The sequence below is a fragment of the Ancylobacter dichloromethanicus genome (genome assembly GCF_018390645.1).
GTDB lineage: Bacteria > Pseudomonadota > Alphaproteobacteria > Rhizobiales > Xanthobacteraceae > Ancylobacter > Ancylobacter dichloromethanicus.
On sequence record NZ_JAHBGC010000016.1, the window covers coordinates 57,429 to 113,187 of the forward strand.

The following is a 55,759-nucleotide window of genomic DNA, read 5'->3' on the forward strand; positions in this document are numbered from 1 at the left end:
ACACGCGCCTCACCACCCGCCATTTCACCCGCCCGCCACAGAAGGGCGAGCAATTGTCGCTGTTCGGAGAAGACAGATGAACGGGTCGATCATGGAGGCTGGGGAGGGCAGGATGGATGCGGACGAAAAGCCGGCGGGCGGGATGCAGGGCGGTGCCGGCGCCGCCATCGGGCGGGAGCGGGGGGAGGCCGGGCCGCGCGAGCCCGCTTCCACCGGACGTGCCATGCCGCCGCTGCGCCTGTCGCTGGTCACGCTGGGTGTGGCGGATCTGCAGCGGGCGGTGACCTTCTATGAGGCGCTCGGGCTGAAACGGCGGGTCAAGGAGGCGGCCGGCGCCGCTTTCTTCGATGCCGGCGGCGCGGTGCTCTCGCTCTATCCGCGCCACGAGCTTGCCGCGGATGCCGGGGTGCTGCCGGGCCGCGCCGGGGCATTCGGCGGCATTGCCCTCGCCTGCAACAGGGCGAGCCGGGCGGAGGTCGACACCACGCTGATCCGCGCCGTGGCGGCAGGCGGGCGGGCGCTGCGCCCGGCGCAGCCGACCTTCTGGGGTGGCTATTCCGGCTATGTCGCCGACCCCGACGGCCACCCCTGGGAGATCGCGCACAATCCCGGCTTTCCGTTCGATGCGGCGGGCCGCATCGTCCTGCCGGAGTGAGCGGCGCCGGGGCCGGCCGGCAGCGACATGCCGTCGCAGGCGTGGACATGGGAACACCGGCAGGCACCCTTGAGGCGCCCGCCGTTTGTGGGCGTCAGTTGCCGCCAAGCAGCGGCGCCAGTTCCTTGTCGAGCTGCTCCGGACTCAGCGCGCCGGCCACCTTCTTGCCGTTGATGAAGAAGGTGGGCGTTGAATCGATACCGAAATCGGTGGCGCCACGCTTGGCGACCTCGTCGATCTCGCCGGCCAGCTTGGTGTCGTTCAGGCAGGCGTTGAACTGTTCCTCGGTCATGCCGCTCTGCTTGGCGATGGCCAGCAGCGCCTGCGCGGGATTATTGCTGAAGGCCCAGTTCTTCTGGGTTTCGAACAGCGTGCCGGTCATCGGGTAGTACTTTCCCTCGCCGGCGCAGCGCGCCAGCATGAACGCCGCCTTGGCGACGATATCGAGCGGAAATTCGCGCAGGATGAAGCGCACCTTGCCGGTGTCGATGTACTTCTCCTTGAGCACCGGAAAGGTGGTCTCGTGGAAATGCGCGCAGTGGCCGCAAGTCATCGAGGCGTATTCGACGATGGTCACCGGCGCGTCCGCCTTGCCGAGCACCTGGTCCGGCAGGGCGCCCGGTTCCATCAGCTTGGCGGTGTCGACCGTCTGCGCCTCGGCCGGGCCCGTCAGCGCGGTGCCGAAGGTGGAGAAGGCGGCGACGGCGAGGGCAAGAGTGCCGATACCTTCGAGGAAGCGACGGCGGTCGATCATTGTCGGTCTCCAGAAGAAGGCCGGACGTTCCCGCCGGCTTCGAATGCCATGTCAGCTTATCGGTGATCCCCGTCCTTTCGGTCGCGGGACAACCTAGCGCCTACAGCCCCCGCGCCAACATGGCAACGGTACGCCCGATGGCCCTGCCTCACCGCTGCGTGAAGCCGGGACCTTTGCCGCGCCTTTCACGCGCCACCAGCGCCCCGAGCCGGGCGAGGGAGGCGGCAAGGGCATCGTCGTCGAACACGCCGGCGCTGGCCGCCAGCCGCTTCTCGGCCGCGCCGCGTTCCGCCGCGTCGGGCTCGACGAAGCGGAAGCGCGGGCGCGGGCGCGGCACCGGTCCCTGGCGCAGCGCCAGCCGGCCGATGCAGCGCCAGCCGAAATACCGGTTCACCCGCTCGATCACGATCGGCGCGTCGTGCTGCAATTCGATGGCAAACCCGCCTTCGACCCGGACGTGCAGCACGCCGGGCTCCCCACTGTCCGGTCGCGAGGGCCAGGCGAGCCGGGTCGGCACCGCCCGCGCCGCCAGCGTCTCACCGACGATGTCGGCCCAGCGGGTGACAATCTCCACCGAGGCGAGGCCGCGCCGGCGGCAGCTCTCGGCGATGGTGCCGTCGATCAGGTCGGCGAGCGGGCGGGGTCGGGAACGGAGAGCCATCTTCATCTCGTCTTGCCCGGCAGGGCCGAAGCGGCCACGGTGCGGGCGTCGTGTCAGAGGATCGCATGCCCGCCGCCACCAATCCAGCCACTGCCCCTGCCGCGCCTTCGCCGCCCGATCCGACGGCGCTGCTCGCCTGGTATGACCGTCATCGTCGCCACCTGCCCTGGCGCGCGGCGCCCGGCACGCGGCAGGACCCGTACCGGGTGTTCCTGTCCGAGATCATGCTGCAGCAGACCACGGTGGTGACGGTCCGGCCGTATTACGAGGCGTTCCTGCGGCGCTGGCCGGATGTAACGGCGCTCGCGCGCGCGCCGCTGGAGGAGGTGCTCTCGGCCTGGGCCGGGCTCGGCTATTATGCCCGCGCGCGCAACCTGCACGCCTGCGCCAGGGCGGTCACGGAGCGCCATGGCGGGCACTTCCCCGAGGGCGAGGCGGAGCTTCTGGCCCTGCCCGGCATCGGCCCCTACACGGCGGCGGCGATCGCCGCCATCGCCTTCGAGCGCCGCGCCGCGCCGGTCGACGGCAATTGGGAGCGGGTGCTGGCGCGGCTTTTCGCCGTGGAGGAAGCGCTGCCCAAGGCGCGCGCGCAGTTCCGGGGGCTGGCGCTTACCCTGCTGCCACCGGCGCGGTATGGCGATTTCGCCCAGGCGTTGATGGACCTCGGCGCCACGCTCTGCACACCGCGCAAGCCCGCCTGCGCGCTCTGCCCCTGGGAGCGTGCCTGCGCCGCCCGCGCCGAGGACAACCCGGAGCGCTACCCGCTCAAGGCGGCGAAGGCGGCGCGGCCGACCCGCCAGGGCGTGGCCTTCCTCGTCATACGGGCGGATGGCGCGGTGCTGGTGCGCACGCGCGCCGCCAGAGGGTTGCTCGGGGGCATGAGCGAGGTGCCCTCGACGCCATGGCAGCCGGGCGGTATCGCCAACCCGGCCGCGCATGCTCCGCTCGCCGCCTCATGGACGGCGCTCAACGCGCCGGTGACGCATGTGTTCAGCCATTTCGCGCTGGAACTTCAGCTCTGGCGGGCGGAACTGCCGGCCAGCGCCGTCGCCCCGGCCGGGCATCGCTGGGTGCTTCCAGGAGAGTTCGACGCCGAGGCGTTTCCCAGCGTCATGCGCAAGGTGCTGGCCCATGCCGGATAGGCTGCCGGATGGACTCCGCCTGGCGCGAATGAACCTTCCAGCTCTCGGATCGTTGTTCCTGCAAGCCGCGAGTGTGCGGATCAACAGGAGAAGACGATCATGGGCAGCACGATGGACAAGGCCAAGGGCATGGGCAACGAGGCCATGGGCAATGTGAAGCAGGGCGTCGGCAAGATGACCGATTCCGAGCGTCTCAAGGCCGAAGGCAAGGCCCAGGAACTCAAGGGCGAGGGCCAGCAGGCCAAGGGCGAGATCAAGGACGCGGTGAAGAAGGCCGGCAATCTCTGAGCCAGCCGCTCTGCGCCGTTTGCGCCAACATAATCAAGGCCGCCCCATCCGGGCGGCCTTTTTCGTGCAGCCTTTTCCCGGCCGCCTCATTCACGGGGCGGCTTCCACGAAGCGCAATTCCGCGATGGCTCAGGCGAACGGAGGCGATTGCGCGCTCACTCCGCCGCCATCGCCATTTCCGTGCGCACCACGGCCCGCAGCGAGTCGATGGGGCGCAAGCCCTCGCCGGTGGCAATGTGCCAGTAGGTCCAGCCATTGCACGCCTCGATGCCCTGGGCGAGGGCGCCAGCGCGGTGGATCGAGCCGATCTGGCCGAGGCCCGGCGCGGTCTCCAGCGAGAGCGTGCCGTCGGCCCGCACCATGGCGCGCATCTTCGCCTTGGCATCGGTAAGCATTGTGCCGGGCGTGACGAGGCCACGCTCCACCAGCGAATTGAAGGCGATGCGCGGCGCCTCGCGTGCTGTCGGCGCGGTGGCGAGGGCGAGGTCGGGCAGCGGTTCGACCGCGTCGATTCGCGCCTGTGCGGCGTCGGCATAGGCGGCGTCGCGCTCGACGCCGATGAAGTGCCGGCCCAGCCGCTTGGCCACCGCCGCCGTGGTGCCGGAGCCGAGGAAGGGGTCGAGCACCACGTCGCCGGGCTTGGAGGCCGAGAGGATGACCCGCGCCAGCAGCGCCTCCGGCTTCTGCGTCGGGTGCACCTTGTGGCCGGCTTCGTCCTTGAGCCGCTCCTGGCCCGAGCAGATCGGGAACAGCCAGTCGGAGCGCATCTGCACATCCTCGTTGGCCGCCTTCATCGCCTCGTAATTGAAGGTGTATCCCTTGGCCTCGGGCTGGCGCGCCGCCCAGATCAGCGTCTCATGCGCATTGGTGAAGCGCCGGCCGCGGAAATTCGGCATCGGGTTGGTCTTGCGCCAGACGATGTCGTTGAGAATCCAGAAATCGAGGTCCTGCAGCAGGGCGCCGACGCGGAAGATGTTGTGATAGGAGCCGATCACCCACAGCGTGCCGGTGGGCTTCAGCACCCGCCGCACCGCCAGCAGCCAGGCGCGGGTGAAGGCGTCGTAGGATTGGAAGCTGTCGAACTTGTCCCAGGCGTCGTCCACCGCGTCGACCCGGCTGTCGTCGGGGCGCTTCAGTTCGCCCTGGAGCTGAAGATTATAGGGCGGATCGGCGAAGACGAGATCCACCGACGCGGCGGGAAGCCGCGACAGGGCGGCGACGCAATCGCCGCGCAGGATGGTGTCGAGGGGCAAATCGGCAGCAGGGCCAGCGGAACGGGCAATGCCGGATCGGGGAGCCCTTTGGGCCTCCCCGTTGCGAACGACCTTCATGAACGCTCTACCCTACTCGTACAGGACGCAACGGAACTCGTGTATCCACAATCTCCGCCGGACAGGGTAAAGACCGGGTAAAGCGATGCCGCCAAAACCACATTCGACAACACCAACCCTGGCGCCCGCCGCGCGGACGGACCCGGCAGGCCTTCCGCGCTGGCATGGCGACGGCCTGCTGGCGCGCTCGCTGCGCTTTACCGCGACGGTGATGGCGCCGATGATCGCCGGCCTGCTGCTGCACCAGAACTACTGGGTCGGCTACGCGCTTCTCACCTGCATTCTCGGCTTCATGCTGGACACCGGCGGCCGGGCGCTTCCCCGCGCCGCGCTATTCGCCATGGCCGGCCTGGTGGTGGTGGCCGGGGCCATGCTCGGCGCCGGCGTGGCGGGCCATGTCTGGCTCACCGGTTGGGCGCTGGTGGGCACCGCCGCCCTCTATGCGCTGGTCGAGGCGGTGCATCCCAGCGCCGCCTTCGCCGCGCGCTTCTTCTGCCTCGCCACCGCCATCGCCGCGCTCGACGTACCCTTCCAGCCGGCCGATATACTCGTGGTGGCGGCGTTCGCCGCCTATGCCTGGCTGATCTCGGTCGGGTGGGACATGGCGAGCGGCCTGTGGCGCCCGCCCAACGGGCCGACGCTCGCCGCCATCGTCGCGCATCTGCGGGCGACCCAGCGCGAGCGGCTGCTCTTCGCCGGCATCGTGGCGGTCGCGGTGGCGGCGTCGTTTCTGGTCGGCCGGCTGCTCGGCCTGCCGCACCCGCACTGGGCGGTGTTCGCGGTGGTGATCGTGCTGCGCGACGACACCCAGTTCAGCCGCCGCATGATCGTCGACCTGGTGCTGGGCACGGTGCTCGGCGCCGGCGCCGCCTTCCTCTATGGGGCAGCCGTTACCTCGCCGGCCGGGCTGATGGCCGGCATCACCCTTGCCGCGCTGGTGCGCTGGCCGGGCCAGCAACTGCACGGCGCGCTGGGCATGGCGGCGATGGCGGCCTTCGTCATCCTGCTGCTCCAGCTGGTCGGCACGCTGATCGCGGTGCCGATGCACGCGGCCGCCGACCGGGTGGTCGATGTGGCGTTGGGCTGCGCCTTCTCGCTGGCGGCGCTGGTCGCCAATGCCCGCCTGCGCAAGGGATTGGGTTGGGAGACCGCGTGAGCCGCACCGGCGCGGCCGGCGGATGGGGCGGCTGCGGCTGAACGACCATGCCTGGCGGCGGTGGTGCGCTCGAATCGCAACATGTCGTGGATCGAGGCCGCCGCGCCACTTGAACTTGTGGCTGCCGGGCGGCATCCTAGAGGCATGAAATTCACCCGCCTGCGTCTCACCGGCTTCAAGACCTTCGTCGAGCCGACGGAAATGCTGATCGAGCCCGGCCTCACCGGCGTCGTGGGCCCGAATGGCTGCGGCAAGTCGAACCTTGTCGAGGCGATGCGCTGGGTGATGGGCGAGAGCTCCTACAAGGCGATGCGCGCCGAGGGCATGGACGACGTCATTTTTGGCGGCTCCACCACCCGCCCGGCGCGCAACACCGCCGAAGTGGTGCTGGTGGTCGACAATGCCGACCGTTCCGCTCCCGCCGTCTTCAACGATGCCGATCTTCTGGAGATCTCCCGCCGCATCGAGCGCGAATCCGGGTCCGCCTACCGCATCAACGGGCGCGAGGCGCGCGCGCGCGACGTGCAGATCCTGTTCGCGGATGCCTCCTCCGGCTCGCGCTCGCCCTCCATGGTGCGCCAGGGCCAGATCGGCGAGATCGTCGGCGCCAAGCCGACCGCGCGCCGCCGCCTGTTGGAGGAAGCCGCCGGCGTGGCCGGGCTGCACGCCCGCCGCCATGAGGCGGAGATGCGGCTGCGCGCAGCCGAGACCAACCTCACGCGGTTGGAAGACGTGATCGGCCAGATCGGCGGCCAGCTCGACGCGCTGCGCCGGCAGTCCCGGCAGGCCTCGCGCTACCGGGTGCTCTCCGCCGACATCCGCAAGGCCGAGGCGGCGCTGCTTTGGCTGCGCTGGCTCGAGGCCGAGGGCGGGCTTGGCGAGGCGAGCCGGGCGCACGACCTCGCCGTGCGCGAAGTCGCGGCCCGGACGCTGCAGCAGGGCGAAGCAGCACGCGCTGCAGCCGTCGCGGCCCACGGAATCCCCGCTTTGCGCGAGGCCGACGCGGCCGCCGCCGCCGCCCTGCAGCGCCTTGGCCTCGCACGCGGCGAGCTCGACCGCGAGGAAGCCCGCGCCGGCGCCCGCCGCGAGGAGCTCGATCGCCGGCTGCTGCAGCTCGGCGGCGACGTGGAGCGCGAGCGATCGCTCGCAAAAGACGCCGGCGAAATGCTGGAGCGTCTCGCCGGCGAGGCCGAGGAACTGACGGTCGCGCAGGAGCAGGCCGCCCAGCTGGAGGACGAGGCGCTCGCCGCTCGCGAGGACGCGGCAGCGACGCTCGCCGATTCCGAACGCGCCTTCGCCGACGCCACCGCCGCCAATGCCGAGGCCGGCGCCCGGCGCGGGGCGCTGGAGCGTGCCCTGCGCGAGGCGGGAGAGCGCCTGTCGCGGCTCGATCGTGACGTGGAACTGCTTTCCGGCCAGAAGCGGCAGCTGGAAGCCAATGTCGACGCCGCAAGGCTCGACGAGCGCCGCGTCACGGCGGATGTGGCGCAGGACGCCTTCGTCGCCGCCGAGGCGGCGGCGCACGACGCCGAGAACGCCCATGCCGGCGCCCGCGCCGCGCTCGACCAGGCGCGCCGTCCGCTGGCCGAGGCGGAACGGGCGTCCCAGCGGCTGGACACCGAGGCGCGCACCCTCGCCAAGCTGCTCGATGTCGGCACACCGCGGCGCTGGTCGCCGGTGCTCGATTTCATCGAGGTGGAGCGCGGCTACGAGACCGCGCTGGGCGCCGCGCTGGGCGATGATCTCGACGCACCCGCCGATGCCGCCGCGCCGGTGCACTGGTCGCTGATGGCCGCCGCGGGCGACGCGCCGCTGCCGGACGGGGCCGAGCCGCTCGCCGCCCATGTGGTCGCGCCCAAGGTGCTGGCCCGCCGCCTGGCCCAGATCGGCGTGGTGCCGCGCAGCGAAGGGCCGCGCCTCGCCGCGCAGCTCAGGAGCGGCCAGCGCCTCGTCTCCCGCGAAGGCGACCTGTGGCGCTGGGACGGGCTGGTGGCCGCCGCCGATGCGCCCACCGCCGCCGCCCGCCGGCTGGCCGAGCGCAACCGGCTCGCCGATATCGAGACCCAGCTCGAAGGTGCCCGCACCGAAGTGTTACGTCACCGGCGGGCGCTGGAAGGAGCCGAAGCCGAACTCCGCGCGGCCGGCGCCCGCGAGAATGCCGCCCGCGAGGCGCGCCGCGCCGCGCTGCGCACAATGGAGGCGGCCCGCGACGACCTCGCCCGCGCCGAGCGCGCCGCCGCCGAACAATCCGCACGTCTCGCCGCGCTCGGGGCCAATCTCGCGCGTCTGCAGGAAGAGCGCGAACTGGCGGCGGTCCGGCTGGAGGAGGCCCACGAGGCGGTCGCCGACCAGCCGCCGGCGGCCGAAGGCGATGCGCAGCTGGCGGAAATCCGCGCCCGCGTCGCGCAGGACCGCGCCGTGCTGGCCGAGACCCGCGTGCGCGCCGATGCGCTGGTGCGCGAGCGCGATCAGCGGATGCGCCGGCTCTCCACCATTGCCGCCGAGCGGGCGTCGTGGGAAGCGCGCGCCGGCGGCACCGGCGAACGGGTGGCGGCGCTGGAGGCGCGCCTCGCCGAGGCGGCCACCGAGCGCGCGGATCTGGAGGACGCGCCGGTGCGCTTCGCCGCCCGCCGCCGGGCGCTGCTCGATGAAGTCGCCCGCGCGGAAGCCGCGCGGCGCGAGGCGGGCGACAGGCTGGCGAACGCCGAATCGCTGCAATCGGAGGGCGACAGGCTCGCCCGCGCCACGCTCGACGCCCTGGCCGCCGCCCGCGAGGAAAGCGCCCGTGCCGAGGCGCGGGTGGAGGCGGCTCGCCAGCGCCGCGAGGATCTGGCGCGCGAGATGGCCGATGTGCTTGACGGTCCGCCCGAGACCGCCCGCGAGATCGCCGGCTTCACCCCCGACACGCCGCTCCCCGTCCTGGCCGAGCTGGACGTCGAACTCGGCCGCCTCAAGGCCGACCGCGAGCGGCTCGGCGCGGTGAACCTGCGTGCGGAGGAGGAACTGGTCGAGATAGAGACCCAGCAGAGGGGGCTGACCGGCGAGCGCGACGATCTCACCGAGGCGATCAAGCGCCTGCGCCACGGTATCTACGGGCTTAACCGCGAGGCGCGCGAACGGCTGCAGGCCAGCTTCAATGTTGTCGACAGCCATTTCCGCCAGCTCTTCACCACGCTGTTCGGCGGCGGCGAGGCGCAACTAGTGCTGACCGATTCGGACGATCCGCTTGAGGCGGGCCTCGACATCATCGCCAAGCCGCCGGGCAAGAAGCCGCAATCGCTCTCGCTGCTGTCGGGTGGCGAGCAGGCGCTGACCGCCATGGCGCTGATCTTCGCGGTTTTCCTCACCAATCCGGCGCCGATATGCGTGCTGGACGAAGTGGACGCGCCGCTCGACGACGCCAATGTCGAGCGCTTCTGTAACCTGCTCGACGAGATGTGCCGCCTCACCGAGACGCGCTTCGTCACCATCACCCACAACCCGATCACCATGAGCCGGATGAACCGTCTGTTCGGCGTCACCATGGCCGAGCGTGGCGTGTCGAAGCTGGTTTCGGTCGATCTCGCCACCGCCGAGCGCTGGCGCGAGGCGGGCTGAACCGCCGCGGCCGCCCTGCGCCTCTGCCGGCCCTGGCTTGCGTCTTGCCCTGCCGGAGACCGGTGGCGTCGGTCCGGGGCGTTTGCCGTATTTCGATTGACACGCTGGCATGCCAAAAACATCGCCGACAGCTTCCCTTGGTGCCGGAAGCGATCGAGACGCCTGCGACAGAGCGTCCTGACTTTATTTTTATCCTGCTATTACAATGACTTAAAAGATGTGTTCACATCCTTGACACCCCTCGGAGCGAACACTATGGTGCGCCCGTCTTCGGGGTCGGGAAATCCTTCTCCGGTCAGGCTTGAGTGCAGGTGATGGACGACCGAGACAAGACGGACGGCCATGACGGCTCGGCTCGGCCGGATGTTTCCGACGCCGAGCTTTCCGGCAGGTTACGCGGGCTGGGAAGTGCGCTGGACAAGGTGCAGGCCGAGCGGCGAGCCGAGGAAAAGACGTCCGCCGTTCAGGATCGGACGTCGTCTTCGGCTGGCATGACGCTCGCTTTCCGGCTGGGAAGCGAGTTCGTCGCGGGCGTGCTGGTGGGGGCCGGCCTCGGCTGGGCCATTGATCGTTTCTTCGGCATCGCGCCGTGGGGAATGATCGTGTTCATGCTGCTGGGCTTTGGCGCCGGCATCGTGAACATGATGCGCGCGGCAGGGGAAACCGGCCGCAGGAGCCCGCCCAAGGGCGGGGCATGACGAATTCGGTGCCGCCCCTGGGGTGGTGCCTGAGAGGCAGGCGGCGTCGCTCCGGCGGCGCCTTGAGATGGGGGCGGGCGCCGGCGGCGCCGCGTGTTGAGGGCAGCGACCGGCGATGGCCAGCGGCAGTGTGATCGATCCGATCCATCAGTTCCAGATCATCAAGATCGTGGAATTGGGGCAGCCTGGCGGCGTCGAGCTCGCCTTCACCAATTCCGCCGCCTTCATGTTCGGCATCGTGGCGCTGGTGTTCTTCTTCCTCACCTTCGCCACCCGTGGCCGCACCCTGGTGCCCGGGCGCCTGCAGTCGATGGCCGAGCTTTCCTACGAGTTCGTCGCCTCCACCGTGCGCGGCTCGGCGGGCAATGAGGGGATGAAGTTCTTCCCCCTGGTCTTCTCGCTCTTCATCTTCGTGCTGACCGCCAACATGGTGGGCATGATCCCCTACGCCTTCACCGTCACCAGCCATCTGATCGTGACCGCCGCGCTGGCGCTTCTCGTCATCCTGACGGTCATCATCTACGGCTTCGTGCGCCACGGCACCCACTTCCTGCACCTGTTCGTGCCCTCCGGCGTGCCGGCGTTCCTGCTGCCCTTCATGGTCGTGATCGAGGTCATCTCGTTCCTCTCGCGTCCCATCAGCCTTTCGCTGCGTCTCTTCGCCAACATGCTGGCCGGCCACATCGCGATGAAGGTGTTTGCCGGCTTCATCGTGATGATGACCGCCTCGGGCGTCGTCGGCTGGTTCGGCGCGGTGTTGCCGCTGGCCATGGTGGTGGCGCTCACCGCGCTCGAATTCCTGGTCGCCGCCCTGCAGGCCTATGTGTTTGCGGTGCTGACCTGCATCTATCTCAACGACGCGCTGCACCCCGGTCACTGACCGGCGCGTCGCGGGAACCTCATCCAGCCATCCAACCAATCTGACTATTCCAACAGGAGAAGATCATGGAAGCGGAAGCCGCCAAGTTCCTCGGCGCCGGTCTCGCCACGCTCGGCATGGGCCTCGCCGCCATCGGCGTGGGCACCATTTTCGGCAACTTCCTCTCGGGCGCCCTGCGCAACCCGTCGGCGGCTGACGGCCAGTTCGCCCGCGCCTTCATCGGCGCGGCGCTTGCGGAAGGTCTCGGCATCTTCTCGCTGGTCGTCGCCCTCGTCCTGCTCTTCGTGGTCTGATGTCTCGCCCGGCGCCGGGGCCCCCGTGTGGGTTTCCGGTGCCGGGATGAGCCGACGTTCGCATTGATCGAGGAAGCCTGAACCATGTCCGAGACCCACGGTCCGGCCGGTATCATCGTCATCGCCCAGGCGGCGACGCCCGGCACTTTGCCGGCCGAAAGCGGTGTGGAGATTGCCGTGCCCCCAGGAGAAGCACACGGTGGCGGCTTCCCGCCCTTCGACGTCCATACCTTTCCCTCGCAGCTCCTCTGGCTGGTGATCGCGTTCGCCGCGCTCTACCTGCTGATGAGCCGCATCGCCCTGCCGCGCATCGCCAACATCCTCGAAGAGCGGCACGACCGCATCGCCGACGATATCGAGGAAGCCGGCAAGCTGAAGGCGGAGAGCGAGGCGGCGGCGCTGGCCTATGAGAAGGCGCTCGCCAGCGCCCGCAACAAGGCTCACGGCATCGCCACCGAAACCCGCGACACTCTCGCGGCGGAAGCCGAGACGCGGCGCAAGTCGCTGGAAGCTGACCTCAACGTCAAGCTGGCGGCGGCGGAAGTGCAGATCGCCGCCACCAAGACGGCGGCCATGGCCAATGTCCGCGGCATCGCGGTCGAGGCGGCTGGCGCCATCGTCGACACCCTGATCGGCACCACGCCCGCGCCAGGCGCGGTCGAGGAGGCGGTCGACACCGCCATCAAGGGCTGAGGAGCGCACGATGGGTAGTGATACTTTCTGGGTCGCCGTCGCCTTTGTGATCTTCGTCGTCCTGCTGGCCAAGGCGGGCGCCTTCTCCGGCATCGCCTCGAAGCTTGATTCGCGCGGCGACCGCATCCGCCAGGAACTGGAGGAAGCGCGCCGGCTGAAGGAAGAGGCGCAGAAGCTGGTCGCCGAGTACAAGCGCCGTCAGAGAGAGGCCGAGGAAGAGGCGGAGGCGATCGTTACCACGGCCCGCGCCGAAGCCGAGCGCCTCGCGGCCGAAGCCAAGCAGAAGCTGGAAGACCTCATCGTCCGTCGCACCAAGATGGCGGAACAGAAGATCGCCCAGGCGGAGGCGCAGGCGCTCGCCGAGGTGAAGGCCGCGGCCGCCGACGCGGCGGTGAAGGCCTCCGAAGTCCTGCTGACCGCCCAGCTTGTCGGCGGCACCGCCGACCGGGTGCTCGACGCGGCAGTCGCCGAGGTCAAGTCGAAGCTCAACTGAGCCGGCCGATTAGCACGAGTGCAAGAGCCCGGCTTCGCGCCGGGCTTTTTCTTGTGTTATCAGAGGTGTTTAATTACCATACAACTAACTCGGGAGTGATGCATGGCCGAGTTCCGGGCGTATGACAACGGGGGGCGCAACGAGAGCCCATCCGGTGAAAGCCGTGCCTCTAGATGTTTGTTTTTACGAATTTCTTCACGCGCACCGGAACCCTCTTCGCTCGAAAATGCTCTAGGCGCGCACCCACCGGCGCACATGAGGCATGTGCATTGATGGGCGTGGCATTCACGCCAGCTCCTCGGGGCGTAACGGCCGCTGGCACGCCGCCGACACATGCGTCGAGGCCATGTTCTTGGCGCAGCGCCTCGGCCAGCCGACGATCAGCGGGCGTGCCGTCTGCGGTCGCCGAGAAGGGCGGCAAGACTACCCTTGTGCGCCTTCCCGCCTCTCGGCGGTGCAGCCGAGCCTTCGGCGACCATGTGCGGCCCGCCCCGTGCCATCACACACGACCTTGCCCGCCTCAACTGGTCCAGCGGCGCGGGCGGTAGAAGGTGTGCTCGCCGATGCGGTCGAGCTTGCGCATCTCGCGGATCCAGTTCGGGCGCACGGAACGGGCGTGATAGTGGGTCGCGCGCCCGACCTTGTCGTCCCAGACCCGCCCATCGAGCATGTCGGCGGCAATCTCCCTGGCCTGCTTCCACAGCTTCGGCTCGGTCACCACGTCGCGGATGTTGTCGCAGGCGAAGGTGAACTGGCAGGCGAGGCGGCGATGCGCGTTCTGGTAGACGGCGCGGCAGATGTCGGCGGGGTAATAGCCGGAGAAGACGCGGTTCATCACCACCTGCGCTACGGCGATCTGGCCCCGCTTGGGCTCGCCCCGGCTCTCGAAATAGACGGCTTCCGCTAGGCACTTCTCGGCCCGGTCGCGCCGCTTGCCGGCCAGCCCCAGCCGCTCGGCCGGGGAGGGGCCGCTGGTGACACGCCGCAGGTCGCTGTCCTCGGACTTGGCGGCGTCGGTGGTGCCGCTGCCCTCGGCGAGGTCTGGCGTGCTCATGTGCAGGAAGGGCTGAGGCGGCAGCGCGGTCTCGTCGAGTCCGAAAATGAAGGCGCTCTGCCGGTAGAGCGGCAGGGAGGGGTCGAGCGCATAGGAGGCCGGGACCGGCGTGTCTTCGCCGTCCGGTGCGTCGTCGGCCGCGGCGAGGTCGATCGCCGGACCCTTCTGTTCGAGTTGGGCCGGATCGCCGGTCGGGTCGCCCGCCGGCACGGAATAAAGGCCATTGGTCTCGGCGCTGGCGATGTCGACGGCGTCGTCGTCCTCGAGGGGATCGGTGCCGGCGCCGGCAAAAGGCGTCGCGCCGTCGCCGGTCCCCACGCTCGTCGCCATGCCGGTGGCGAGGCTGGCCGGCGTGGTCGTGCCGGCGCCGGCGAGGCTCGGCGGCGTGGGATGGCCGGAGACGGCAAGCGGGTCGGCGTCGAGCGGGGCTTTCACTGTGCGCGCGAGCCGGTCGGTCTTGGTGTCGCGGTTGATGTCGATCGCCAGCGCGGCCTGCGGTGGGGCCGCGATCTCGGAATTGGCCAGCAGGGCGGAGCGTGAGGGCCAGGAGAAGGTGGAGGCCTCGAGCAGGCGCACCGGTTCGCCCAGGATGGAGATGCGGACCCGTTCGGCGACACCGGGCTGGTGCGCCAGCCGGCTCAGCATGTCCTGGAAACCGATGGTCGAGCCGCCGGCGAAGAAGAGGACCAGCGCCGCAGCGCCGGTCTTTCCCATCTTTCGAACGCGCGTCGAGACCCGCATGTTCACCCGCCGCCTACGCAACACAACAGAACCCCCGCCGCGTGGCCCCTGCATCACAGGCAAGAGGTCCACGCTCCGGCGCTATAGTTGTCGCGCATTAACCTTGCCCGAGCGTTAATGCCCTACCGGCAGCGACGGGGGGCTCGTCAGATCGGCCGCGGCGCGGCGGCGCGGCGCAGGCGGTCGGCGATCGCCTCGCCGAGATCATGGCGCGGCAGCGGCACCACGGCGATGGCCACTGCGCCGCCGGCATCGAGTTCGCGCAGGAAGGCGAAGAGACGGGCGGCGGCCTCGACCAGATCGCCGGTGGGGCTGAGGTCGCGCACATCCGCCGCGTGTTCGAAGCCCGGCGGCTGTGCGCCGGCGAAAGTCAGCAGCGCCTCGCCCGGTCTCACTTCGGCTGCCTCGAGCCGTACCGGGGCAGACGGCGCGTAATGCGAGGCCAGCATGCCGGGCGCCAGCGGGACGGGCTCCAGGCCGGGCCCTCCGGTAGACCGGGCGTCGGGATCGGCCAGAGAGGCACCGAGTGCCGCCTCGATCACCTCGCGCGGCAGCCCGCCAGGGCGTAGCAGCACCGGAACGGTGCCGGTGCAATCGAGAATGGTGGATTCCACCCCGACCGCGCAGGGCCCGGCGTCGAGGATCAGGTCGATGCGCCCCTTGAGGTCGGCGAGCACATGGGCCGCCGTGGTGGGCGAGACGTGGCCCGAGCGGTTGGCGCTGGGCGCGGCAATGGGCCGCCCGGCGGCCTTCAGCACCGCCTGCGCCACCGGATGCGCCGGCACGCGAAGGGCGACACTGGCGAGGCCGGCGCGGGCGAGGTCGCAGGTGGCGCCCTCAAGCGCGGGCACGACCAGGGTCAAGGGCCCGGGCCAGAAGCGGGCGGCGAGCGCCTCGGCCGCCGGGGTGAGGACGCCGACACGGCGTGCGGCCTCAAGGTCCGGCACATGGGCGATAAGCGGGTTGAAGCTCGGCCGACCCTTGGCGGCGTAGAGGTCGGCCACGGCGCGCGGCTCGGTGGCATCGCAGGCGAGGCCATAGACGGTTTCGGTCGGCAGTGCCACGAGACCGCCGGCGGCCAGTATGCGCGCGGCCTCCGCGATGCCGGCGGCGTCCGCTTCCAGCAGCCGCGTCGTCCGCGTTGTCGATGCCGGCATTCCGCTCGTCGTCACGCGCGCATCTCCTGCTTGCATCTCCGGCCCAGGCGCGCTCGGATAGGCCGTCCCGCCTTGCGGGTCAACGGCGCGGGCCGCATCGGCTCCGGCAGGTGCGGCAAAAAACGGTGGCGCCCCGTCTGGCCCCGCCCGGCGACGTGGCATATCGTCCACCACTCGCCGGGCCGGGAACGCCGCCGCCCATGCCGGCCAAAAAGCCGCCTGAGGACTGCCAAAGGAACGCCATGACCACCCTTCTGATCGCGCATGACGCCTGTCTCGAACACCTCACCCCTTCCGGTCACCCCGAGCGCCCGGACCGGGTGCGGGTGCTCAACCGGGTGTTCGAGGGCGAACAGTTCGCCACGCTGGCGCGCGAGCAGGCGCCGGTGGCGGGGCGCGAGGATATCGTGCGCGTGCATCCCGAGGATTTCGTCGCCGCGCTGGAAGAGGCGATGCCGGAGGAGGGCATGGTACGGATCGACGGCGACACGGTGATGTCGCCGGGCACCGGCGAGGCGATCTGGCGCGGGGTCGGCGGCGCGGTGCTCGGCGTCGACGAGGTGCTGTCCGGCAAGGTGGACAATGCCTTCGTTTCCATGCGCCCGCCCGGCCACCATGCCGAGACGCGCACGCCGATGGGCTTCTGCCTGTTCAACAATGTCGCCATCGCCGCCCGCCACGCCCAGAAGGTGCACGGCATCGGCCGCGTCGCCATCGTCGATTTCGACGTGCATCACGGCAATGGCACGCAGGAAATCTTCTTCTCGGACCCGAGCGTGATGTACGCTTCCACCCACCAGATGCCGCTTTTTCCCGGCACCGGCGCCGTGGGTGAGCGCGGCACCACCGACAACATCGTCAACGCGCCGCTGCGCTCGGGCGACGATGGCGCGCATTTTCGCGCCGCGTTCGAAAGCCGCATCCTGCCGCGGCTGGAGGCGTTCGGGCCGGAACTGCTGATTATCTCCGCCGGTTTCGACGCCCATACGCGCGATCCGCTCGGCAACATCAACCTGCTGGAAGAAGACTATACCTGGGTCACGAAGAAGCTGATGGACCTCGCCGACAAGCATGCCGGCGGCAGGATCGTCTCGGTGCTGGAAGGCGGCTACGACCTCGAAGGGCTGGCGCGCTCCGCCTCCGCCCATGTCATGGCGCTGATGCGCGGCTGATGGCGAGGGGGTGAGCGCCGCCGCCTGAGCCTGTATAAGGGGCGCGACTCATTGAGGAGAACGCGATGACCGACGGGCCGGACGTGAACGCGCTGAGCTTCGAGAAGGCGCTCGCCGAGCTGGAGACCATCGTCGCCAAGCTTGAGGGCGGCAATGTCCCGCTCGAGGAATCGATCGCGCTCTATGCGCGCGGCGAGGCGCTCAAGGCCCGCTGCGACGCGCTGCTTAAGGACGCCGAGGCGCGGGTCGAGAAGATCACGCTCAGTGCCGACGGCCGCCCCGCCGGCACCCAGCCGCTCGACGGGGAGTAGCTGGGCCACTGCCTGCCTCAGCCCGCAAGGAGGCGGCTGCGGCATTCGCGATTGAACACCCGCAGCGTCGAGGCGGGGTGGCGGGCCAGCGCCGCCGGCGGTCGCACCGGCCGGCCAACCAGCTCGCCGGTACAGTTCGGGCAGACATTTTTCAGCAGCCCGCCGGAACAGTCGGTGCAGAAGGTGCACTCGAAGCTGCAGATCAGCGCTTGGCGCGAGTCCGGCGGCAGGTCGCGGTCGCAGCACTCGCAGTTGGGCCGAAGCTCCAGCATGGCACCCTCGCTCAGTACACGCCCGGGATCAGCCGCGCCGTCCGGGCGCTGTAGGCACGGTATTCGTCGCCGAAGGTGTCGAGCATCATCCTCTCCTCGCGCCCGATGCGGAAGGCGTAGAGGATGCCGAAGCCGATGAAGCCGGCCGGGCCGACGATCCAGTTCGGGATCAGGATGAACTGCGCCAGCGCCCACAGGAAGAAGGCCGAATACATCGGGTGGCGCACATGGCGGTACACGCCGCCGGTGATCAGCTTGTGAGCGTCCTTGATCTCCAGCGTCACCGACCAGTTCTTGCCGAGGTCGCGGTGGGTGCGGCGGAACAGCCAGAGCGCGAAGATGAAGGTGAGCGTGCCGAGCGCGAACTGCACCGGCGAATAGGGGTAGTTGGCGGCGTCGAAGACCCGCGAGGTCGCCCAGAACAGCGGGACGATGCCGAGGCCGAGGGTGGAGCAGGACAGCAGGACGAGTTCGCGCAGCCGGTCGCGCGCGTCGACCACCCGCTCACGCTTTACCTTGCGTTCGAAGGGCAGGCGGATGACGTACCAGCCGATGCAGCCGGCGGCCCACACGATCTTGGCGGCGACGAGAAGGTTCATGAAGCGTCCGTTGGTTCAGGCGATCAGGGAGCCATCCGCCGCGAAGCGGCCGACCGGACCCTGCGGGCGGGAGGAAAGATCGGGGAAGGACAGCGGGCCGAGGGCGAACATGAAATAGTCGTAGGGCGCCTTCTGCTCGTTCGCCAGCAGGAACTGGTAGTGCAGGCGCATGGCGTGCCAGCGCAGCCGTCTCAGCTTGGCGTGGGTGAGCATTTCCTTGATGTTGGCGTTGCGCAGCAGGGGTTGGCTGGGCTCCGGCTGGTCGAAGCCGGCGCGGCGCAGCGTCACCGGGTGGAACTTGTAGAAATTGATGGCGTCGTGCCGGGCCTGATACTCGACCCAGGTCAGGCGAGGTGACGCCGCGATCCGTGCGGCCTGGCGGCGCACCTTGCCGCCCTTGCCGTGCAGGGCGAGCTTGGGAATGGTGGCACCGCAGGTGAGCAGGTTCACGCGCGTCGGGCCATCCGCCAGCGCGGGGTCGCGGTCCAGCGCGCGCTCGATGACGCCGAGCATCAGCGTCGCGCCGAGGCTGTGGCCGACGAGGATGATCTCGTCGTGAGCGCCCGCATGGACCACCTCGAGCAGCACGTCGGCAAAGCGGTCGAGCCGGGCGTCGAGTTCCGGCGTGCGGTCGTGCAGGTAGTCGCGCGCCAGGTCCCAGTCGTCGAGCGCCTGATGCAGGCGCCAGTCGCGTCCGGGCCGGTGGAACAGGCCGAAAAAGGTGGCGACGCCGGCGGCGAGGGCGGGAATCCAGACGATCGACGCCGGCAGCAACTGGCTGGCGCCCCACGCCACCAGCCCGCCCACCAGCAGGCCGGCACCGAGGAACAGCGCCGCAATGAGATAGGGAAAGAAGAAGAAGGCACCGTAGCGCGGGCTGGCGCGGAAATAGCCGCGCGCCGCGCCGCCGCGCAGGAAGTCCCACAGCCCGCCGAAGCCGCGCCACAGGCGGATCGGGTCGGGCCGCGAGTCCAGCGCGCCGATGATGTCTTCCCAGCGCAGGATCCGGTAGTCGGTGCGGGTGGACCAGTTGGGGCCGCGTGCCTCGACATCCCAGCGGGCGTAGGGCTGCGCGCCGTCGTCGAGCCGGGGCGTTACCGCCACTTCCACCGACCACAGCCGGCCGAACCGCTCCGCCTGGTTGGCAAAGCGCCCATGGTGGTAGTCCATGTCGGTCGGGTCGTGGCCGGGAAAGAACAGCATAAGCCGCCGCCACGTCCGGCGGCTGGCCTCCTCGGACATAGACCCCTGGGACACAGACCCCTGGGACACAGACCCGTCGCGGTCAGACCCGATGCGGGCGTTCTCGCCGCCGGCGGACGCCTGCGGGCGGTCTGGGGTCTCCGCCGCGGTTGCGACTCGTGCTTCCATCCCGCGTATTTAATGGAAGCCGCGCCGCGAGGCCAACGTTGGATCATCGTCTGCGCGCGGTCTCCACATGCGGTTGCGCCGCGATGGGCACAGGAGTCGCGCGGGCGTGCGTTGCGCGCCCTGCCGCCATTGTGTATGCCGTTAACCTTCGCCCGGAGATGTTCCGCCCTGCGCGCATCCCCGGCGAATGTGTTTTCGGAGCCGTTCTTGACCCGTCCTTCGACGCCGCTACTCGACACGATCCGCGCACCCGCCGATCTGCGTCTCCTCGCCGAGGAGCAACTGCCGCAGATCGCGGCGGAACTGCGTGAGGAGATGATCGACGCGGTGTCGGTGACGGGCGGCCACCTCGGCGCCGGTCTCGGGGTGGTCGAGCTGACCGTCGCGCTCCACCATGTCTTCGACACGCCCAATGACCGCCTGATCTGGGATGTCGGCCACCAGTGCTACCCGCACAAGATACTCACCGGCCGGCGCGAGCGCATCCGCACGCTGCGCCAGGGCGGCGGGCTCTCCGGCTTCACCAACCGGACCGAGAGCGAGTACGACCCGTTCGGCGCCGGCCATTCCTCGACCTCGATCTCGGCCGGGCTCGGCATGGCGGTGGCGCGCGATCTCGAAGGCGCCCAGCGCAATGTGGTGTGCGTGATCGGCGATGGCGCCATGTCCGCCGGCATGGCCTATGAGGCGATGAACAATGCCGGCGCGATGGATTCGCGCCTCATCGTCATCCTCAACGACAACGACATGTCGATCGCCCCGCCGGTCGGCGCCATGTCGGCCTATCTGGCGCGGCTGCTGTCGGGGCGCACCTATCGCTCGCTGCGGGAGACCGCCAAGCAACTCGCCGGCAACCTGCCGAAATTCTTCGGCCGGCAGGCGGCGCGGGCGGAGGAGTTCGCGCGCGGCTTCTGGACCGGCGGCACGCTGTTCGAGGAGCTCGGCTTCTACTATGTCGGGCCGATCGACGGGCACAATCTCTCCCATCTGCTGCCCGTGCTGCGCAATGTGCGCGACGCCGAGACTGGGCCGGTGCTGGTCCATGTCGTGACCCAGAAGGGCAAGGGCTATCCGCCCGCCGAGGCCTCCGCCGACAAGTATCACGGCGTGCAGCGCTTCGACGTCGCCACTGGCGCGCAGAAGAAGGCGGTGTCCAACGCGCCGACTTTCACGCGCGTGTTCGCCGACAGCCTGATCGAGGAAGCGCGCCACGACGACCGCATCGTCGCCATCAACGCCGCCATGCCGGCCGGCACCGGGCTCGACCTGTTCGGCGAGGTCTTTCCCGAACGGAGCTTCGATGTCGGCATTGCCGAGCAGCACGCCGTGACCTTCGCCGCCGGGCTGGCGACCGAGGGCTACAAGCCGTTCTGCGCCATTTATTCGACCTTCCTGCAGCGCGGCTATGACCAGATCGTCCATGACGTGGCGATCCAGCGCCTGCCGGTGCGCTTCGCCATCGACCGCGCCGGTCTGGTGGGGGCGGACGGGGCGACCCATGTCGGCGCCTTCGACGTGCCGATGCTGGCCGCGCTGCCGGGCATGGTGGTGATGGCGGCCGCCGACGAGGCGGAACTGATGCACATGGTGGCCACCGCCGCCGCCTATGACGAGGGGCCGATCGCCTTCCGCTACCCGCGCGGCGAGGGCGTGGGTGTCGAGCGACCCGCGCGCGGGACCCCGCTGGAGATCGGCCGCGGGCGCGTGGTGCGCGAGGGCTCGAAGCTCGCGCTGCTCTCGCTCGGCACCCGACTGGCCGCCTGCCTTGCCGCCGCCGACCAACTGGCCGGCTTCGGCCTGTCGACCACGGTGGCGGATGCGCGCTTCGCCAAGCCGATCGACCGGGAACTGGTGCTGCGCCTCGCCCGCGAGCATGAGGTGCTGGTGATAGTGGAGGAAGGCGCGGTCGGCGGCTTCGGCAGCCACGTGCTGACCCTGCTGGCCGAGGCGGGGGCGCTCGACCGCGGCCTCAAGGTGCGCACCTTGGCGCTGCCGGACCGATTCATCGAGCAGGATTCCCCGGCCGGCCAGATGCGCGAGGCCGGGCTCGACGCCGAAGGCATCGTGCGCGGCGTGTTCAATGCGCTCGGACGCGAGGAAGAGGCCGCGCTTGCGCTGCTGCGCGGCTGAGCGCGGCCGGATTCGACCATGAATCCAGACCCTTCCATCCCCGGCCCGACGCCCGCCAGGCGCGACCGCGCCGACCGGGTGCTGGTCGAACGCGGCTTGTTCGAGAGCCGCGCCCGCGCCCAGGCCGCCATTGAAGCCGGTCTCGTCAGTGTCGACGGCAAGCGGGTTGCCAAGCCTTCCGAGACGATTTCCGCGACCGCCGCGATCGAGGCGCGCGAGGCTTATGAGTGGGTTTCGCGGGCCGGGCTCAAGCTGGAGGCGGCGCTGGAGGCGGCGGGTCTCTCGGTGCAGGGCGCCGAGGCGCTCGACGTCGGCGCCTCCACCGGCGGGTTTACCGAGGTTCTGCTGGCGCGTGGCGCCGCCCGGGTCCATGCGGTCGATGTCGGGCATGGGCAGCTCCATGAACGGGTGCGGGCGGATGAGCGGGTGATCTCGCTGGAGGGGACCGACATACGCTCCCTCGCCCCCGGCACTGTGCCGCCGGCCGACATCATCACGGTCGACGTGTCGTTCATCTCGCTGCAGAAGTTGCTGCCGACGCTGCTGCTTCATCAAGCTGCCGAAGGCCATATCGTGGTGCTGGTGAAGCCGCAGTTCGAGGTCGGGCGCGACAAGCTGTCGAAGGGCGGCATCGTCAGGGACGCGGGCGCCCGCGCGGAAGCGGCGGCGAACATCGCGGCCCTGCTGGAACAGTTCGGCTGGCGGGTGACGCACCGCCTCGCCTCGCCGATTCTCGGTGGCGACGGCAATGAGGAATTTCTGCTCGTGGCGGCACGGTTATCGACGGCGCGGCCGGTGGGGGCACAATCCGCGACGGCGCGGGCGGAGTGACGCCGCCCGCGCCTTTCGAGGACCTCTCGCGGCAGCGATCAGGCGCGGCGCGTCTGGCCGCTACCGACCAGCATCCCGGCGACCTTTTCCGAGACATAGCCGAGAGCGGCGCCGACGATCAGCGACAGCACGACGGTCACCAGCGGGTTGGCCGGGCTCGGAACGGTGAGGTTGGCGAGACCGTCGGTGACCAGCAGCGAATAGCCCGCCATGGCGGCGAAGCCATAGACCATCGCCGGAATGGCGGCGAAGGCCGGGAGGTGGCCGAGCAGGATCATTACCAGCACGCCGACGCCGACACAGATGCCGGCCCAGACGGGCAGGCCGAGCGCCTCGCCGAGACCGCCGCGGCTGACCGCGAGCAGCGTCAGCCACGCCATGACGGCGCCGGCGATGTTGGCCAGGATGGTGGCCTTAAGCCCGGACTCCTTGCCACCGCAGTGGAAGAAGCAGGCCCAGGCGATGAAGGCGACCCAGATTTGCAGGCCGCCGGCCAGCGGTCCCAGAAACAGCCAGGTGGCGACGCCCCCCAGGACGCCGACACTGATGGCAAGAGCCGAAACAAGCGACATTCTTTCCCCCTTTTCGAGCGCTAAGAGACTTATTATTATGTGCGAATGCTAAGTAAACATGGCTGTCCATTTGAAAAAGAGGAATCAGCCGCGAGTACATTATCTCAGTTTCTTTACGTGAGCATGTGTATCTGGAGTGTTTGATACGATGTCGGGCATTATTTTCTCTCAAATACATAATATCCCATGGCGCATGACAGGATTAGCAGGCAAATGAGCGTCACCCGGCTCGACATCGCCCGGCTCGGCCATCGCGGCGACGGCATTGCCGACACGCCGGAAGGACCCGTCTTCGTGCCACTGACGCTGCCCGGCGAGGTGGTGGAGGTGGAACGCGCGCACGACCGCGCCCGGCTGCTCGCCGTCATTCACCCGAGCGGCGAGCGGGTGGAGCCGATCTGCCCGCATTTCGGCCCCTGTGGAGGCTGCGCGCTGCAGCACTGGGCGCCCGCCCCCTATGAGGCGTGGAAGCGCGGCCTGGTGGCCGAGGCGCTGGGGCGGGCCGGCCTCGCCACCGAGATCGCCCCGCTGATGCCGGCGCATGGCGAGGGCCGCCGCCGGGCGGTGTTCCATGCCCGCGGCACCGGGGGCAGCGCGCCGAAGGGGCGCGACACGCTGGCCGTCGGCTTCGCCGGCCGGCGCAGCCACGCCGTGGTGGCGATCGACGCCTGCCCGATTCTGGCGCCCGGGCTCGATGGCGCGCTGAAGGCCGCCTGGGCGGTGGCGCAGGAACTGGCGCCGCTGGCCAAGCCGCTCGACATCCAGGTCACCGCGACCGAGACCGGCCTCGACATGGACGTGCGCGGCAGCGGACCCTTGAAGCCGAGCCGCGTCGTCGCGCTGGCGCAGATCGCCGGCGAGCACCGGCTGGCGCGCCTTACCCGCCATGGCGAGCTGGTGCTCCAGCGCGAACCGCCGATGTTGACCATGGGCCGCGCGCGGGTGGCGCTGCCGCCCGGCTCGTTCCTTCAGGCGACGGCGGCGGGCGAGGCGGCGCTGGCGCGGCTGGTGATGGAGGCGGTGGAGGGCACGCGGGGCGCGGCGCGGGTGGTCGACCTGTTCTCCGGCGTCGGCACCTTCGCGCTGCGGCTGGCCGAGCGGGTGCGGGTGGCGGCCTATGAATCCTCAGTGCCGGCCATCGAGGCGCTCAACAAGGCGGTGCGGGGCGCGACGGGGCTCAAGCCGGTGACGGGCGAGGTGCGCGACCTGTTCCGCCGGCCCTTGCTGGCGCAGGAGATGAAGGGGGTGGATGTCGCCGTGTTCGATCCGCCGCGCCAGGGCGCGGAGGCGCAGGCGCGGCAACTGGCGGCGAGCGCGGTACCGCTGGTGATCGGCGTCTCCTGCGACCCGGTCACCTTCGCCCGCGACGCGCAGATATTGATCGGGGCCGGCTACCGGCTGGAGCGCGTCACGCCGGTCGACCAGTTCCTCTATTCCTCGCATGTCGAGCTGGTCGGGGTGTTCCGCCGCTGAGTACGGCTCCCCTGTCATGCCGGCCGGAGCGACGCCGGCGTGAGAGCCGGCCGAGCCCTTCTCAATTGCCCCAGCGCTCCATCCACATGCGCTCGCCGATGGAGCAGGAGACGCGCGGCTCGGTGGCGGCGGCGGGGCGGACCAGCGCCGGCTTGGGCGGCACGGTGCCGGCGATCTCCAGCACCAGCTTGGTCTTGATGGCGTCGGCGAACTCATGCGTGCCGCGCACCGGGATGACGAAGGCGCCGGGGCCGCCGATGACGCAGTCCTCGTAATAGATGTCGAGGTCGTCAATATCGAGCATCGAGCCGGTCGCCTGCTTCAGCATCAGCGGCAGGCCGTTGATGGTGACGCCGCGCGCCGTGATGGCGTCGCGCGTCACCTCGACCAGGGGGCCCTGATTGTTGGTGCCGTCGCCGGAAATGTCGATCACCCGCCTGAGGCCGCGGATCGCGTTGCTCTCGATGAGGTCGGCGCTGAAATTCATCGCCGAGGAGATCGAGGTGCGGTAGACCCGCCGCAGCGGCGCGCTGCCGATCGCCCCGGCGAAGGCCCGCGCCTCGTCGGCGGTGCCGATCAGCGTCCAGTCGACGACCAGCTTCTGTTCGTCCGAGCCCGCCCATTCGACATAGGCGATGGCCACCCGGCCATTGGGGCCGAGCCGCAGCGCGTTGAGGAACTCCGGCGAGGTGACGGCCTGCATGTAGCCCTCGCGCTGCAGCGCCAGCTCGTCGAGATCCATCGAATAGGAAACGTCGACCGCCAGCACCAGCTCGACATCGACGATGTCGGCGGCCCGGGCGCTGCCGGGAGCCGTCAGGCTGCACAGTGTCGCGGCCAGGACCATCAAGGCACGCACGCACGCCATCGCGACCTCCGTCGGTGACGGGACCTCGACGTGTCACGAACACGTCACGGTCATGGTGACACGGCGGGCGGGGCGCCAGAAGTCGAAATTGCAGGCAGGCGGGGCGCTTCGATGCCGTTCGCGTGAGCGGCCGCTACCGGGGTAGAGGGGTTGTGCGGGTCACACGTCCAGCGTCTCGGTGCCGGTGATCTCGATGCCGAAGCCGGCGACGCCGACATAGGTGCGGGCGCGGGAGGCCAGCAGGCGGATGGAGGAGATGCCGAGGTCGCGCAGGATCTGCGCGCCGAGGCCGACCTCGCGCCAGTTCTGGTCGCGCATCTTGGCGCTCTCGATCCTCTCCTCGTCGCCCATGGTCGAGGCCGGCACGCCGGTGGTGCCGTCGCGGAGATAGACGAGGACGCCGCGCCCTTCCGCCTTGATGCGCTCCAGCGAGGCGCGGATCGCCTTGCCGCCGGTGAACACGTCGCCGATCGGGTCGGCCCGGTGCAGCCGCACCAGCACGTCGCGGCCATCGCCGATCTTGCCGTGCACGAGCGCGATGTGGTTCACCGGCTCGAACGGCGTGACATAGGAAATGGCGTGCATCTCGCCGACCGCGGTCGGGGCGGCGAATTCGGCGGTGCGGCTGACCAGCTTCTCGCGCAACTGGCGATAGGCGATGAGGTCCGCCACCGAGATGCGGGTGAGCTTGTGGGCGCTGGCGAAGTCGGCGACCTTCGGCCCGCGCATCACCGTGCCGTCGTCGTTCACCAGTTCGCAGATGACGCCGACCGGCTCCAGACCGGCGAGCCGGCACAGGTCCACCGCCGCCTCGGTGTGGCCCGAGCGCATGAGCACGCCGCCCTCGCGGGCGATGAGCGGGAAGATGTGGCCGGGGCGCACGAAATCCACCGCGCCGGCATTGGGGTTGGCGAGCGCGCGCACCGTGGCGGTGCGGTCCTCGGCCGAAATGCCGGTGGTGGTGCCGTGGCGATAGTCCACCGAGATGGTGAAGGCGGTGGCGTGGGGGGCGTCGTTGTCGGTCACCATCGGGTTGAGCCGCAGCCGCTTGGCATGCTCGGCGGTGAGCGGGGTGCAGACGATGCCGGAGGTGTGGCGCACGATGAAGGCGAGCTTCTCCGGCGTGGCGTGGCTGGCGGCGACGATGAGGTCGCCCTCGTTCTCGCGGTCGTCATCATCGGTGACGACGAGCATCTCGCCACGGGCAAAGGCCTCGATCGCCTGCTCGACGCGGGCCTGCAGATTGTCGGTCATGATCATCGCCTCCACGCTCGCGAGCCCGAGGAAATCGTTCGGCGTCACCGCGCCGCCGGTGGCGGCGGCGATGCGCCCGCCCGCTTCCCGCGAGATCCAGGCCGTTTCGTCCTTGCACAGCGCGGTGATGCTGGCCGGCGACAGGCCGACGGCGCGCGCGAAGGCGCTGCGGGTCGTGCCGGTCGTGGTGAGCCAGTCCGCGAGTTTCATGGAGCGACGATAGAACTGAGTTTCTTCGGCCGCAATGAAAATTCGTGGATGTTTCAGTAATACTGAAACACAGCGGCGGCGATCAGCGCGGGAACGGCCAGGCCGGCGGCGTGCCGACCTGCCCGCGCTGGCGCAGGAAATGGTCGGCCAGCACGCAGGCCACCATCGCCTCGCCCACCGGCACGGCGCGGATGCCGACGCAGGGGTCGTGGCGGCCCTTGGTGACGATCTCGGCATCCTCGCCATGGCGCGTCACGGTGCGGCGCGGGGTGAGGATGGAGGAGGTCGGCTTCACCGCGAAGCGGGCGACCACCGGCTGCCCGGTGGAAATGCCGCCGAGCACGCCGCCGGCATGGTTGGCGAGGAAGACCGGGCGGCCGTCATTGCCCATGCGCATCTCGTCGGCATTGTCCTCGCCGGTGAGGGCGGCGCTGGCGAAGCCCTCGCCGATCTCCACCCCCTTGACCGCGTTGATGCTCATCAGCGCGCCCGCCAGGTCCGCATCGAGCTTTCCGTAAATGGGCGCGCCGAGGCCGGGAGGAACGCCTTCCGCCACCACCTCGATCACCGCGCCGACCGAGGAGCCGGACTTGCGGATGGCGTCGAGATAGTCGGCCATCCGCGCGGCCGCCTGCGCGTCCGGGCAGAAGAACGGGTTGCGGCCGATCTCGGCGCTGTCCCAATTGGCGCGGTCGATGGCGATCTCGCCCATCTGCACCAGCGCGCCGGTGATGGTGACGCCCGGCAGCACCTTGGCGGCGATGGCGCCGGCGGCGACGCGCACCGCCGTCTCGCGGGCCGAGGAGCGCCCGCCGCCGCGATGGTCGCGCAGGCCGTATTTCACGTCATAGGCATAGTCGGCATGGCCGGGGCGGTAGCTCTCGGCGATCGCCGAATAATCCTTCGAGCGCTGGTCGACATTTTCGATCAGCAAGGCGATCGGCGCGCCGGTGGAGATGAGCGTGCCGTCCTCCTCGGCGAGGGTGCCGGAGAGGATCTTCACCTCGTCCGGCTCGCGGCGCTGGGTGGTGAAGCGCGACTGGCCGGGGCGCCGCCGGTCGAGCGCGCCCTGCACCTCGTCGAGCCGGAAGCGCAGGCCCGGCGGGCAGCCGTCGATCACGCCGCCAATGGCGGGCCCGTGGCTCTCGCCGAAGGTGGTGACGCGGAAGAGGTGGCCGAAACTGTTGAAGGACATTGCGGTTCCGCCGGCGGCAGGGAGGGGTTGCGGCGCTTCTAGGCGCCTGCGCGACGGGCGTCAAACGCCGGCGGGGGCCGGGCCGGGTCTGCCGCGTCATGGAGAATGGCGGCATTCATGCTACAGCTTGTCGATCCCCGATTGCCAACCCGAGCCAATGCCTCTTTTTGAAATCGCCGTTGTTCTCCTGCTCGTGCTGATCAATGGCGTGCTCGCCATGGCCGAGCTTTCCGTCGTATCCGCCCGTCCGGCCCGCCTGCGCTCCATGGCTGACAGTGGCTCGCGCGGTGCCCGCATGGCGCTGCAACTGGCCGCCGACCCCGGCCGCTTCCTCTCCACTGTGCAGATCGGCATCACCCTGATCGGCATCCTCGCCGGCGCCTTCTCCGGTGCCACGCTCGGCGCCATGCTGGGCGGCTGGCTGGAGGAACAGGGCGTCTCGCGCGGCCTTGCCGGCGGCCTCGGCTATTCGCTGGTGGTGGCGGCGATCACCTATGTCTCGCTGATCATCGGCGAACTGATCCCCAAGCGGCTGGCTTTGCAGAGCCCGGAAAGGCTCGCCAGCCTGGTCGCCCCCGGCATGGTGATGCTGGCGCGCATCGGCGCCCCGGCGGTGTGGCTGCTGGACATTTCCTCGCGCCTGGTGCTGCGCCTGCTGGGCGAGCACGGCAAGGGCGAGGAGAACAACGTCACCGACGAGGAGATCCGCGCCATTGTTGCCGAGGCCGAGACGGCGGGGGTGATCGACCCGGACGAGCGCAAGATGATCGCCGGCGTGATGCGCCTTGCCGACCGCCCGGTGCGGGCGGTGATGACGCCGCGCACCGATGTCGACTGGATCGACCTCACCGACGATCCTGACGCGGTGCGCCAGACCATCCGCGAGACCCGCCACACCCGCATGCCGGCCTGCGAGGGCACGCCGGAGGAGGCGGTCGGCGTGATCGACATCCGCGATCTGCTGGAGGCTTATCTCAACGGCGAGACGCCCGACCCGCGCCGCTTCGTCAAGCCGGCCGCGGTGCTGGTGGAGACGGCTGGCGCGCTCGACGCGATGCGGCTGCTGCGCCTCGCCGAATCGCCGCTGGCGCTGGTGGTCGACGAATATGGCTCGATGGTCGGCATCCTCACCCCCGCCGACCTGCTCGACGCCATCGCCGGCACCGTGGTGCTGGACGAGGCCGGCCAGGCCAAGCCCGACGTGGTGGAGCGGGCGGATGGAAGCTATCTCGTTGCCGGCTCGACCCCGGTGGACGAACTGGCCGAGGTGCTGGGCATCCGGGTGCCGCAGGACGCCGGCTTCCACACCGCCGCCGGGCTGGTGCTGCACGAGTTGAAGTCGCTGCCGGTGGAGGGCGCGGCGTTCGAATCCATGGGCTGGCGCTTCGAGGTGGTCGACATGGACGGGCGGCGGGTCGACAAATTGCTGGTCGCGCGCGCCGTGGTGCCGCGGCGGCGGGCGCCGCTGCTGGGCTGAGGCGCGCGGTCAGCGCAGCGCGGCGGCGTCGACCGAGAGGGCCGGCGCGGGCGCCGGCAGCCCGCCATAGCGGGTGCCGACGCCGACGACGACGGTGACGATGGCGACCGCGAGCGCCGCGGCGATGAGGCCGTATTCGAGGCCGGTGCCGTGGGGCCGGCGTGCGACGGCGGTGCGACGGCGCGACGCCATCGACTGCCCGACCATTTCCCGTTCCACCATTTCGCGCATGGACCTGTCTCTGCTTGAATTCATCCGCATGAGATCTGTCTTTGGACAGATTTTGTTATGGGGACACCTTGCGCCCCACACCTTGACCACGCGTTAAAACAGGCGTCGCCCGCACGTCCTCTTGGCGTGTGGTTAATGTTTGCCGCTGCGGGATGGTTAATACTTTGCGACACGTGCCGCTCTCAGAGGCGGCGCGTGTCAACCGCGCGGCGGCGCGGCCCGTTCAACCGCGTGGCTTGGCGCGTCGGGTCGGCTCGGCCTGTGCCGGGTTCTCCGGCCAGGGGTGGCGGGGATAGCGCCCGCGCATGTCGGCGCGCACATCGCGCCACGAGCCGGCCCAGAAGGCTGGCAGATCGCGGGTGAGCTGGATCGGCCGGTGCGCCGGGGAGAGCAGCGACAGCACCAGCGGCACCCGCCCGCCGGCAATGCTGGGGTGGGTGGTGAGGCCGAACAGCTCCTGCACCCGCACATGCAGCGTCGGCCCACCCTCGGCGGCGTAGTCGATCGGCAGGCGCGAGCCGGTCGGCACCTCGACATGGGTCGGCGCCTCGGTCTCCATCCGCCGGGCGCTTTCCCACGGCAGCAGGGTGGCGAGCGCGCGGCCCAGCCGGTCGGCGTCGAGGGCACTGAGCGCGGTGACATCGCCCAGCGCCGGCGCCAGCCAGTCCTCAACGGTCGCGGTCAGCGTCGCCCAGGACAGGTCCGGCCAGAGTTCCGGCGCGCTGGCGTGGAGGAAGCGGGCGCGGTCCAGCCATTGCCGCTGCGCGTCGGACCAGGCCAGCCGTTCCAGCCCGCGCGCGGCGGCGGCGTGGGCGAGCGCCTGCGCGGTGTCCGGTCCCGGCTTCAGCGGCGCGGTACGCTCGGCCAGCACCAGCGCGCCGAGCCGGCGCAGATGGCGTGCGCGCAGCGCGCCGGAGGCCGGGTCGAAGGCGGTCTCCACGCCTTCCGTGATGGCGGTGCCGAACTCCGCCTCGATCTCGGCCTCGCTCAATTCGGCGGCGAGCAGGATGCGGGCCTCGTCGGCGGTGCCGGTCAATTCGGCGATGGCGAGGAAGCGGGCGCGGGCGAGCGAGGAGGCGGGATCGAGCGCCGCGCCGCGCCCATTGGCCAGCACGAAGCGGCGCCCGTCGCCGCGCCCGCGCGCGATGCGGTCGGGGAAGGCGAGGGCGAGCAGCACGGCGGGGGAGGGCGCATCGCCGCCCGCCCGGGTACCGACCACCTGCCGTTCCGCCTCTCCGGCCCAGCGCTCGGCCAGCCGCTGCGCCTCTTCGGTACGGCGGGAGCGGTCGCGGGAAAAATCCATCATCCGGTGGGTGAGGTCGAGCGCGTCGCCGCCGAGCCCGCGCTCGGAGACGAGGGCGGCGATGCGGGCGGCGTCCTCCCCGGCGCCGCGCCGCGCGCCCTCGATCACCATGCGGGCGAGGCGCGGCTCCAGCGGCAGCCGGGCCATGGCGCGGCCGTGCTCGCTCACCTGCCCGTCGGCATCGAGCGCGCCGAGGGCGGCCAGCAGGGCCTTCGCCTCCTTCACCGCCGGGGCGGGGGGCGGATCGAGAAAGGCCATGGTCGCGGGATCGCGCACGCCCCAGACCGCGAGGTCGAGCATCAGGCGGGAGAGGTCGGCGGCGAGTATTTCCGGCGTGGCGAAGGCCGGCAGGCTCGCCGTTTCCGGCTCGTGCCACAGGCGCAGGCACACGCCCGGCTCGGTGCGCCCGGCGCGGCCGCGCCGCTGGTCGGCGGCGGCGCGCGACACCCGAACCGTCTCCAGCCGCGTCAGCCCGACGCCGGGCTCGAAGCGCGGCACCCGGGCGAGGCCGCTGTCGACGACCACGCGCACCCCCTCGATGGTGAGGCTGGTCTCGGCGATCGAGGTGGCGAGCACCACCTTGCGCCGGCCCGGCGGGGCGGGGGCGATGGCGCGGTCCTGCTCGGCCGGGGTCAGCGCGCCATAGAGCGGGGCGATGTCGATGGCGGGGTCCCGGATGGCCTCGCGCAGAAAACGCTCGGTGCGGCGGATCTCGGCGGCGCCGGGCAGGAAGGCGAGGATGGAACCGCTCTCGCGCGCCAGCGTGCCGGCGATCACCTCGGCCATCTGCCGCTCCACCGGCGCGCCGGGCACGCGCCCGGCATAGCGGGTCTCGACCGGGAAGGCGCGACCGAGGCTCTCCACGACAGGCGCGCCGTCCAGAAGGCGGGCGACGCGGGCGCCGTCCAGCGTGGCCGACATCACGAGGATACGCAGGTCCTCGCGTAGCGCGCCCTGTGCGTCGAGCGCCAGCGCCAGGCCGAGATCGGCGTCGAGGCTGCGCTCGTGGAACTCGTCGAACAGCACGGCGGCGACACCGGAAAGCTCCGGGTCGTCCAGCATCATGCGGGTGAAGATGCCCTCGGTGATGACCTCGATGCGGGTGTGGCGGCCGACCTTCGAGCCGAAGCGGGCGCGGTAGCCGACCGTCTGCCCGGCCGCCTCGCCCAGCGTCTGCGCCATGCGGGTGGCGGCGGCGCGGGCGGCGAGGCGGCGCGGCTCCAGCACGAGGATCTTGCGGCCCGCCACCCAGGGCTCGTCGAGCAGAGCCAGCGGCACCCGCGTCGTCTTGCCCGCGCCCGGCGGCGCCACCAGCACGGCCGCATTGCCGGCGCGCAGCGCGGCGGTCAACGCCGGCAGGGCATCGTCAATGGGGAGGGGTGAGAGGGGCGCAGCCATGGCGCAGGGCTATACAGCCGGCGGGCCAATTGCGGAACTGTCGGCCGGGAAGGTCATGCCGGCATGACCCGTGCGTCGCGATGCGCCGTCATCCTGAGGTGCCGCCACAGGCGGCCTCGAAGGATGGTGGCTTGGGCCGCACCATACAGCCGTCCTTCGAGGCCCGGCCTGTGGCCGGGCACCTCAGGATGACGTTGTTCGGGCTGGCGGCACGAGGCCGCGCCGAATACCCTCATGGCCGGGCTTGACCCGGCCACCCAGGCTTTCAGCGGTGCACGGCGGGACCGCTGGATCCCCGGGACACACCCGGGGATGAGGGAGGCGGCAGACCGCCCGGCTCAGAAGATCTTGTCGAGCACCCGGCCGAGCTTGTCGACGATTTCGCCCATCTGGCTCTCGCTGACGATGAGCGGCGGGCTGACGGCGAAGGTGTCGCCGGCGGTGCGCACCATCATGCCTTCCTCGTGGAACAGCCGCTCCATGCCCTCATAGGCGCGGCGGCCGACGCCGTCCGAGCGCGATTCGAAGTCCACCGCGCCAACCAGGCCGACGGTGCGGATGTCGAGCACGCCGGGCTTGGAGCGCAGCGCGTGGAAGGCGTCCGCCCAGATCGGCTCGATCTCGCGCACGCGCTCGAACAGGCCTTCCTCGCGGTAGAGGTCGAGCGTGGCGAGCGAGGCGGCGCAGGCCAGCGGATGGGCCGAATAGGTGTAGCCGTGGAACAGGTCGATGACCGGGTCGTCGCTCTTCACGAAGGCGTCATAGATGTGCTTGCGCACCAGCACGCCGCCCATCGGCACGGCGCCGGAGGTGACGCCCTTGGCGAAGGTGATCATGTCCGGCACCACGCCGTAGCGCTCGGCGGCGAAGGCATAGCCGAGGCGGCCGAAGCCGGTGATGACCTCGTCGAAGATCAGCAGGATGCCGTATTTGTCGCAGATCTCGCGCAGCCGCTTGAGATAGCCGACCGGGGCGGGAATGGCGCCGGTGGAGCCGGCCATCGGCTCGACGATGACGGCGGCGATGGTCGAGGCGTCGTGCAGCGCGACGAGGCTCTCCAGCGCGTCGGCGCGCTCGGCGCCCCACTCCGGCTCACCCTTGGAGAAGGCCTGCTTCTCGCGATTATAGGTGTGCGGCAGATGGTCGATGCCCGGCAGCAGCGAGCCGAACAGCTTGCGGTTCGGCGAGATGCCGCCGACCGAGATGCCGCCGAAGCCGACGCCGTGATAGCCGCGCTCGCGGCCGATGAGGCGGGTGCGCGTCGCGTTGCCGGTGGTGGCGTGGTAGGCGAGGGCGATCTTCAGCGCGGTGTCGCCCGCTTCCGAGCCGGAATTGCACAGGAAGACGTGGTCGAGATCGCCCGGCGCCAGCGCCGCGATGCGGGCGGACACGGCGAAGGCCTTGGGGTGGCCATACTGGAAGGGCGGGGCGAAATCCATCTCCGCCGCCTGCGCCTGGATCGCCGCGACGATGGGGTCGCGGTTGTGGCCGGCATTGGCGCACCACAGGCCAGCAGTGGCATCGAGCACCGGGCGCCCTTCCGGCGTGTAGTAGTGCATGTCCTTCGAGCGGGTGAGCAGGCGAGGCCGCGCCTTGAACGCCCGGTTGGGCGTGAACGGCATGAAGAAGGCTTCGAGGTCGTTCGGGCTGGCGGCTGCGGAAGAGTAAGCAGACATGGAGCACTCCGGCTGATACGGCGAAGGGGACAAGCCGCGCTTTTTTAGTCATGTATATTATGTAAGCAGGCGACGCTCACGAGAAATAATCATGATGTGATCACTTTCCTTTCTACCGCGTCCGCCGGCTTGACCCGGCGGCCTCATCGCGGCCATCAACGCAGGTCAGGAATGGCGCGTCACGTTGCGTCACGCATTCCGGCGGGGAGCGTTTCTGCCGTGCCCTGGCTTGGGGAGAGCCGGGGACGGCGCAGGATAGGACTTCGCGGTGCCCGAGAGCACGACTGTCGAAACCCCCGGCCCCGACGCTGCCGGACCTGAAGCGTCCGGACCCGAGGCGCCGATCACGCCCGGAACGGATCACGCGGCCCCGGACGCGGTGCGGGGCGCGCTGGCGCGTGTGCTCGATTCCGACGAGCTGCGCTCCTCGCCCCAATTGTCCAACATATTGCGCTTCGTGGTGGAGGCGACGCTCGACGGCCGCCGCGACGCGATCAAGGGCTATACCATCGCGGTCGAGGCGCTGGGGCGCGACCCTTCCTTCGACCCGCAGGCCGACCCGATCGTGCGGGTTGAGGCCACGCGGCTGCGCCGCGCGCTGGAGCGCTATTACGCCGGCGCCGGCGCCGGCGATGCCCTTGAGATCGCCATTCCGCGCGGCAGCTATGTGCCGCACTTCCTGCCGCGCCCGGCGCCCGGGATGGCGGTCGCGGCCCCGGCCGGCGGCGCGCCGGAAGCCGAGCCCGAGCCACCCGCCGCGGCCGAGGCCGGGGAACAGCCCGCCGCGCCCGTGCGGCCCGTGCCGGCGGCGCGCCGCCGCGGGTGGGTGCGCCTGGCGCTGGGGCTGCTGCTGCTCGCGGTGGCGATGATGGTCTCCGGCCTCGCGGTGGAGAGCGTCGACCCGCTCGGGCTGCGGGCGCTGCTGGCCGGCGCGAGCTGGCACCCGATCGAGCGGACCAACCGGCTCGGCATCCCGATGGTCGAGGTGCGCGACTTCGACTCGGCCGGCGGCCCGCCGCTGCCGCCCAGCGAGATCGCCGGCAGCGCCGGGGCGGTGACCAGCGGCGACTTCACCGCCCAGGCGATCGAGGTGCGGGTGCGCGACGCGCTGGCGCGCTTCGACCTGCTCGACGTGCTGGCGAGCCCGGATGCGCGCCCGGCGCTGAGTTGTTCGAGCGAGGGCGCCTCGCCCAATTCCGCCTTCGCGCTGGGCGGGCTGGTGGAGAACCATGACGACGGCACGCTCTCCGTGCTGCTGCGGCTCTCCGACCTGTGCGACGGCACCATCGTGTGGTCGCGCGAATTCGACAGCCTGCGGCGCGGCAGCGACGCCACCGCATCGGAAATCGCGCTGGTGCGCGACATCATGGCGGCGATCGCCGAGCCCTACGGCATCATCCAGGCGCGGGCACGGGCGCGTGTCACCGCCGCCGGCGGGCCGCAGACGGCGGGCCCCTATGGCTGCGTGCTGACCGCCTATTCCTACTGGCGTTCCTATAAGCCGGCCGAGCACGCGGCCGCCCGCGACTGCCTCGAGCAGGCGGTGGAGGCCGACTCCACCTTCGCGCTCGGCTATGCGCTGCTGGCGGAGCTGAATCTCGACGAGATCCGCGTCGGCGCCAATCCGCGCGCCGGCACGCCCGCGCTCAACCGCGCCCTGGCGGCGGCGGAGCAGGCGGTGGAACTGGCGCCGACCAGCGCCTTCGCCCGCCGGGTGCTGATGGACGTGCACTTCTTCCGTGGCGAGCGCGGCGCCACCCTCGCCGCCGGCAACATCGCGCTGGAACTCAACCCCTACGACGTCGACATCATCGCCGATTTCGGCGGCCGGCTGGTGGCGCTGGGGGAGACCGCGCGCGGCGAGGCGATGCTGGCGCAGGCGGCGGAGGCGGCGCCGGGCATGCCGCCCTGGGTGGATTATCACCGCGTCATCGCCGCCTATGCGAGGGGCGACGCGCCGGCCGCCGCCGCCGCCGCCGACCAGTTGATGGGCGAGGGCTACGCGCCGGGGCTGCTGGCGCGGGCGCTGGCCAGCCATCTCGCCGGCGAGGACGACGCGGCGCGGGCCGACCTGCGCGCGCTGATGGCCATCGCCCCCGGCTGGGCCAGCGAGCCGGACGCGATGATCCGCCGGTTCTTTCCCGACCCTTCCCTGGCCTTGCGGGTGCGGGCCGACCTTGCCGGCCTCGGGCTGCCGGTGCGCAATTCCGCCGCCGCGGCGAACTGAGCCGGACCGCCCGGCGGCACAGGGGGCACGGTCACCCGGGCACGGCATCGGCGCGCCGGCATTGCCGCCACGCGCCCCATCCTCTAAACCCGCGCCGACACTCGTGAAGGACGGCGCCCATGGCCAAGGACAAACCCAACAAGCTCCGCGCCCGCATGCCGCGCGGCTTCGCCGATCGCGGGCCGGGCGACCTCGTGCCCACGCGGGCGATGCTGGAGACCATCCGCAAGGTCTATGAGCTCTATGGCTTCGAGGCGCTGGAGACGCCCTTCATCGAATATACCGACGCGCTGGGGAAGTTTCTGCCGGACCAGGACCGGCCCAATGAGGGCGTGTTCTCGTTCCAGGACGATGACGAGCAGTGGCTGTCGCTGCGCTACGATCTGACCGCGCCGCTGGCCCGCCATGTCGCGGAGAATTTCGACAGGCTGCCCAAGCCCTTCCGCAGCTACCGCGCCGGCTGGGTGTTCCGCAACGAGAAGCCCGGCCCCGGCCGCTTCCGCCAGTTCATGCAGTTCGACGCCGACACGGTGGGCGCCCCCACCGTCGCCGCCGACGCCGAGATCTGCATGATGATGGCGGATACGCTGGAGGCGCTGGGCATCGCGCGCGGCGACTATGTGATCAAGGTCAACAACCGCAAGGTGCTGGACGGCGTGCTGGAGGCCATCGGACTCGGTGGCGACGAGAATGCCGGCCGCCGGCTGACGGTGCTGCGGGCCATCGACAAGTTCGACAAGGTGGGCATATCAGGCGTGCGCGACCTGCTGGGCGAAGGCCGCTGGGAGAACCCCGAGGCCAAGAGCGGCGACTTCACCAAGGGTGCGGGACTGGATGACCGTCAGATCCACGAAATATTGAGCCTTATGGGTTCTACCGCCAGTCCCGTCGACGACAATGGCGAGCTTACCGATACAGATCTTGCAGATTCGTTGTTTGTGACTCCGCGACTGTCCGCTGGGGACACTCCGGGAGGAATATCCTTCTCAACAGCGCGGGGTGTTACTCGCTTTGAGGATAGCCTGGCCATTGCGAACCACAGCACCATCAAAAAGCTTAGGGCTCATTTCCAGGGCTCAGACAAGATTTCCGAAGGGTTGGACGAACTTGAAACCATTGCGACTTTGGCCCGGTCGTCCGGTTACGGTTCAAAGCGAATACTAATCGACCCGTCTGTCGTGCGTGGCCTCGAATACTATACCGGCCCGGTCTTCGAGGCCGAGCTGACCTTCGAGATTCCCGATGAAAAAGGGCGCCCACTGCGCTTCGGTTCCGTCGGCGGCGGCGGGCGCTATGACGGGCTGGTCGGGCGGTTCCGAGGCGAAGCTGTGCCGGCTACGGGTTTCTCCATCGGCGTCTCGCGGCTCGCCTCGGCGCTGTCCTATCTGAACAAGGACGCCGCCCCGGAATTCGGCCCTGTCGTGGTGGTGGTGATGGATCGCGACCAGACGGCCCATTACATGGGCCTGGTCGCCACGCTGCGCAAAGAGGGCATCCGTGCCGAAATGTATCTCGGCAACCCTAGGAATCTCGGCAACCAGTTCAAATATGCCGACCGCCGCAATTCGCCGTGCGTCGTCATCCAGGGTTCGGAGGAGCGCACGGCCGGGCAGGTGCAGATCAAGGATTTGATCGAGGGCGCCAGGGCCGCCGCCGCCATCACCGACAATGCCGAATGGCGCGAGACCCGCCCGGCGCAGTTCGCCTGCGCCGAGGGCGAGCTGGTGGAGAAGGTACGCGAGCTGCTCGACCATCACGGCGTGCCGCACGGCGCCAAGCTGGGGTGAGGGGGCTGCGTGCTTCGAGGCCCGGCGGGGCCGGGCACCTCAGCATGACGAGGGCCTGACCGTCCGCACTGTCCGGGAGCGTCGTCATCCTGAGGTGCGCGCGCAGCGCGCCTCGAAGGATGGGCCGTCGCGCTTCGGCTAGTGCGGCCGCCTGCGGCGGGTCTTCTCCTGGGTCCCGGCGCGGCGCTGCGCCTCCGGCTCCGCTGGACCGGGAAACAAGGCTGCCGTGCCCTCCGGAAACCATGTCGCCGCCCGCGCATGGACCGCGGCGCGGGGCTTTGCTAGAAGCGCGCAGCGCCAGACACGCCCCCCTTTACCGCAGCCCGGACCCGCCCATGCCCGCCGACCCCAGCCACGCCGAGGAACTGCTCGCGCTTTACGCGCGCGCCGGCTTCGCGCGCGTCGAGCCGCCGGTGCTCCAGCCCGCCGACGCCTTTCTCGACCTGTCGGGCGAGGAGATGCGGCGCACCATGTTCATCACCATGGACGCGGACGGGCGCGAATTGTGCCTGCGGCCGGACCTCACCCTGCCGGTGTGCCGCCATTACATCGCGGACGGCGCCGCCCAGCCGCGCGACTTCGCCTATCTCGGCCCGGTGTTCCGCTCCGACGTGCCGGGCGGCGAATTCCTGCAGGCGGGCGTGGAATCCTTCGGCCGGCTCGACCGCGAGGCGGCGGATGCCGAATTGCTGGCGCTGGGGCTGGAGACGGCGGCGCTGTGGGGGGTGATCGACCCCACCATCCGGCTCGGCGACGCCGGCCTGTTCGCCACCCTGCTCGACGCGCTGAACCTGCCGCCAGTGTGGCGGCGGCGGCTGATCAAGGATTTCGCCCGCTCCGGCGACCTCGGCGCCGATCTCGCGCTGCTCAAGCAGCAGCCGGAGGCCGGCGGCGTCACCGCCCATGCCGGCGTGCTCTCGGCGCTGGCCGGTTCCGACCCGGCGGCGGCGCGGGCGCTGGTGACGGATCTGCTCTCCATCGCCGGCATTTCCACCGTCGGCGGGCGCAGCGTGACGGAAATCGCCGAGCGCTTTCTCGAACAGGCGGCGCCGGGCGATGCCGAGGGGCTGTCTTCCGAGAAGGTGGCGGTGATCGAGCGCTATCTCGCCATTGCCGGCACGCCCGATGCGGCGGCGGCCGGGCTGCGCGCCCTGGCCGAGGCGGCCGGGCTGGACCTTGCCCGCGCGCTCGACGCCTTCGAGAGCCGCACCCATTTCATCGCCGCGCAGGGCATCGAGCCCGACCGGCTGTCCTTCGCCGCCGCCTTCGGCCGGCCGCTCGATTATTACAGCGGCATGGTGTTCGAGCTGCACGAGAACGGCGAAGGAGAACACAGGCTTGGCGCGCCCCTGGTCGCCGGCGGGCGCTATGACGGGCTGCTCGGCCGGCTCGGCGCCGGCGAGCCGGTGCCGGCGGTCGGCTTCGCGGTCTGGCTCGGCCGGCTCGACGCCGTGGAGGCCCGCCTATGAGTGCGCCGCTGATCGTCGCCGTGCCCTCCAAGGGCCGGCTGCAGGAAAACGCCACCGGCTTCTTCGCCCGCGCCGGCATGTCGCTGACCCAGTCGCGCGGGGTGCGTGACTATCGCGGCACGCTGACCGGCGTCGAGGGGGTGGAGGTGGCCTATCTCTCCGCCTCCGAGATCGCCAGCCAGCTTGCCGCCGGCGCGGTGCATCTCGGCGTCACCGGCGAGGACCTGGTGCGCGAGAGCATCCCGGACGCCGATTCCAAGGTGCTGCTGGTCGAGGGGCTGGGCTTTGGCCACGCCAATGTGGTGGTGGCGGTGCCGCAGGCCTGGATCGACGTGCGCACCATGCGCGACCTCGACGACGTGGCGACGCATTTCCACGCCACGCGCGGGCGGCGGGTGCGGGTGGCGACCAAGTATCTGAACCTCACGCGCGGCTATTTCGCCCGCCACGGCATTGTCGACTACCGCATCGTCGAGAGCCTGGGGGCGACCGAAGGCACGCCGGCGGCGGGCACGGCGGAGCTGATCGTCGACATCACCACGACCGGCTCGACGCTGGCCGCCAACGCGCTGAAGGTGATCGACGACGGGGTGATCCTGCGTTCGGAGGCTAACCTCGTCGCCTCGCTGCACGCGGATTGGAACGCGGGCGCCAAGGCGGCGGCGCGGGCGCTGCTCGACCGGGTGACGGCGGCCAAGCGCGCGGCGACCATGCGCGAGGTGAAGACCCGCTTTGCCGCCTGCGATGCCGGCGTGGTGCAGGAGGCGGTGCGCCGCTTCCGCGCCGTGGCGCCGTTCGGCGCACCCACCTCGTCGGGCATGGTGACGCTGCACTGCCCGCCGGACACGCTGCACGCGCTGGCGGTGTTTTTGCGCGAGCAGGGCGCCGCGCGCGTGTCGGTCGGCCCGCTCGACTATGTGTTCGCGGCCGAGAACCCGCTCTACGAGAGGCTGGAAGAGCGCATCGGGTAGGGGCGAAAGCACCCTTGCCCCCTCATGGCCGGGCTTGACCCGGCCACCCAGGACCCGCGCCGCCGGGAAAGAACCGCATCGACAGGTCCAAAGGCTGGGTGCCCGGGTCAAGCCCGGCCATGAGGGAAAGACAAATTCCGTCATCCCGGCCAAGCGCAGCGAGAGCCGGGATCGCATCCGCATTTTTCGGCGCGCGGTCCCGGATCGGCCTTTGGCCGTCCGGGATGATGGCGATGGAGAGCGCCGGGAAACGGGGTGTCAGCCCCGCGCGGCGTGCGCCTCATCGAGAGCGTCCGGCAGGGCGAACGCCGCCGCCTCGCCGATGGCGTGGCCGAACAGGATGAGGCAGGGCCCGCCGGCGCCGTCCGCCACCGCCGCGTCAAGCGCGACCTGAAGCGTGGCGACCGTGGCCGGCACCTGCCGCTCCTCCGGCCGCGTGGCGGCGAAGATGGCGACGGCCGGTGTCGCCGGGTCGAGCCCCGCCGCCATCGCCTTGGCCGCGAGTTCGGCCCAGGTGCGCTGGGGCATGTAGACCACCGTGGTCGCGGCCGGGTCGGCCAGCGCCTGCCAGTCGAGATCGCGCGGCAGCTTGCCGTCTCTCGCATGGGCGGTGATGAATTGCAGCCGCCGGGCGTGATCGCGATGGGTGAGCGAGACGGTGAGCCGGCTCGCCGCGCCCTGCGCCGCGGTGATGCCGGGCACCACCTCCACCGGCACGCCGGCCTTGCGCGCCGCCGCGATCTCCTCGCCGGCGCGGCCGAACATCATCGGGTCGCCGCCCTTGAGCCGCACCACGCGCTTGCCCTGCTTCGCCAGAGACACCATCAGCGCGTTGATGTCGTCCTGCTTGCAGGAGGGGCGGTAGCCGGTCTTGCCAACCAGCATCTTCTTCGCCTCGCGGCGGGCGACGTCCAGCACCGCCGGGGCGACGAGGTCGTCATAGAGCACGACATCGGCCGATTGCAGCACCCGCACCGCCTTCAGCGTCAGCAGTTCCGGGTCGCCCGGCCCTGCGCCGACCAGCGCCACCGAGCCACGCGGCGCGTCGGTGCGCTCCATTGCGGCGCGGCCGAGAAGGGTCTCGCGCAGCGCCTGCGAAGGTTCGACCTCCGGCGTCTCCAATGCGGCTTCGGTGAAGCGCTCCCAGAACCGCCGGCGGCCCTGATAGGACAAAGCGAGGGCCGCGACGGCGGGGCGCCAGCTCCGCGCCGCCTCGGCCCAGCGCTTGAAGCCCTGCGGGATCACCGCCTCGATCTTGGCCCGCACCGCCTGCCCGAACACCGGGGCGGCGCCATCGGTGGAAATGCCCACCACCAGCGGCGAGCGGTTGACGATGGCGCCGAACGCGAAATCGCAGAAGGCCGGCTTGTCCACCACATTGACCGGCACGCCGGCGGCACGCGCGGCCTGCGCGAAACGTTCGCCTTCCTCGTCCTCCTCGATGGCGCCGATGGCGAGCGCGGCGCCGGCGAGATCAGCGGGTGTCCAGTCGCGGGCGACGAGAAGGAGCGGACCGTCCGGCGGCGCGGCGGCGAGTTCGACGAGGTCCTCGCACGGCGCGGCGGCGAACACCTCGACCCGCGCGCCGGCGGCGGAGAGAAGCTCCGCCTTCCACGCCGCCGCCTCCGAGCCGCCGGCCAGCACGATGCGGCGCCCGGCCAGCGCGAAGAACACCGGCAGGCGGGCGAGCGGGGCCATGCGCGCCGGAGCGCGGGCGGCGCGGCGCCCGGCGGGCGGGGAGGCGGGGGGCTGGTCAGTGGAATCGGTCATCGCAGCGGTCGGTCTGAAGGTGATCGGCCATTATCACACGAAATGTGCGTCCATTGAAGTCAATAAACGAAAATTATCCGGATAATATCAGTGCGCCTTTTCCGACAGGCGGTCGGTCCAGGCCAGCACCACGCCGGAGAGCACGAACACGACATGGATGATGACCAGCCACATGAGCTGCTTCTCGTCGACGCCGCGGTCGAGGTTCATGAACGCCTTCAACAGGGCGATGGCGGAGATGGCGACGATGGAGGCCAGCAGCTTCTGCTTGAGGCCGGCAAAGTCGACCTTGGTCATCCATTCCGGCCAGTCGGAATGGCCTGTCGCGTCGATCTTGGAGACGAAGTTCTCATAGCCGGAGAAGATGACGATGATCACCAGGCTTCCGGTGAAGGTGAGGTCGATCAGCGCCAATATGCCGAGAATGGTGTCGCTCTCGTCGAACTGGCCGGCATGGGTGACGAAATGGAACAGCTCGACGCCGAATTTGTAGAGCAGCACCGCCAGCGCGATCACCAGGCCGAGATAGAACGGCGCCATGATCCAGCGGCTGACGAAGATGAAGCGTTCGATGACCTTTTCCATGCGTCCGTCGCCCCGGCCTGACGCCGCATCTCGCGGCTGCGAGATGGGTGCCACGGCGCCGCGACGGCGGCAAGAGGGCCGGGGCGGGCAGCCCCGCCTCACGGGGCCGGCGCGCTCAGTTCGCCGCCATCTTCTGGTAGGTGTTCTTCAGTTCGTCCTGGATGACGATGGCGGTGCCGGTGGCCACCAGCAGCAGATCCTTGTCCGGGGTGCGCGTGGCGTAGCTCCAGCCGGCCGGCGGCTTCAGCCTGGCGCCGAGGCCGGGCAGGTCGGCGTAGCTGAGCGAGGGGTCGACGATCTGCGCATAGGCCTGCATCACATAGACCGCCCCGTCCGGCGCGGTGAGCTGGAACACCGGCTTGCCGGCATCGAAGCGATAGGTGGTGTCGCGCTCGATGGTCTGCTCGGTATAGGCCGGTCCCATCGCCTGGTGCAGCGAGAGCGAAATTTCCGCGCGCTTGGCCATGACAATGCCGCCCACCGTGATGACCTCGCCGGTCCTGGTGTCGCCGGTGGCGATGATGCCGTCCATCAGGAAATGGCGCGGGCCGTTCATCACCACGGCGAGGGTCTCGAACTGCGCGAACAGTTCGCGCCGTGTGAGCGCGTCCCATTTGTCGGCGGGGCAATCGTCGAAGCCGAGCGTGTTGTAGACGCTGGCCTTGAGGCCTTCTCGCGTGAGGTGGATCGGCACGATCTCGCAATAGCGCGCATCGCGCAGCACCGCCGGCAGGTGCGGCGTCGGCGGCGTTTCCTGCGCTATCGCGTCGCCGCCGGCCAGCAGCAGGGCGAAAAGGGCGGAGCGGGCGGTGCTGGAGAGCCGGGCGGTCACGGGTTTTCCTCGATCAGGCGGCGGTGACCGCAGGTTACAACCCGCCATCGCCCGGGCGGAAGCGGCCCGGGCGATGCGATCAAGAATAGACAGGGGGCGGGCCCGGGCGATCATGCCGCCGCGCCCACCGGCCTCAGGCGGCGACGCCTGTGCCGATCGGGCAGGAGACGCCGGTGCCGCCGAGCCCGCAATAGCCGTTCGGGTTCTTGGCGAGATACTGCTGGTGGTAGTCCTCGGCGAAGTAGAAGGTCGGGGCGTCGACGATCTCGGTGGTGATGGCCGGGAAGCCCCTGGCCTTCAGGACGGCGTCGTAGGCGGCGAGGCTCGCCTGCGCCTGCGCCCGCTGGTCGGCCGAGGTGACGTAGATGCCGGAACGGTAGGTGGTGCCGACATCATTGCCCTGCCGCATGCCCTGGGTCGGGTCGTGGCTCTCCCAGAACAGCTTGAGAAGCTGCGCGTAGCTCACCTTGGCGGGGTCGAAGACCACCAGCACCGCCTCGGCATGGCCGGTCAGGCCGGTGCAGGTCTCCTCATAGGTCGGGTTCGGGGTGATGCCGTTGATGTAGCCGACGGCAGTCACATGGACGCCCGGCGTCTGCCAGAACTTGCGCTCCGCGCCCCAGAAGCAGCCGAGGCCGAAGATCGCGGTTTCGAACCCTTCGGGGTAGGGGCCCTTGAGCGTATGGCCGTTGACGAAATGGGTCTCCGCCGTGGGCAGCGGGCGGGCGCGGCCGGGCAGCGCCTGCGACGGGGTGGGCAGGTCGATACTCTTCTTGAAGAAGAACATGGGGCAAATCCCTTGCTGGAATGGCCCCGATATGGGGATCGCGGCGGCACCGCGCGAGGGCGGCCGCGTCCCGGGTCGTTCACGCGAACGGCATCAAGCGGCCGGGCGGCGGCCGATCAGCAGCAGCAGCGCCCCGGCGACGCCGAGCACCGCGAAAAGCGGTGCGCCGAGCACCGGCACGACGAGATATTCCCACACCGGCGAGGAGAGGGTGCCCTCGACGAAGCCCTGGAAGCGCGTGAGCGAGCCGGGGCTGACGGAAAGCCATGTGACCCCGAGCGGCGTGGTGACGATCTCCGACGAGGCGATGGAGCGCACGCCGTCCAGCACGAGGGCGACGAAGGCGCCGGCGAGAACCCACAGCCCGACGAAGCGGAAGAGAAAGCGGATCATGCGGGGCGTCCCGGTCCTCGTTGGCGATGGGCGCATCTGTCGCGTCCGACCGTCTGTAGGCGGCGCGGACGGGGGAGGCAAGGCCCGCCGCGAGTGACGGGGCGGGTACAAAGGTCCGCTGCTCCGCCGCCAGCGCGGCATTCGGCCGCCGCCTCTCGCGTCCGTGAAGACCCTTAGCCTTGACGTGGATCAAGGTTGTCGCCCGCCCGCGGCGCGAAAGCTCGGCCCACATCATGGAGTCGTTCCAGATCGGCCGATCGGAACGTGGAGGGTCGAATGACGCAGCTACACAGCTCCGCCGGCGAGGGACACGGTTCGGGTGCCACCGAGCCGGGCGTCGACCAGAGCGGCAAGAAGATGACCTTCGGCGAGGGCGGCCTCGCCTTCATCTTCGCGGTCCTGACGCTGTCATGCCTCACGGTGGCGGCGAAGACGCACGATGCCGCCTACGCCTTCCACGCCTATCTCTCGGCTTTCGCCAGCCTGGCGGCGGTGTTCGTCATCCTCAACCGCTACACCGACCGGCCGGCGGCACTGCCCGCGCTCGAGATCGACGGCAAGCCGAACTACAATTTCGGCCCGGTGAAGTTCGCCACCCTCGCGGCGATGTTCTGGGGCATTGCCGGGTTCCTGGTCGGCGTCGTCATCGCCTTCCAGCTCGCCTTCCCCTGGCTGAACCTTGATCTGCCGTGGACCGCCTTCGGCCGGCTGCGCCCGCTGCACACCTCGGCGGTGATCTTCGCCTTCGGCGGCAACGTGCTGATCGGCACCTCGTTCTATGTGGTGCAGCGCACCTCGCGGGCGCGGCTCGCCGGCTATCTGGCGCCGTGGTTCGTGGTGCTGGGCTACAATTTCTTCATCGTCATCGCCGGCACCGGCTATCTCCTGGGCATCACCCAGTCGAAGGAATATGCCGAGCCGGAATGGTACGCCGATTTGTGGCTGACCGTGGTGTGGGTGACCTACCTGCTGGTGTTCCTCGCCACGCTGTGGCGGCGCCGGGAACCGCACATCTATGTCGCGAACTGGTTCTACCTTGCCTTCATCGTCACCATCGCGATGCTGCACCTCGGCAACAACGCCGCCATCCCGGTCTCGGTGTTCTCGCCCAAATCCTACATCGTCTGGGCCGGCGTGCAGGACGCCATGGTGCAGTGGTGGTACGGCCACAACGCCGTCGGCTTCTTCCTCACCGCCGGCTTCCTCGCCATCATGTATTATTTCATTCCCAAGCGGGCCGACCGGCCGGTCTATTCCTACCGGCTGTCGATCATCCACTTCTGGGCGCTGATCTTCATCTACATCTGGGCCGGCCCGCACCACCTGCACTACACGGCGCTGCCGGACTGGGCGCAGACGCTGGGCATGACCTTCTCGATCATCCTGTGGATGCCCTCCTGGGGCGGCATGATCAACGGGCTGATGACGCTGTCGGGGGCCTGGGACAAGCTGCGCACCGACCCGGTGCTGCGCATGATGGTGGTCTCGGTCGCCTTCTACGGCATGTCGACCTTCGAGGGTCCGCTGATGTCGGTGAAGGAGGTGAACTCGCTCTCGCACTACACCGACTGGACCATCGGCCACGTGCATTCGGGCGCGCTGGGTTGGGTCGCCTACATCTCCTTCGGCGCCATCTACTGCCTGGTGCCCTGGCTCTGGCAGAAGCGGGAGCTGTATTCGCTGCGCCTGGTCAACTGGCACTTCTGGATCTCGACCATCGGCATCGTCTTCTACATCTCGGCGATGTGGGTGGCGGGCATCCTGCAGGGCCTGATGTGGCGCGCCTACACCTCGCTCGGCTTCCTCGAATACTCCTTCATCGAGACGGTCGAGGCGATGCACCCGTTCTACGTCATCCGCGCGGTGGGCGGCGTGCTGTTCCTGATCGGCGGGCTGATCATGGCGTTCAACGTCTTCATGACCATCCGCCAGCCGGAGGCGGCGGAGGCCGGCACCGGCATCGCCAACCCTTCCCTCGTGCCGGCTGAGTGAGGACCGACATCATGGCCGAAGCCGCCACCAAGAAGTCCCTGTGGGCCAGGCACGCCTTCTTCGAGAAGAACTCGATCTGGCTGCTGCTCGGCATCCTGCTCGTGGTCGCCATTGGCGGCCTGGTCGAGATCGTGCCGCTGTTCTACCTCAAGAGCACGATTGAGAAGGTCTCCGGCGTGCGTCCGTGGACGCCGCTGGAACTGGCTGGGCGCAACATCTATGTGCGCGAGGGCTGCTACAACTGCCATTCGCAGATGATCCGCCCGCTGCGCGATGAGGTCGAGCGCTACGGCCACTACTCGCTGGCGGCCGAGAGCATGTATGACCGCCCGTTCCAGTGGGGTTCGAAGCGCACCGGCCCGGACCTCGCCCGCGTCGGCAACAAATATTCCGACGAATGGCAGCGCCAGCATCTCGCCGATCCGCGCTCGGTGGTGCCGGGCTCGATCATGCCGGGCTACCCCTTCCTGGCGCAGACCCCGCTCAAGACCTACGAGGTCGCCGACGACATGAAGGTCAACGCCGTGCTTGGCGTGCCCTATTCGGAGGCAATGGTCGCCGAGGCGCTGGCCGACCTCAGGGCGCAGGCCAGCCCCGACGCCGACGCCGACGGGCTCATCGAGCGCTATCCCGGCGCGCAGCAGCGCGACTTCGACGGCAATCCCAAGGTGCTGTCCGAGGCGGATGCGCTGATCGCCTATCTCCAGGCGCTCGGCACCATGGTCGACTTCAAGCTTTACGACGACAAGGCAAACATCCGCTGAGGAGGCCGGGATGAACGAGACCTATCGCGCCCTCGCCGAATTCGCCCAGACCTGGGGGCTGCTCTACTTCTTCGGCATTTTCCTCTGCGTGCTTGCTTATGCGCTCTCGCCGCGCCGCAAGAAGCAGTTCGATGACGCCGCCCGCATGCCGCTGCGCGAGGATTGACCATGGCCGAGCATCACACGAACGAGGTCGACGCCGTCACCGGCGTCACGACGACCGGCCACGAATGGGACGGCATCCGCGAACTCAACAACCCGCTGCCGCGCTGGTGGCTGTGGACCTTCTATGCCTGCATCGTCTGGGCGGTGGTCTACTGGATCGCCTACCCGGCCTGGCCGCTGGTGTCGAACTACACCAGCGGCGTGCTCGGCTGGAAGTCGCGTGACGCGATCGAGGTGCAACTCGCCAATCTGCGGACCCAGCGCGGCGCCTTCGCGGAAAAGCTGGATGCCGCCTCGCTTGAACAGATCGAGGCCGATCCCGAACTGCTGGCCTTCGCACGGGCCCAGGGGCGCGCCGCCTTCGGCGACAATTGCGCCCCGTGCCACGGCGCCGGCGCCGCCGGCTCCAGGGGCTACCCGAACCTCAACGACGATGACTGGATGTGGGGCGGCTCGCTGGAGCAGGTCCAGCAGACCATCCAGCATGGCATCCGCTCCACCGATGCCGATGCGCATGTCGGCGACATGCCGGCCTTCGGCCGTGATGCCATGCTGACGCGACCGGAAATCGTCGCGGCGGCGGATTATGTGCGCTCGCTCTCCAACCTGCCGGTGCCGGCCGGGGTGACCACCGACCTCGCCAAGGGCAAGGAGGTGTTCGAAGCCAATTGCGCCGCCTGCCATGGCGCGGACGGCAAGGGCAATATCGAGCTTGGCGCGCCGAACCTCACCGACGCCATCTGGCTCTACGGGTCGGACCGCGACAGCGTCATCGCGACCATCACCAATGGCCGCGGCGGCATCATGCCGGCCTGGGCGGGCCGGCTCGATCCGACCACGATCAAGGCGCTCACCGTCTACGTGCATGCGCTGGGGGGCGGGCGATAGCGCCTGCGCCTGACGGGGTGAGGCCATGCGGCGGGAGGTCCCAGCGACGTCCCGCCGCATAAGCATTTTTCCGCCCGGCAAGCCCCGGATCAACGCCCTCGGCCGGCGGGTTTAGAAATCCTCCACGCAGGCGCGAACCGTACGCTTCGGGGACTGGCATGAACATGGCGACCAAGGTCGAGACGCTCGACGATCCCGGCTATGACGACGACGCTCCGCTCTACGAGGCGCGGCGCAAGATCTATCCCATCGCCGTGCACGGCACCTTCCGCCGCATCAAGTGGGCGCTGCTGATCATAACGCTGGGTGTCTACTATCTGCTGCCCTTCCTGCGCTGGGACCGCGGCCCCAACGCGCCCTCGCAGGCGGTGCTGGTCGATCTCGCCAATGGGCGCTTCTATTTCTTCTTCATCGAGATCTGGCCGCAGGAAATCTACTACGTCACCGGCCTGCTGATCCTCGCCGCTCTGGCGCTGTTCCTGATGAACGCGGTCGCCGGGCGGCTGTGGTGCGGCTATCTCTGCCCGCAGACGGTGTGGACCGACCTGTTCCAGGCGATCGAGCGCATGGTCGAGGGCGACCCGCGCGAGCGCCGCGAGAAGCTGAAGAGCGCCACCCGCACCCAGCGCGCCTTCGAGGCGGCGGCCAAGCACGCGCTGTGGCTCATGGTGGCGTGGTGGACCGGCGGCGCCTGGGTGCTCTATTTCGCCGACGCGCCGACGCTGGTCTGGCAGCTCTTCACCGGCACCGCGCCGCTGGTCGCCTATCTCTGGATCGCCATCCTCACCTTCACCACCTATGTGCTGGCCGGCCACATGCGCGAGCAGGTGTGCACCTATATGTGCCCGTGGCCGCGCATCCAGGCGGCTCTGACCGACGAATACGCCTACAACGTCACCTATCGCTACGATCGCGGCGAGCCACGGGGCTCGCTCAAGAAGACCGAGGCGCTGCGGGCGGCCGGCGTGCCGGCGGGCGATTGCGTCGACTGCCGGCAATGCGTCGCCGCCTGCCCGACCGGGGTCGACATCCGCCTCGGCAGCCAGCTCGCCTGCATCCAGTGCGGCCTGTGCATCGACGCCTGCGACACGGTGATGAACAAGGTCGGGCGCCCGACCGGCCTCATCGCCTACGACACCGAGATGAATGTCGAGCGCCGCCTCAAGGGGCTGGCGCCGGTGTCGAAGATTCTCCGCGCCCGCACGCTGCTCTATTCGGCGCTGATCCTCATCGTCGGCGGCATCATGGTGGCGGCGCTGGCGACGCGCGGCTCGGAAGGCGTGGCGGTGATCCACGACCGCAACCCGCTCTTCGTGCGCCTCTCCGACGGCTCGCTGCGCAACGCCTACTCGCTGCGCCTCGTCAACAAGCAGTCGATGCCGCGCCGCTTCGCCATCGCGGTCGACGGCGTGCCGGAAGCACGGCTTGAGATCGTCGGCGGCATCTCGCAGACCGAGAACGGCCATCCGGTGGTCGAGGTCGGGCCGGACCAGACCTATGAACTGCGGGCGCTGGTCTCGACCGCCGCAAAGCTCCCCGCCAATGCCTCGCTGCCGGTCACCTTCTCCATCACCGACGTGGCCGGCGGCGAGACCACCACCGCGCCCGACCATTTCAAGGGCCCTTGAGACCCCAACCAGGCAGCGAACGGAGAACCGCCATGGCCCCGAACCTGACCGCGCGCGACGCGGGAAAAGGCCGGCCGCTCACCGGGCGCGCGGTGCTGCTCGGCTTCGTCGCCTTCTTCGGCGTGGTGTTCACCGCCAATTTCTTCCTCGTGCGGGCGGCGGTGACCAGCTTCGGCGGTGTCGAGACGGAGAGTTCCTACAAGGCCGGGCTGGCCTTCCGCGCCGAGAGCGAGGCCGCCGCCGCGCAGGCCGCCCGCCACTGGCAGGTCGACGCCCATGTCGAGCCCGGCCGGCTCGACGTGTTCGCGCGCGATGCCGCCGGCCGGCCGCTCGCCGATGTGGTGCTGGCGGCGACGCTGCAGCACCCGACCGACCGGCGGCTCGACCGGGTGCTCGACCCGGTGCCGGTGAGTGCCGGCCAGTGGCGCGCGCGCGACGACGTCACGGCGGGACAGTGGGAGCTGGTGATCGAGTTCACCCGCGCGGGCGAGCGCCTGTTCCGCTCCACCAACCGCGTCGTCATCCGGTAGCGGCGGGAGCACCGCATGGACGCGCAGGCCCTTCCCCTCTCCGCCGCCGCTTCGCTGCCCGCCTCCCCGGCGGCCCAGGACTATTCGCTGTTCCTGCGCCGCGACCCGAGCGGGCAGGCGGAGATGGCCTTCGCCGTCGAGGGCATCGACTGCGCCGCCTGCATCGACGAGATCGAGGACGCGTGCGAGGCGTTGCCCGGCGTCGCCCGCGCGCGGCTGAACTACACCACGCACCGCCTGACCATCGGCTGGGACGCCCGCGCCGAGCCGCGGCCGGAAGACGTGCTGGCCGCGCTGGCCAAGACAGGCTACCGCGCCTGGCCGTTCGAGGCCGGCCGGCTGGAGGAGATGGACAACGCCACTTCGCGCCATCTGCTGCGCTGCCTCGGCGTCGCCGGCTTCGCGGCGATGAACATCATGCTGCTCTCGGTCTCGGTGTGGTCGGGCAATGTCACCGACATCACCCCCGAGACGCGCGACTTCTTCCATTGGCTGTCGGCGCTGATCGCGCTGCCGGCCGCCGCCTATGCCGGCCAGCCGTTCTTTCAAAGCGCCGTACGGGCGCTGAAGGCACACACGCTGAACATGGACGTGCCGATCACGCTCGGCGTGCTGCTGGCGCTCGGTGTCTCGGTGTTCGAGACGCTGAACCATGCCGAGCACGCCTATTTCGATTCGGCGGTGATGCTGCTGTTCTTCCTCCTCGGCGGGCGCTATCTCGACCATGCGATGCGCCGCCGCACGCGGGCCGAGGCGGGCAATCTCGCGGCGCTGAAGGCGGTGTCGGCCAACCGCTTCGAGGCCGACGGGCGGCTCGTCACCGTGCCCGCCGCCGCCGTGCGGCCCGGTGACGAGGTGATGCTGCGGGCCGGCGAGCGCGCGCCGGTGGACGGGCTGGTGCTCTCCGGCACCGCCTCGGTGGATGAGAGCCTGGTGACCGGCGAGACGCTGCCGCGCCGCGTCGCCGCCGGCGACACGGTGCATGCGGGCAGCCTCGTCCATGACGGCGTGCTGCGGCTGCGCACCATTGCGGCGGGCGAGGACACCTTCCTTGACGAGATCGAGCGCCTGCTCGACAAGGCCTCGACCGCACGCGGGCGCTATATCCGCCTCGCCGACCGCGCGGCGCGGCTCTACGCGCCGATGGTGCACGCCACGGCGCTGCTGGCGCTCATCGGCTGGCTGATCGCCGGCGCCTCGCTGCACCAGGCGGTGCTGATCGCGGTGGCGGTGCTGATCATCACCTGCCCCTGCGCGCTGGCGCTCGCCGTGCCGGCGGTGCAGGTGGTGGCGGCGGGCACGCTGATGCGCGCCGGCGTGCTGATCAATGCCGGCGACACCTTCGAGCGGCTGGCGGAGGTCGACACCGTCGCCTTCGACAAGACCGGAACACTGACCCTTCCCGAGCCGAGCCTTTCCGACACGTCGAACGTGCCTGCGCCGCTTCTGGCGGCGGCGGCACGGCTCGCTTTGGCGAGCACGCATCCACTGGCGCGGGCGATCGCCGCCGCCCATCCCGAAGCGCGGCCGCTGGCCGAGGTGCGCGAGGTGCCGGGCGCCGGCGTCGAGGCGCGGATCGAGGGTATGACCGCCCGGCTCGGCAGCCCGGCCTTTTGCGGCTGCGAAGCTCTGGCGGCCGCGCGCGCGCCGGAAGCCCCCGACGCCTCGCTGGTCGCGGTGCGGCTTGGGGATGCGTGCGCGTTGCTGGAGGTGCGGCAGGCGCTGCGGCCCGACGCGGCCGAGGTGATCGACGCCTTGCGCGCCGAGGGGCTCCGCCTCGTGCTGCTCTCGGGCGACCGCCGCGAGGCGGTGGCGCCGGTGGCGGCGCGTCTCGGCATCAAGGACTGGTGGGCGCGGATGCGGCCGGCCGACAAGATCGCCGTGCTGGAGAGCCTCGGCGCCAACCGGCGCGGCGTGCTGATGGTCGGCGACGGCCTCAACGATGCGCCGGCGCTGGCGAGCGCGCATGTCTCGCTCTCGCCGATCAGCGCGGCGGACGTGACCCGCGCGCAGGCCGACGCGGTGTTCCTCGGCGACCGGCTGGCGCCGGTGGTGGTGGCCCTGCGGATCGCGCGCCGGGCGCGGCATCTGATGCGGCAGAACCTGATGATCGCCGTGGCCTACAACCTCGTTGCCGTGCCGCTGGCGGTCGCCGGCCACGTGACGCCGCTGGTGGCGGCGCTGGCGATGTCCGGCTCCTCCGTCATCGTCACGCTGAACGCGCTGCGGGCGCGGCAGGGCGGCGGCGATGCAGCGACCGGTGGCCGGCGGTCGCCGGCGGGCGAAAAGGTGGCGGCATGAGCGTGCTTCTCTATCTGGTACCGGCGGCGCTGAGCCTCGGCCTGCTCGGGCTCGCCGCGTTCCTGTGGTCGCTGCGCGCCGGCCAGTATGACGACCTGGAGGGCGCGGCGGTCCGGGTTCTCTCCGATGACGATCTGCACGAGGACATCAGCGACCGGAACCGGCACGAATGAGCGCCAGCGGGTTGTTCGACGCCGAGGCGGAAGCCGCCCGTGCCGGCCGGCTCGGCTGCGCCTGCCCGGAGGACGCGCCGCGCGCGCTGCGCCGCGCGCTCGGGATCGGGCGGCTCGCCGGCGGCTTCGCCCTCGTGGTGCTGGCGCAGGCGCTGACGCTGGGTGCCTTGCCTCTGGCCGGCGCCATGCTGGCCCCGCGCCCGGAACTGGCCGCCCTGCCGCTCGCCGCCCTGCTGCTCGGCGCGACGCTGGCGAGCCTGCCGGCGAGTTTCCTGCTCGACACGTTCGGCCGTCGCGCGGCGTTCGCGCTCGGCGCCAGCCTGGGCGTCGCCGGCGGGCTGGTGGCGGCCTATGCGATGATGCTCGGCGCCTTCCCGATGCTGGTGCTGGGCGCCGCCTGGCTTGGCGCGGCGCAAGGCTTCGGCATGTTCTACCGCCACGCCGCGGCCTTCGGCGCGGCCTCGGGAATGCGGGCGGGCATGGTGGCGCGGCTCATCGGCGCCGGGGCGCTGGCGGGCTTTGCCGGGCCTCTGCTGGCCGGCATGGCGGAGGCGGCGCTGGCGCCCTACACCTTCGCCGGCACGCTGCTGCTGGCCGCGCTGGCCCAGCTCGGGGCGCTGGGCTTTGCCGTCGCGCTGCCGCAGGCGCGCTTCTCCCATGCCGACCTCACCGTCGAGGCGATGGCGCAGCCGCAAGAGCGCCCCGCGCCGCTGGCCTGGCGGGCGCTCGCCCTGCCAACGCTGATCGGCGCGCTCGCCTGGGGGGCGATGACCTCCGCCATGGCTGGCGCGCCGCTCTCGCTGGCCGGCTGCGGCCTCAGCGTGCCGCTGATCTCGGGCGTCGTGGCCTGGCATGCGGTGGCGATGTACGCGCCGGCGCTGGCGGGCGGGGTGCTGGCCCGCTGGATCGGGGCCACGCCGCTGGCGCTGCTGGCCCTCGCTCTGTGCGCGGGGGCGGCCGTCATGGTGGCGCAGGCCAATGAGGCGCTGGCGATCTCCATCGCCTTCCTCGCGGTGGGTGCGGGCTGGGCGCTGGCGAGCCTCGCCACCACACTGATGCTGCATGCGGGCGGCGCGCCCTCCCGGCTGCAACTCGGCGTGCACGACGGCGTGCTGCTGGGGGCGGCGCTGCTCGGCACGCTGTTGTGAGCGTCGGCGGCTGCGAAGGCCGTTGACGCACTCGCGCCTTTATGTAAGTGATCGCTCACTGACAATGCGGTGAGGGGATCGACGATGTTCACGCGGCTGATGACGGCCAGGCGCTTCGCGCCGCTGTTCTGGTGCCAGTTTTTCGCAGCCTTCAACGACAATTTCGTGAAGAACGCGATGGCGCTGCTGATCCTCTACGGCATCGCCCATGTGAATGGCGGCGCGCTGGTGACGCTGGCCGGCGGCGTGTTCATCCTGCCCTTCTTCCTGTTCTCTTCCCTCGGCGGGCAGCTTGCCGACCGCTACGACAAGGCGCTGATCGCCCGGCGGGTGAAGTTCGCCGAAATCTGGATCGTGCTGATCGCCAGCGCCGGTTTCGTCGTCCAGTCCATTCCCGTGCTGTTCCTCGGCCTGTTCCTCATGGGCACGCTGAGCGCGCTGTTCGGGCCGGTGAAATACGGCATCCTGCCCGATCACCTGGCCAAGGACGAACTGGTTTCCGGCAACGCGCTGATCGAGATGGCGACCTTCGCCGCCATTCTCGGCGGCACGGTGGGCGGGGCGCTGGCCTTTACCCATACCGGGGAATGGGCAGTGGCCGGCTTCACCTTCGTGCTGGCGGTGATCGCCTGGCTGTCCGCCCGGGGCATTCCGCGCACCCTGCCGGGGGCGCCCGACCTCAAGATCGACCGCAACATCTGGCGCAGCACGATGACCCTGCTGGCCGACATCCGCGCCGAGAAGCCGATCTGGCGCGGGGCGCTGATCGTCTCGTGGTTCTGGCTGGTCGGCGCGGTGGTGCTGTCGCTGCTGCCGACGCTGGTGAAGGAGAATGTCGGCGGGCTGGAAAGCGTCGTCACGCTGTTCCTGGTGCTGTTCACCATCGGCGTCGCCATCGGCTCGACGCTGGCGGCCAAGCTGTCGGAAGGGCGCATCCTGCTGGCGCTGGTGCCGGTGGCGGGGTTGCTGATGGGCGCTTTCGCCATCTACCTCGCTTTGCTCATGGGCTCGCTCGCTCCCGCCGCGCAACCTGTCGGCTGGTACGCCTTCTTCACCTCGGGCGCGGGCCTGCATGCCGCCATCGGGCTGGTCGGTCTCGCGGCGGCCGGCGGCGCCTTCGTGGTGCCGACCTTCGCCTTCGTCCAGGCGGCCGCCGACGAGGACCGCCGCGCCCGGGTGATCGCCGGCAATAATGTGCTGAACGCCGCCTTCATGGTGGCCGGCGCGGTGGTGGTCGCCGGGCTGCAATTCGCCGGCTTCGGCGCCCCGGCACTGCTGGGGCTGATCGGCGCGGCGAGCCTGCTGGTGGCCATCCTCGCCGGCCGCGCCTTCCAGGGCCAGGTGCTGCGCGACCTGATCAAGCTGGTGTTCCGGGTGCTGTTCCGCGTCGAGGTGACCGGGGCCGAGCATTTG

General features: G+C 70.2%; 51 protein-coding genes (2 of these 51 only partly in view). 31 read left to right on the forward strand and 20 right to left on the reverse strand.

Annotated features, from left to right (window positions below; all coding sequences use genetic code 11):
* Together KHC23_RS07150 and KHC23_RS07155 are read left to right on the forward strand one after the other, a co-directional pair.
* On the forward strand, nt 1-80 hold the 3' portion of the coding sequence (locus KHC23_RS07150) for a PA0069 family radical SAM protein (RefSeq protein ID WP_246544395.1). It extends 1,012 nt beyond the left edge of the window; the window shows 80 of its 1,092 coding nt (coding positions 1,013-1,092); the start codon falls outside the window, past its left edge; its stop codon occupies nt 78-80.
* Nucleotides 77-655, forward strand: a complete 579-nt coding sequence (locus tag KHC23_RS07155) for a VOC family protein (protein ID WP_309299203.1) — start codon at nt 77-79, stop codon at nt 653-655. The genes KHC23_RS07150 and KHC23_RS07155 overlap by 4 nt, the downstream gene beginning before the upstream one ends.
* Nucleotides 656-749: 94 nt before the next feature.
* Here KHC23_RS07155 and KHC23_RS07160 read toward each other — a convergent pair whose 3' ends face one another.
* A complete protein-coding gene (locus tag KHC23_RS07160; RefSeq protein ID WP_213370931.1) occupies nt 750-1,409 on the reverse strand; it encodes a DsbA family protein in 660 nt (219 codons plus the stop codon).
* 148 nt (nt 1,410-1,557) lie between these two features.
* Nucleotides 1,558-2,070 (reverse strand): DUF721 domain-containing protein, encoded by a 513-nt coding sequence (locus KHC23_RS07165; RefSeq protein ID WP_213370933.1) that lies wholly within the window; start codon nt 2,068-2,070, stop codon nt 1,558-1,560.
* A 65-nt stretch (nt 2,071-2,135) separates the two neighbouring features.
* On the opposite strand from KHC23_RS07165, the gene mutY reads away from it, so the two are divergent.
* Together mutY and KHC23_RS07175 are read left to right on the forward strand one after the other, a co-directional pair.
* Nucleotides 2,136-3,212 carry an A/G-specific adenine glycosylase gene (gene mutY / locus KHC23_RS07170; RefSeq protein WP_213370935.1) on the forward strand — a complete coding sequence of 359 codons (1,077 nt, stop codon included), beginning with the start codon at nt 2,136-2,138 and terminating at the stop codon, nt 3,210-3,212.
* Nucleotides 3,213-3,311: 99 nt separating this feature from the next.
* Complete coding sequence (locus KHC23_RS07175; RefSeq protein WP_213370937.1) at nt 3,312-3,500, forward strand: CsbD family protein; 189 nt, start codon at nt 3,312-3,314, stop codon at nt 3,498-3,500.
* Nucleotides 3,501-3,655: 155 nt separating this feature from the next.
* Here the strand turns inward: KHC23_RS07175 and KHC23_RS07180 are convergent, their stop codons facing one another.
* Nucleotides 3,656-4,831, reverse strand: coding sequence for a site-specific DNA-methyltransferase (locus KHC23_RS07180; protein ID WP_246544380.1), 1,176 nt, complete (start codon nt 4,829-4,831; stop codon nt 3,656-3,658).
* An 85-nt stretch (nt 4,832-4,916) separates the two neighbouring features.
* Here KHC23_RS07180 and KHC23_RS07185 point away from each other — a divergent pair, with 85 nt between their 5' ends.
* The 7 genes from KHC23_RS07185 (at nt 4,917) to KHC23_RS07215 (ending at nt 12,641) form a co-directional block, all read left to right on the forward strand.
* Nucleotides 4,917-5,987 carry an FUSC family protein gene (locus tag KHC23_RS07185; protein WP_246544382.1) on the forward strand — a complete coding sequence of 357 codons (1,071 nt, stop codon included), beginning with the start codon at nt 4,917-4,919 and terminating at the stop codon, nt 5,985-5,987.
* A gap of 144 nt (nt 5,988-6,131) precedes the next feature.
* The gene (gene smc / locus KHC23_RS07190; RefSeq protein ID WP_213370939.1) at nt 6,132-9,584 is read left to right on the forward strand and encodes a chromosome segregation protein SMC; all 3,453 of its coding nucleotides are present in this window, start codon (nt 6,132-6,134) and stop codon (nt 9,582-9,584) included.
* 314 nt (nt 9,585-9,898) lie between these two features.
* Nucleotides 9,899-10,282: an AtpZ/AtpI family protein gene (locus KHC23_RS07195; RefSeq protein ID WP_213370941.1), complete on the forward strand. Its 384-nt coding sequence runs from the start codon at nt 9,899-9,901 to the stop codon at nt 10,280-10,282.
* A 130-nt stretch (nt 10,283-10,412) separates the two neighbouring features.
* On the forward strand, nt 10,413-11,162 hold the full coding sequence (locus KHC23_RS07200; RefSeq protein WP_213371067.1) for a F0F1 ATP synthase subunit A: 750 nt from the start codon (nt 10,413-10,415) through the stop codon (nt 11,160-11,162).
* Nucleotides 11,163-11,227: 65 nt separating this feature from the next.
* Entirely contained in the window at nt 11,228-11,455 is a 228-nt protein-coding gene (locus KHC23_RS07205) for a F0F1 ATP synthase subunit C (protein WP_131833791.1), read from the forward strand.
* An 84-nt stretch (nt 11,456-11,539) separates the two neighbouring features.
* A complete protein-coding gene (locus KHC23_RS07210) occupies nt 11,540-12,148 on the forward strand; it encodes a F0F1 ATP synthase subunit B (protein WP_213370943.1) in 609 nt (202 codons plus the stop codon).
* 10 nt (nt 12,149-12,158) lie between these two features.
* Nucleotides 12,159-12,641 (forward strand): F0F1 ATP synthase subunit B family protein, encoded by a 483-nt coding sequence (locus KHC23_RS07215; protein WP_213370945.1) that lies wholly within the window; start codon nt 12,159-12,161, stop codon nt 12,639-12,641.
* Between the two features lie 520 nt (nt 12,642-13,161).
* On the opposite strand, the gene KHC23_RS07220 is transcribed toward KHC23_RS07215, so the two are convergent.
* Nucleotides 13,162-14,409: a cell wall hydrolase gene (locus KHC23_RS07220; protein WP_213370947.1), complete on the reverse strand. Its 1,248-nt coding sequence runs from the start codon at nt 14,407-14,409 to the stop codon at nt 13,162-13,164.
* A gap of 173 nt (nt 14,410-14,582) precedes the next feature.
* Nucleotides 14,583-15,593, reverse strand: a complete 1,011-nt coding sequence (locus KHC23_RS07225) for an L-threonylcarbamoyladenylate synthase (RefSeq protein ID WP_213371069.1) — start codon at nt 15,591-15,593, stop codon at nt 14,583-14,585.
* A 242-nt stretch (nt 15,594-15,835) separates the two neighbouring features.
* On the opposite strand from KHC23_RS07225, the gene KHC23_RS07230 reads away from it, so the two are divergent.
* Together KHC23_RS07230 and KHC23_RS07235 are read left to right on the forward strand one after the other, a co-directional pair.
* The gene (locus tag KHC23_RS07230; protein WP_213370949.1) at nt 15,836-16,765 is read left to right on the forward strand and encodes a histone deacetylase family protein; all 930 of its coding nucleotides are present in this window, start codon (nt 15,836-15,838) and stop codon (nt 16,763-16,765) included.
* Nucleotides 16,766-16,830: 65 nt separating this feature from the next.
* A complete protein-coding gene (locus KHC23_RS07235; protein ID WP_213370951.1) occupies nt 16,831-17,076 on the forward strand; it encodes an exodeoxyribonuclease VII small subunit in 246 nt (81 codons plus the stop codon).
* Nucleotides 17,077-17,093: 17 nt separating this feature from the next.
* Here KHC23_RS07235 and KHC23_RS07240 read toward each other — a convergent pair whose 3' ends face one another.
* The 3 genes from KHC23_RS07240 to KHC23_RS07250 are packed head-to-tail and all read right to left on the reverse strand — an operon-like array spanning nt 17,094 to nt 19,150.
* Nucleotides 17,094-17,348: a DUF1272 domain-containing protein gene (locus KHC23_RS07240; RefSeq protein ID WP_213370953.1), complete on the reverse strand. Its 255-nt coding sequence runs from the start codon at nt 17,346-17,348 to the stop codon at nt 17,094-17,096.
* Nucleotides 17,349-17,359: 11 nt separating this feature from the next.
* Nucleotides 17,360-17,947, reverse strand: coding sequence for a protein-S-isoprenylcysteine O-methyltransferase (locus tag KHC23_RS07245; RefSeq protein WP_213370955.1), 588 nt, complete (start codon nt 17,945-17,947; stop codon nt 17,360-17,362).
* Between the two features lie 15 nt (nt 17,948-17,962).
* Nucleotides 17,963-19,150 carry a hypothetical protein gene (locus tag KHC23_RS07250; RefSeq protein WP_246544386.1) on the reverse strand — a complete coding sequence of 396 codons (1,188 nt, stop codon included), beginning with the start codon at nt 19,148-19,150 and terminating at the stop codon, nt 17,963-17,965.
* Nucleotides 19,151-19,525: 375 nt separating this feature from the next.
* On the opposite strand from KHC23_RS07250, the gene dxs reads away from it, so the two are divergent.
* On the forward strand, nt 19,526-21,448 hold the full coding sequence (gene dxs, locus KHC23_RS07255; protein WP_213370959.1) for a 1-deoxy-D-xylulose-5-phosphate synthase: 1,923 nt from the start codon (nt 19,526-19,528) through the stop codon (nt 21,446-21,448).
* An 18-nt stretch (nt 21,449-21,466) separates the two neighbouring features.
* Nucleotides 21,467-22,279: a TlyA family RNA methyltransferase gene (locus KHC23_RS07260; protein ID WP_213370961.1), complete on the forward strand. Its 813-nt coding sequence runs from the start codon at nt 21,467-21,469 to the stop codon at nt 22,277-22,279.
* A gap of 38 nt (nt 22,280-22,317) precedes the next feature.
* Here KHC23_RS07260 and KHC23_RS07265 read toward each other — a convergent pair whose 3' ends face one another.
* On the reverse strand, nt 22,318-22,851 hold the full coding sequence (locus KHC23_RS07265; RefSeq protein ID WP_213370963.1) for a DUF1097 domain-containing protein: 534 nt from the start codon (nt 22,849-22,851) through the stop codon (nt 22,318-22,320).
* 213 nt (nt 22,852-23,064) lie between these two features.
* Here KHC23_RS07265 and KHC23_RS07270 point away from each other — a divergent pair, with 213 nt between their 5' ends.
* Nucleotides 23,065-24,324 (forward strand): class I SAM-dependent RNA methyltransferase, encoded by a 1,260-nt coding sequence (locus KHC23_RS07270; protein WP_213370965.1) that lies wholly within the window; start codon nt 23,065-23,067, stop codon nt 24,322-24,324.
* A gap of 61 nt (nt 24,325-24,385) precedes the next feature.
* Here KHC23_RS07270 and KHC23_RS07275 read toward each other — a convergent pair whose 3' ends face one another.
* The 3 genes from KHC23_RS07275 to aroC all read right to left on the reverse strand — a co-directional run bounded on the left by KHC23_RS07275 (nt 24,386) and on the right by aroC (nt 27,851).
* Nucleotides 24,386-25,192 (reverse strand): DUF1194 domain-containing protein, encoded by an 807-nt coding sequence (locus KHC23_RS07275; protein ID WP_213370967.1) that lies wholly within the window; start codon nt 25,190-25,192, stop codon nt 24,386-24,388.
* Between the two features lie 159 nt (nt 25,193-25,351).
* Complete coding sequence (gene ribB / locus KHC23_RS07280; protein WP_213370969.1) at nt 25,352-26,656, reverse strand: 3,4-dihydroxy-2-butanone-4-phosphate synthase; 1,305 nt, start codon at nt 26,654-26,656, stop codon at nt 25,352-25,354.
* Between the two features lie 82 nt (nt 26,657-26,738).
* Complete coding sequence (aroC, locus tag KHC23_RS07285) at nt 26,739-27,851, reverse strand: chorismate synthase (RefSeq protein WP_213370971.1); 1,113 nt, start codon at nt 27,849-27,851, stop codon at nt 26,739-26,741.
* Nucleotides 27,852-28,008: 157 nt separating this feature from the next.
* On the opposite strand from aroC, the gene KHC23_RS07290 reads away from it, so the two are divergent.
* Complete coding sequence (locus KHC23_RS07290; protein ID WP_213370973.1) at nt 28,009-29,328, forward strand: hemolysin family protein; 1,320 nt, start codon at nt 28,009-28,011, stop codon at nt 29,326-29,328.
* 9 nt (nt 29,329-29,337) lie between these two features.
* Here KHC23_RS07290 and KHC23_RS07295 read toward each other — a convergent pair whose 3' ends face one another.
* From KHC23_RS07295 to aptA, 3 genes are all read right to left on the reverse strand, one after another.
* Nucleotides 29,338-29,559: a hypothetical protein gene (locus KHC23_RS07295; protein ID WP_213370974.1), complete on the reverse strand. Its 222-nt coding sequence runs from the start codon at nt 29,557-29,559 to the stop codon at nt 29,338-29,340.
* Between the two features lie 223 nt (nt 29,560-29,782).
* Nucleotides 29,783-32,260 (reverse strand): ATP-dependent helicase HrpB, encoded by a 2,478-nt coding sequence (gene hrpB, locus KHC23_RS07300; protein ID WP_213370976.1) that lies wholly within the window; start codon nt 32,258-32,260, stop codon nt 29,783-29,785.
* A gap of 338 nt (nt 32,261-32,598) precedes the next feature.
* Nucleotides 32,599-33,936: an omega-aminotransferase AptA gene (gene aptA / locus KHC23_RS07305; protein WP_213370978.1), complete on the reverse strand. Its 1,338-nt coding sequence runs from the start codon at nt 33,934-33,936 to the stop codon at nt 32,599-32,601.
* 268 nt (nt 33,937-34,204) lie between these two features.
* Here aptA and KHC23_RS07310 point away from each other — a divergent pair, with 268 nt between their 5' ends.
* From KHC23_RS07310 to hisG, 4 genes are all read left to right on the forward strand, one after another.
* Nucleotides 34,205-36,163, forward strand: coding sequence for a tetratricopeptide repeat protein (locus tag KHC23_RS07310; protein WP_213370980.1), 1,959 nt, complete (start codon nt 34,205-34,207; stop codon nt 36,161-36,163).
* A 119-nt stretch (nt 36,164-36,282) separates the two neighbouring features.
* Entirely contained in the window at nt 36,283-37,950 is a 1,668-nt protein-coding gene (locus tag KHC23_RS07315; RefSeq protein WP_213370982.1) for a histidine--tRNA ligase, read from the forward strand.
* A 335-nt stretch (nt 37,951-38,285) separates the two neighbouring features.
* Nucleotides 38,286-39,419 (forward strand): ATP phosphoribosyltransferase regulatory subunit, encoded by a 1,134-nt coding sequence (locus tag KHC23_RS07320; RefSeq protein WP_213370984.1) that lies wholly within the window; start codon nt 38,286-38,288, stop codon nt 39,417-39,419.
* The gene (gene hisG / locus KHC23_RS07325; protein ID WP_213370986.1) at nt 39,416-40,390 is read left to right on the forward strand and encodes an ATP phosphoribosyltransferase; all 975 of its coding nucleotides are present in this window, start codon (nt 39,416-39,418) and stop codon (nt 40,388-40,390) included. The genes KHC23_RS07320 and hisG overlap by 4 nt, the downstream gene beginning before the upstream one ends.
* A gap of 258 nt (nt 40,391-40,648) precedes the next feature.
* On the opposite strand, the gene cysG is transcribed toward hisG, so the two are convergent.
* The 5 genes from cysG to KHC23_RS07350 form a co-directional block, all read right to left on the reverse strand.
* Nucleotides 40,649-42,160 carry a siroheme synthase CysG gene (cysG, locus tag KHC23_RS07330; RefSeq protein ID WP_373878541.1) on the reverse strand — a complete coding sequence of 504 codons (1,512 nt, stop codon included), beginning with the start codon at nt 42,158-42,160 and terminating at the stop codon, nt 40,649-40,651.
* 87 nt (nt 42,161-42,247) lie between these two features.
* Nucleotides 42,248-42,745 carry a TIGR00645 family protein gene (locus KHC23_RS07335; RefSeq protein ID WP_213370988.1) on the reverse strand — a complete coding sequence of 166 codons (498 nt, stop codon included), beginning with the start codon at nt 42,743-42,745 and terminating at the stop codon, nt 42,248-42,250.
* Between the two features lie 115 nt (nt 42,746-42,860).
* Nucleotides 42,861-43,577 carry a hypothetical protein gene (locus tag KHC23_RS07340; protein ID WP_271188739.1) on the reverse strand — a complete coding sequence of 239 codons (717 nt, stop codon included), beginning with the start codon at nt 43,575-43,577 and terminating at the stop codon, nt 42,861-42,863.
* Nucleotides 43,578-43,710: 133 nt separating this feature from the next.
* Nucleotides 43,711-44,364 carry a peptide-methionine (S)-S-oxide reductase MsrA gene (gene msrA, locus KHC23_RS07345; protein WP_213370990.1) on the reverse strand — a complete coding sequence of 218 codons (654 nt, stop codon included), beginning with the start codon at nt 44,362-44,364 and terminating at the stop codon, nt 43,711-43,713.
* A gap of 93 nt (nt 44,365-44,457) precedes the next feature.
* The gene (locus KHC23_RS07350) at nt 44,458-44,757 is read right to left on the reverse strand and encodes a hypothetical protein (RefSeq protein ID WP_213370992.1); all 300 of its coding nucleotides are present in this window, start codon (nt 44,755-44,757) and stop codon (nt 44,458-44,460) included.
* 357 nt (nt 44,758-45,114) lie between these two features.
* Between KHC23_RS07350 and ccoN the strand changes: the two genes are divergently transcribed.
* From ccoN to KHC23_RS07400, 10 genes are all read left to right on the forward strand, one after another.
* Entirely contained in the window at nt 45,115-46,749 is a 1,635-nt protein-coding gene (ccoN, locus tag KHC23_RS07355; RefSeq protein ID WP_213371075.1) for a cytochrome-c oxidase, cbb3-type subunit I, read from the forward strand.
* A gap of 11 nt (nt 46,750-46,760) precedes the next feature.
* Nucleotides 46,761-47,513 (forward strand): cytochrome-c oxidase, cbb3-type subunit II, encoded by a 753-nt coding sequence (ccoO, locus tag KHC23_RS07360; RefSeq protein WP_213370994.1) that lies wholly within the window; start codon nt 46,761-46,763, stop codon nt 47,511-47,513.
* A gap of 10 nt (nt 47,514-47,523) precedes the next feature.
* Nucleotides 47,524-47,679, forward strand: a complete 156-nt coding sequence (locus KHC23_RS07365; RefSeq protein ID WP_213370996.1) for a cbb3-type cytochrome c oxidase subunit 3 — start codon at nt 47,524-47,526, stop codon at nt 47,677-47,679.
* Between the two features lie 2 nt (nt 47,680-47,681).
* Nucleotides 47,682-48,566 carry a cytochrome-c oxidase, cbb3-type subunit III gene (gene ccoP, locus KHC23_RS07370; RefSeq protein WP_213370998.1) on the forward strand — a complete coding sequence of 295 codons (885 nt, stop codon included), beginning with the start codon at nt 47,682-47,684 and terminating at the stop codon, nt 48,564-48,566.
* Between the two features lie 158 nt (nt 48,567-48,724).
* On the forward strand, nt 48,725-50,194 hold the full coding sequence (gene ccoG, locus KHC23_RS07375) for a cytochrome c oxidase accessory protein CcoG (RefSeq protein WP_213371000.1): 1,470 nt from the start codon (nt 48,725-48,727) through the stop codon (nt 50,192-50,194).
* A 32-nt stretch (nt 50,195-50,226) separates the two neighbouring features.
* Entirely contained in the window at nt 50,227-50,724 is a 498-nt protein-coding gene (locus tag KHC23_RS07380) for a FixH family protein (RefSeq protein WP_213371002.1), read from the forward strand.
* Between the two features lie 15 nt (nt 50,725-50,739).
* On the forward strand, nt 50,740-53,025 hold the full coding sequence (locus tag KHC23_RS07385; RefSeq protein ID WP_213371004.1) for a heavy metal translocating P-type ATPase: 2,286 nt from the start codon (nt 50,740-50,742) through the stop codon (nt 53,023-53,025).
* Nucleotides 53,022-53,198 carry a cbb3-type cytochrome oxidase assembly protein CcoS gene (gene ccoS, locus KHC23_RS07390; protein WP_213371006.1) on the forward strand — a complete coding sequence of 59 codons (177 nt, stop codon included), beginning with the start codon at nt 53,022-53,024 and terminating at the stop codon, nt 53,196-53,198. Before KHC23_RS07385 ends, ccoS begins: the two co-directional genes overlap by 4 nt.
* Nucleotides 53,195-54,346: a hypothetical protein gene (locus KHC23_RS07395; RefSeq protein WP_213371008.1), complete on the forward strand. Its 1,152-nt coding sequence runs from the start codon at nt 53,195-53,197 to the stop codon at nt 54,344-54,346. The genes ccoS and KHC23_RS07395 overlap by 4 nt, the downstream gene beginning before the upstream one ends.
* An 84-nt stretch (nt 54,347-54,430) precedes the next feature.
* On the forward strand, nt 54,431-55,759 hold the start of the coding sequence (locus tag KHC23_RS07400; protein WP_213371010.1) for an acyl-[ACP]--phospholipid O-acyltransferase. It continues 2,082 nt past the right edge of the window; the window shows 1,329 of its 3,411 coding nt (coding positions 1-1,329); it begins with the start codon at nt 54,431-54,433; its stop codon lies beyond the right edge, outside the window.

Bases quoted from the DNA above. Each gene is read 5' to 3' on its own strand.
- KHC23_RS07155 (WP_309299203.1), top strand. From the start codon at position 77: ATGAACGGGTCGATCATGGAGGCTGGGGAGGGCAGGATGGATGCGGAC.
- KHC23_RS07160 (WP_213370931.1), bottom strand. From the start codon at position 1,409: ATGATCGACCGCCGTCGCTTCCTCGAAGGTATCGGCACTCTTGCCCTC.
- KHC23_RS07165 (WP_213370933.1), bottom strand. From the start codon at position 2,070: ATGGCTCTCCGTTCCCGACCCCGCCCGCTCGCCGACCTGATCGACGGC.
- mutY (WP_213370935.1), top strand. From the start codon at position 2,136: ATGCCCGCCGCCACCAATCCAGCCACTGCCCCTGCCGCGCCTTCGCCG.
- KHC23_RS07175 (WP_213370937.1), top strand. From the start codon at position 3,312: ATGGGCAGCACGATGGACAAGGCCAAGGGCATGGGCAACGAGGCCATG.
- KHC23_RS07180 (WP_246544380.1), bottom strand. From the start codon at position 4,831: ATGAAGGTCGTTCGCAACGGGGAGGCCCAAAGGGCTCCCCGATCCGGC.
- KHC23_RS07185 (WP_246544382.1), top strand. From the start codon at position 4,917: ATGCCGCCAAAACCACATTCGACAACACCAACCCTGGCGCCCGCCGCG.
- smc (WP_213370939.1), top strand. From the start codon at position 6,132: ATGAAATTCACCCGCCTGCGTCTCACCGGCTTCAAGACCTTCGTCGAG.
- KHC23_RS07195 (WP_213370941.1), top strand. From the start codon at position 9,899: ATGGACGACCGAGACAAGACGGACGGCCATGACGGCTCGGCTCGGCCG.
- KHC23_RS07205 (WP_131833791.1), top strand. From the start codon at position 11,228: ATGGAAGCGGAAGCCGCCAAGTTCCTCGGCGCCGGTCTCGCCACGCTC.
- KHC23_RS07210 (WP_213370943.1), top strand. From the start codon at position 11,540: ATGTCCGAGACCCACGGTCCGGCCGGTATCATCGTCATCGCCCAGGCG.
- KHC23_RS07215 (WP_213370945.1), top strand. From the start codon at position 12,159: ATGGGTAGTGATACTTTCTGGGTCGCCGTCGCCTTTGTGATCTTCGTC.
- KHC23_RS07220 (WP_213370947.1), bottom strand. From the start codon at position 14,409: ATGGGAAAGACCGGCGCTGCGGCGCTGGTCCTCTTCTTCGCCGGCGGC.
- KHC23_RS07225 (WP_213371069.1), bottom strand. From the start codon at position 15,593: ATGCCGGCATCGACAACGCGGACGACGCGGCTGCTGGAAGCGGACGCC.
- KHC23_RS07230 (WP_213370949.1), top strand. From the start codon at position 15,836: ATGACCACCCTTCTGATCGCGCATGACGCCTGTCTCGAACACCTCACC.
- KHC23_RS07235 (WP_213370951.1), top strand. From the start codon at position 16,831: ATGACCGACGGGCCGGACGTGAACGCGCTGAGCTTCGAGAAGGCGCTC.
- KHC23_RS07240 (WP_213370953.1), bottom strand. From the start codon at position 17,348: ATGCTGGAGCTTCGGCCCAACTGCGAGTGCTGCGACCGCGACCTGCCG.
- KHC23_RS07245 (WP_213370955.1), bottom strand. From the start codon at position 17,947: ATGAACCTTCTCGTCGCCGCCAAGATCGTGTGGGCCGCCGGCTGCATC.
- KHC23_RS07250 (WP_246544386.1), bottom strand. From the start codon at position 19,150: ATGCTGTTCTTTCCCGGCCACGACCCGACCGACATGGACTACCACCAT.
- KHC23_RS07260 (WP_213370961.1), top strand. From the start codon at position 21,467: ATGAATCCAGACCCTTCCATCCCCGGCCCGACGCCCGCCAGGCGCGAC.
- KHC23_RS07265 (WP_213370963.1), bottom strand. From the start codon at position 22,851: ATGTCGCTTGTTTCGGCTCTTGCCATCAGTGTCGGCGTCCTGGGGGGC.
- KHC23_RS07270 (WP_213370965.1), top strand. From the start codon at position 23,065: ATGAGCGTCACCCGGCTCGACATCGCCCGGCTCGGCCATCGCGGCGAC.
- KHC23_RS07275 (WP_213370967.1), bottom strand. From the start codon at position 25,192: ATGGCGTGCGTGCGTGCCTTGATGGTCCTGGCCGCGACACTGTGCAGC.
- ribB (WP_213370969.1), bottom strand. From the start codon at position 26,656: ATGAAACTCGCGGACTGGCTCACCACGACCGGCACGACCCGCAGCGCC.
- aroC (WP_213370971.1), bottom strand. From the start codon at position 27,851: ATGTCCTTCAACAGTTTCGGCCACCTCTTCCGCGTCACCACCTTCGGC.
- KHC23_RS07290 (WP_213370973.1), top strand. From the start codon at position 28,009: ATGCCTCTTTTTGAAATCGCCGTTGTTCTCCTGCTCGTGCTGATCAAT.
- KHC23_RS07295 (WP_213370974.1), bottom strand. From the start codon at position 29,559: ATGCGCGAAATGGTGGAACGGGAAATGGTCGGGCAGTCGATGGCGTCG.
- hrpB (WP_213370976.1), bottom strand. From the start codon at position 32,260: ATGGCTGCGCCCCTCTCACCCCTCCCCATTGACGATGCCCTGCCGGCG.
- aptA (WP_213370978.1), bottom strand. From the start codon at position 33,936: ATGTCTGCTTACTCTTCCGCAGCCGCCAGCCCGAACGACCTCGAAGCC.
- KHC23_RS07315 (WP_213370982.1), top strand. From the start codon at position 36,283: ATGGCCAAGGACAAACCCAACAAGCTCCGCGCCCGCATGCCGCGCGGC.
- KHC23_RS07320 (WP_213370984.1), top strand. From the start codon at position 38,286: ATGCCCGCCGACCCCAGCCACGCCGAGGAACTGCTCGCGCTTTACGCG.
- hisG (WP_213370986.1), top strand. From the start codon at position 39,416: ATGAGTGCGCCGCTGATCGTCGCCGTGCCCTCCAAGGGCCGGCTGCAG.
- cysG (WP_373878541.1), bottom strand. From the start codon at position 42,160: ATGACCGATTCCACTGACCAGCCCCCCGCCTCCCCGCCCGCCGGGCGC.
- KHC23_RS07335 (WP_213370988.1), bottom strand. From the start codon at position 42,745: ATGGAAAAGGTCATCGAACGCTTCATCTTCGTCAGCCGCTGGATCATG.
- msrA (WP_213370990.1), bottom strand. From the start codon at position 44,364: ATGTTCTTCTTCAAGAAGAGTATCGACCTGCCCACCCCGTCGCAGGCG.
- KHC23_RS07350 (WP_213370992.1), bottom strand. From the start codon at position 44,757: ATGATCCGCTTTCTCTTCCGCTTCGTCGGGCTGTGGGTTCTCGCCGGC.
- ccoN (WP_213371075.1), top strand. From the start codon at position 45,115: ATGACCTTCGGCGAGGGCGGCCTCGCCTTCATCTTCGCGGTCCTGACG.
- ccoO (WP_213370994.1), top strand. From the start codon at position 46,761: ATGGCCGAAGCCGCCACCAAGAAGTCCCTGTGGGCCAGGCACGCCTTC.
- KHC23_RS07365 (WP_213370996.1), top strand. From the start codon at position 47,524: ATGAACGAGACCTATCGCGCCCTCGCCGAATTCGCCCAGACCTGGGGG.
- ccoP (WP_213370998.1), top strand. From the start codon at position 47,682: ATGGCCGAGCATCACACGAACGAGGTCGACGCCGTCACCGGCGTCACG.
- ccoG (WP_213371000.1), top strand. From the start codon at position 48,725: ATGAACATGGCGACCAAGGTCGAGACGCTCGACGATCCCGGCTATGAC.
- KHC23_RS07380 (WP_213371002.1), top strand. From the start codon at position 50,227: ATGGCCCCGAACCTGACCGCGCGCGACGCGGGAAAAGGCCGGCCGCTC.
- KHC23_RS07385 (WP_213371004.1), top strand. From the start codon at position 50,740: ATGGACGCGCAGGCCCTTCCCCTCTCCGCCGCCGCTTCGCTGCCCGCC.
- ccoS (WP_213371006.1), top strand. From the start codon at position 53,022: ATGAGCGTGCTTCTCTATCTGGTACCGGCGGCGCTGAGCCTCGGCCTG.
- KHC23_RS07395 (WP_213371008.1), top strand. From the start codon at position 53,195: ATGAGCGCCAGCGGGTTGTTCGACGCCGAGGCGGAAGCCGCCCGTGCC.